The organism is Algivirga pacifica (assembly GCF_039543525.1).
Classification (GTDB): Bacteria; Bacteroidota; Bacteroidia; order Cytophagales; family Flammeovirgaceae; genus Algivirga; species Algivirga pacifica.
In genome coordinates this window covers 1-57671 of sequence record NZ_BAABJX010000055.1, presented here as the reverse complement: position 1 = coordinate 57671, position 57671 = coordinate 1, and the positions used below count along the sequence as shown (strand labels likewise).

Here is a 57671-nt window from a genome sequence, read left to right as displayed (position 1 = left end):
TGATCGAGGAGCCGAAAGTAATTGATGCATTTACTGATTACCGAGAAGAATATCAGGAGCGTTTTGAGTTGCCGGTATATCCAGAGTTCAATATTGATCCTATGGCAGTGAAGCGCTCTAAAAAGGATTTCAAAAGTGTTCTTAAACTAGACCAGAAGATTCAGATTTCTGTTTCAGGGAATGAGCATAATATTGAAAAGGGCTATGATCCTGAGAAAGAGATGAATTACTATATCGTTTATTATAGCGAAGAGGAGTCTTGAGATCAGGCCCCGCAACACATTTAAAAATAAAATACGAATGTATTTGGGCGAAATCTTCCGAAAAGTAAAAAATTTCCTACTTTTGCCCGAACCAAGCACAGATTGAAAAATGTCTTCTAACAAAACACTCACGAAGTTTATCTTTGTTACAGGAGGAGTGACCTCCTCATTAGGAAAAGGAATTGTATCTGCTTCATTAGCTAAACTCTTGCAAGCGAGAGGGTATTCAGTAACGATCCAAAAGTTTGATCCATATATTAATATTGATCCGGGAACGATGAACCCTTATGAGCATGGGGAGTGCTACGTGACCGACGATGGAGCTGAAACGGATTTGGATCTAGGACATTACGAGCGATTCTTAAATAATCCTACCTCTCAGGCCAATAACTTCACAACGGGCCGTATCTATTACAATGTGATTAAGAAAGAGCGTGAAGGCGCTTATTTGGGGAAAACAGTACAGGTTATCCCTCATATCACAGATGAAATTAAGAACAGTTTTTATAAAGTTGCTGAGAGCGGTGATTACGATATTGTGATTACTGAGATTGGCGGTTGTGTAGGAGATATTGAAGCTTTACCGTTTATTGAAGCGGTACGTCAGGCGAAGTTTGAATTGGGCGCTTCCAGAGCGTTGAATATTCACTTAACGTTGGTGCCTTATCTTCAGGCGGCTGGAGAATTGAAAACCAAGCCGACACAGCACTCTGTAAAGCAATTGCAAGAAGCTGGGGTTGTGCCAAATATCTTGGTTTGTCGTACAGAGCATCCTTTGCCAATGGATATTCGTCGTAAGATTGCACTATTCTGTAATGTTGATCTTAACGCTGTAATTGAGTCCAGAGATGCAGAGACGATCTACGATGTGCCTTTGCTAATGCGTAAGGAGAAATTGGATGAGATCGTTTTGATGAAAATGAACCTTCCTGCTTACAATGAGCCTAACATGGACGAGTGGAACGGATTCCTGAAAAAGCTTAAAAACCCTAAAGGGGAAGTGAATATTGCTTTGGTAGGGAAATATGTAGAGTTACAAGATGCATATAAATCTATCTCGGAGGCGATTATTCATGCAGGAGCAGTGAATGAAGTGAAAGTGAAGGTATCTTGGTTGAAAGCGGAAAAACTGGAAGATCGAGGCGTTTGTGCTGCTGAGTTACAAAAGTATGATGGCGTATTAGTGGCTCCTGGTTTTGGTGAAAGAGGGATAGAAGGAAAGGTTAATGCCGCTTCTGTTGCTCGTGAGAAAGGTATTCCGTTTTTCGGAATCTGCTTGGGAATGCAGGCCAGTGTGATTGCTTTTGGTAGAGATGTTTTAGGCTTGTCTTCAGCGCACTCTTCAGAAATGTTGGAAAATACGCCTGATCCGGTGATTGATATCATGGAGGAGCAGAAGAATATCTCACAAATGGGAGGTACTATGCGTCTTGGTGCATATCCATGCGAACTGAAAAAAGGAACAAAAGCAGAGCAAGTATACGGTACGGGATTGATCAATGAGAGACATCGTCACCGTTATGAGTTCAATAATAAATATCTAGAGGATTACGAGAAGGCGGGTATGATCGCTTCAGGAATCAACCCTCAAACACAGTTAGTGGAAATTGTGGAAATTCCAGAGCATCCTTACTACGTTGCATCTCAGTTCCATCCGGAATATAAGAGTACGGTAGAAAAACCTCATCCGTTGTTTGTTGGCTTTATTAAAGCCGTAAAAGAAAACAAGCAATAAAAGACGATGATAAAGGTCTTGTAAACCAGAGAGAAATTTCTCTCTGGTTTTTTTGTTATCTAATAAAATCAATTTGCTGAGCGAATAACAGGGATTTATAACAGAAAAAGTCTAAATTTGCACTTCTTTTGTAATTATTTGTACTAATAAAAGCATTGAGATCGAGTTTGCTGCTTATGTAAAGAGCGGTAACGTAAGATCGTAAATTCTGAGAAAATGGATAGAAATCAGACGACAGGTATTTTACTGTTGACGGCTTTGATGATTGTTTACTTTTTCTGGTTGTCGCCAGAAGAGCCTGTGACACAAGAGAACACCGCAAAAGCGGAGGTGGCTTTACAGGACAGTATCTCTGCTGTGAACCAAAAAGTTGAGAGTGATTCAGTATTAACATCCAAGTATGGCGCTTTTTCTGTAGCCATGAAAGGAGAAGCACAGGCTTTTGTCCTGGAGAACGAGGATGTGAAAGTAGAGTTGAATGCGCAAGGAGGTACTGTAGAGAAAGTTACTCTAAAGAACTACTTGACTTACACCAAAGAGCCTTTGGTTTTATTGGATGAAAGCAGTAGCAATGTGGTAGAGGAAGTAACTACAGCTTATGGAGAGTTAGACCTTAACAGCTTCTACTATACAGCAACTCAAGAAGGAAATACAGTAACCTTTAAGGTAGAGCAAGAGGGAACAACGATTGTAGAACGTCGTTATTCACTTGCTGATCAAGGTTTCGTAGTAGACTACGATCTAGACCTTAACGAAAACTATATTAAAGGAAATAATGTAGAGGTATTCTGGGAGAATAAGATGAAGCGCTTGGAGAAAGGGCTGAAAGATTCCAGACAGAAATCTACAGTGAATTTCTATACGGTTGATCAAGATTTTGATTATTTGTCTCAGTCAGGAAATGACGAGGAAGAAGTAGAGGAGCCTATTCGTTGGGTGTCTTCTAAGCAAAAGTTCTTTAACTCTGCCTTTATCACAGATACTAAGTTTAAGAATCTGAAGGCGAAGATTGACGTTAATGAAGATAACGACAATGTCGTAAAAACTACGCAAATCGCTTTTGCGATTCCTGTGGAAGGATTGGATGCTGCTAATATCCGTTACTACTTTGGTCCAAACGAATACCACCTTTGTGAAGAGGTGACTGAAGGATTTGAGAAAAACGTATACTTAGGTTGGTCTTTCTTTGCATTTATCAGCAAGTGGTTGATCATTCCGATGTTCGACTTCCTGGAAGGGTTTATTAGCAGTTACGGGATTATCATTTTGATTATGGTGTTGGTGGTGAAGTCTTTGCTTTTCCCATTGACATACAAGTCATACCTTTCTATGGCGAAAATGCGTGCATTGAAGCCAGAGTTGGATGAGATGAAGGAGAAGATTGGTGATGATATGACGAAAGTGCAGCAAGAGCAAATGAAGTTGTATCAGAAGGCAGGGGTAAACCCGATTAGTGGTTGTATTCCAATGTTGGCGCAAATGCCAGTATTCTTGGCCTTGTTTAACTTCTTCCCGAATGCAATTCAGCTAAGACAGGAGTCATTCCTTTGGGCAGATGACCTTTCATCTTACGATTCAATCTTGAATCTGCCATTCGATATTCCAGCATATGGTTCTCACGTATCTTTGTTCACGTTATTGTGGGCGGCATCTACCTTGGTGTATACGTATTTCAATAACCAAATGCAGAGTGGAAGTATGCAGAACAACCAAATGAAGTATGTTTCTTATATCACACCGGTATTCTTCTTGGTGTTCTTTAACAGCTTCGCATCTGGTTTGACATACTACTACTTTATCTCCAACTTGGTGACTATCGCTCAGCAGGTATTCAGCCGTAACTTTATCAACGAAGATAAGTTGAGAAAGATCATTGAGGAGAATAAGAAGAAGAATGCGAATAAGAAAAAATCTGGTTTCCAGCAACGTTTGGAGGATGCTATGAAAGCGCAAGAGCAAGCAACCAAAGATCGTAAAGGAGGCAAGAAGAAGTAATTATTAATGAAGAATGAAGAATGAAGAATACAAGTATTAGTAATTTTTCATTCTTCATTCTTCATTAATAATTATTTAAGCTTTCGGGAGTTGGACCATAAAAGAGGCTCCGTTTCCGTAAACACTTTCACACCATACTTTCCCATCCAGGTTCTCTACCAATTTTTTTACGATGGATAAGCCCAGACCTGTAGAATGTTCCCCCCCTGTTGGTCGGGCAGACAATTTTTGAAATTTTCCGAATACTTTATCTAGGTCTTCCTCTGTCAACCCTGGTCCTTGATCTTTGACTGAGGCTGTAAGGTGCTCCCCTTCTTGTTTTAAGGATACTGTAATGGTAGTGTTTTCGGGAGAAAACTTGATGGCATTGGAGATGAGATTCTGGAATATTTGAACGATATAGTTCTCATCAATCATGGCTTCCGTTTCATCACTACTGTCGATATCCTGTGCTAATGCAATGGATTTTTTCTCAGCGGTAAGCGTAAATCGGTCAGTAATATCTATAAGGAGTTTGCCAAGGTTAACCCTTTTGATTTTAGCATTACTCTTTTTGGCTTCTAGGGCACTCACATCTAGAATCTGAGTAATCATATCCTGTTGCCTATGGATCGATTCCCGGATAAGGCCCATGTATTCCTGTTGTTCCTCTGTTAGATTTTCATCGTCTAAAGACATCAATTCCAATAAGCCTAGAATTTGATTCAGTGGACTTTTTAGATCATGAGCCACAATTCCTACCAGGTGATTTTTCTCGCTGTCCAGTGCGATAAGTTCCTCATTTCGCTTCTTAAGCTTTTGTTTGTTGGCTTGTAGTGCACTTTTTTGTTGCTCTAATTCTTTGGTGCGTTCAGCCACTTTAACCTCTAGGTGTTTTGCTTCGTCCTCTAGTTGGCTATAGGCTTCCTTGAGGTCTGCAAATAACTTCTTATTCTCTGTACGTAATTGATGGGCCTCTACCGCATTGTCAATGGTTACTTTAAGCTCATCTCTATTCCAGGGTTTTGTGATATAGCGGTATACCTCACCTTTGCTGATGGCGTTAATGATATCTTGAATGTCGCTATACCCCGTAAGGACTATTCTTGTAATGTCCGGGTATAAGGTCCGTATTTTCTCAAAAAGCTCAACACCTGTCATATGAGGCATGCGCTGGTCGGAGATGACGACAGAAATACGGTCATGTTTTTTTTTCAGTATAGATAAAGCTTCTTCTCCACTATTAGCGGTGAGTACAGTAAATAATTTCCGAAAACTGGCTTTGAAAGAAACGAGGTTTTGTTGCTCGTCATCTACGTAAAGTACAGTAGCCTTATTTGGTGTTTCAGTCATAGTTATTAATACGAGATATATTGAAGTACTATATACAAATATAGGAATTAAAGGTAATAGGTAATAAGTAAAAGGTAATAGGTAAGGATGTCCCTTGTGGTTGCTCAATAAAAAAATCAAACTGTTAAAAAAAGTTACGTTTGTTGCATTAGTTTAGCGAACATTAAAAATATACTATTTTTGAAGGCGCTAAAACCTTGTTCAAAGGTGTGTGCAATTGGTATTGGAACAATCTTTTCCACGTCAAAAGATCAAATAAGCGATATATGGTACTGAAGGCAGAAAATCTGGTTAAGAAATATGGGGTGAGACCCGTGGTGAATAATGTATCCATTCAGGTGGAGCAAGGTGAAATTGTAGGTCTATTAGGACCGAATGGCGCCGGTAAAACCACTTGTTTTTATATGACGGTAGGCTTGATTAAGCCGAATGAAGGAAAGGTTTATCTGGATGGAAAGGATATCACGAAATTGCCGATGTATGAGAGAGCGAAAGCAGGAATCGGCTATTTGGCCCAGGAACCTTCTGTTTTTCGTAATTTGACTGTAGAAGAAAATATTATGCTTCCCTTGGAAATGAGTAAGATGTCCAAGCAAGAGCGACAAGCAAAGGTGGAAAGCCTTATGGAAGAGTTTAGTTTAACTCACGTACGTAACAGCCCAGGTATGGCACTTTCGGGTGGAGAGCGTCGCCGTACAGAGATTGCTCGTACACTTGCTACAGATCCAATGTTTGTATTGTTGGATGAGCCTTTTGCAGGAGTAGATCCTATAGCTGTAGAGGAGATTCAGCGTATTGTCTATAATCTAAAACATAAAAATATAGGCATCCTGATTACAGACCACAATGTCACAGAGACACTGTCTATTACAGATAGAGTCTATATTTTGCAGAGTGGTAACCACTTTAAGCAAGGTACGCCAGAAGAGCTGGTACAGGATCAAGAGGTAAGAGATGCTTATATGGGGCAGAATGCAGAGGTGAGAAGAAAGGATTTTACCAAGAAGTAATCTGCAGTTGCTGTTTATCGCTTATCGTTTAAAAAAATGTTGAAAAACACCTATAGGGTATTGACTGTTGTTTTGGGTAAACTAACTTATCTTGATTGATAATTGATACTCGGAGGGTATACAACAGCATTAATACTGATAACTGTAATGATAAATGAAAATGAGTCATCCCATATTAACATTTAAGGGATGACTCATGTTTTTTGTTTAAAAAGTACTTTTATATATCTAAAAATGGCCTTGAAGAATTGCCGTTAAAATTTTTAATCGTAAAAGCGTTAAGAAAATTCCATTGTTTGAGCGTAGCGAGTTTGGAGTTTTTAGCTTTTGCGATTAAAAATTAGGCAAATTCTTCAAAGCCTTGATTTTTTTGCTTCGTTTTTTCATCAAGGAAAAAATGAAGAAGCTTATAAAGGGCTTGTGAGATAGCTGTAAAGTGATGAATTCTCAGAAAACTAAGCTATTTGTTAATATGGGATGATTCATGTTTATTTTTTTAGGGGGAGATTACAAGCAGGAGAAGATTAAAATTTGTATTTTTGCGGGAGATATTATTTCTTTCAAAGGATTTTAATGACCAATTGCTATAATTGCGACAGCTACGAGGTTATGGGAGTGTGGTCTGATTGTTGTGTCGGGGTTTTGAAGACCTTGATTGGTGAAAAGAAAATAGAAAGAGATTAAATCTTGTTTAACAGACTGGATAGTTAATTAATAGTTCAATGGGAAAGAATTTAAATGGCGATTACATGGCATTTTCTTTCATTAACTCAGCCGTAAATTGGTACTTCAAAAGACGTATGGAGGATATCGAATTCTTTATGCGCAACCCTTTGGAAGCCCAAGATCGAATTTTCAATCAATTATTGAGCTCGGCTCAGAATACGGAGTGGGGAAAGAAATATCAGTATCGTGAGATCAAAGATATTTATCAGTACCAACAGCAGGTACCTGTTTCCGCCTATGAGGATCTCTATCCTTATATTGAGCGAATGATGAAGGGGGAGCAGAATATACTTTGGTCATCTAAGATTACCTGCTTTTCCAAATCTTCAGGAACAACGAATGCACGTAGTAAGTTTATTCCCGTTTCGGAAGAGGCCTTTGAAGAAACTCATTACAAGACTGGAAAGGATATGTTGTCGATTTTTGTGACAAAATATCCGGATACTAAAATGTTCTCAGGGAAGAGTCTTGCAATTGGAGGAACCTATCAAGAAAATGAGCAGTTTAAAGACTCCTATTATGGAGACGTCTCAGGCTTGATCATGAAGAACCTTCCCTTTTGGGCGGAGTATCTAAGGTCTCCAAGTAAGGAGGTTGCTTTGATGGATGAATGGGAAGCTAAGATTGAGCGTTTGGCTGAAGCAACTATCAAGGAGAATATTACCAATTTGGCCGGTGTACCTACATGGACTTTGGTATTGATGGAGCGAATTCTTGAAATGACTGGCAAAAAGGATATTTCGGAGGTATGGCCAAATCTGGAGGTGTTTTTCCATGGAGCAGTAGCTTTTGGTCCTTATAGAGAATCCTTTAAGTCCTTAATCAGTAATCCCAAAATGCGTTATGTGGATGTGTATAATGCATCCGAAGGGTATTTTGGTATTCAGGATACAGATCGTCATGATGAACTCTTGCTGATGTTGGATAATGGGATATACTATGAATTTATCCCTATGGAGGAATGGGATAATGAACACCCTAAGACGGTGACATTAGCCGATGTGGAGATTGGAAAGAACTATGCTATGCTTATTTCAACCAATGCAGGTTTGTGGCGTTATAAAATTGGAGATACTGTACGCTTTACATCCACAGACCCTTATCGTATTAAGATCTCAGGTAGAACCAAGCACTTTATCAATGCTTTTGGAGAAGAAGTGGTGATTGAAAATGCAGAAATGGGGATTACGAAAGCGTGTCAAATGACAGGGGCTTTGGTGAAAAACTTTACGGCAGCGCCAATTTATCTGGAAGCAGGTAAGAAAGGAGGTCATGAGTGGGTAATTGAGTTTGACAAGGACCCTTCGGACTTTGATCTGTTCTGTAAGGTGTTGGATCAAACGATTCAGGAAGTAAACTCTGATTATGAGGCGAAGCGCTGGAAAGATATAGCATTGTTGCCACCTGTGGTACATCACGCACCTTCTGGCACTTTTTATAACTGGATGAAGGGCAGAGGAAAGCTTGGAGGGCAAAACAAGGTACCAAGGCTTGCCAATCATAGAGAATATATGGACAGTTTATTGGAGCTATTAAAATAAGCTAATCGCTAAGCTGTTGCATTAAACATAAGGTAAGGCCTTCCCGTTGTAGAATGGGAAGGCTTTTTTATAAATTTTATGGTCTGCTATTTATAGGTTACCGCTTATTGTTTGAATTTGGTTTATCGATTATTGCTTATCGCTTATCGTTTAAAAAAATACACTTAGGGTATTGTATGTTACTTAGGGGTAAAATAATTTATCTTAACTGATAACTGATAACTGATAACTGATAACTGATAACTGATAACTGATAACTGATAACTGATAACTGATAACTGATAACTGATAACTGATAACTGATAACTGATAACCGATAATTAAATAACAGACAAAACAATAAAATACATAGAAAATGACAGAGAGAGAATCAGCTTTTCATCAAGCATATATGAAGTGTGCAATAGCTATTGGAGACTTAAGTAGATGCGAGCGATTAAAAGTAGGGGCGATCATCGTAAAAGATGGTAACATTATCTCTATGGGATATAATGGGACTCCAAAGGGATTTGAGAACTGCTGTGAACATGAGTCCATTCATGTGAATGAACACGGGGACGAAGAGCGTGTGCTTGTTACTAAACGGGAGGTACTACATGCGGAGGCCAATGCGATTACCAAGGCAGCTCGTTCCACTTATTCAACAGAAGGCGCTGCGATTTACTGTACGAATAGCTGTTGTTTTGATTGTGCCAAATTGGTGATACAGTCAGGGATATCAGAGTTTTATTATCGTTATGCTTATAGGGATATGTCGGGTGTGGAACTACTAAAACGTGCAGGTGTGGTGGTCAAGCAGATTGACTAGTAATAAGGGGAGAGTGTTTTGAGGAAATACCAATTTTAATGAAGAATTGTCTAAACATTTTCAATAAACAGAAAGTAGTGAACACAAATAAAAGGTCCTTGAAAACGTGTAGGATAGCATTTAAATACGTTTTCTCATGATAAGAGAAATGACCTTTTTGATGGAAAAAGTATGATAAATATCACTATTGTTAGAAAATGTTTAATATATTTGTTGCGAATTTGAGCCTCATAGGCACATGCAACGATAGATTCTTAAGAAAGAATAGAAGGTTTTTTACTCTAAATTACACACTCTGATTAGTATGCAAGTATTATTAGTTATCACCGGTTCAATATTGACGGTTGCAGTACTGGGGTTGCTGTATCGTATTATTACACTGGTTGGAATTGCGAAGGGCGATTCGCAGAAGAGAGTGGGAACCAGTAACAAGATTAATGCATTCTTGTTCCCACTAGTTTTGTTGGTTGGATTGGGCGCTACAGCTTGGTATTCCGGTATAGCTAAGGAATACTTTTTGCCAGAAGCATCATCTATCCACGGTGTGAAAACAGACGAATTGTTCTGGTTAACGATGTCTGTGATTGGTGTAGCATTTTTGTTGACACACCTGTTGTTGTTCTTCTTCCCATTGATTTATCAATATAATGAGAAGAGAAAAGCAAACTTCTACGCTCACAACGATAAGTTGGAGTTGGTTTGGACGGCAATCCCTGCAATGGTGATGACCGTATTGGTGATTTACGGATGGCAGCTATGGTCTGATATCACTGCTCCAGCAGCAGAAGATGCAGTGAAAGTTGAAATCATGGGTAAGCAGTTTGCTTGGGAATTGAGATACCCAGGGGCTGACAAAGAGCTAGGTGCATATGACGTGAAATACGTTGATGGTATCAATTCTATGGGAATTGATTTCAATGATGCTCAGGCAATGGACGACTTTACTTACAGAGAGATTGTAATTCCTAAGGGAAGAGAAGTAGAGTTGAGAATCCGTGCGTTGGATGTAATTCACTCTGTATTTATGCCTCATTTCCGTGTGAAAATGGATGCGGTTCCAGGTATGCCTACAAGATTTAAATTTACTCCTACGAAAACAACTGCGGAGATGAGAGCAGAGTTGGGTAATGATAAATTCAACTATGAGCTAGCTTGTACAGAGATCTGTGGTAAAGGTCACTTCGGTATGAGAAAGATTATTAAAGTAGTAGAGCCTGCAGAGTACGAGAGCTGGGTAGCTGAGCAAACTGCTTGGTCAAAGCAAAATGCAGATTATATGTCTTCTACTTGGGCTGAAAAGCACGCGAAAACAAAATTGGCGAAGAAATAATCTTCTCTATCATTTATTAGTTCGAATCTAAAAATTTAATAGATATTATGTCTTCTGTGGTACAAGAAAATATGCATCATGCACATGCCGCGCACGACGAGCATGAGCACCACGGTAACTTCTTGACGAATTACATATTCTCATTAGATCATAAAGTTATCGGTAAGCAGTTCCTATTTACAGGGATGTTTTGGGCACTAATTGGAGGTGGCCTGTCATTGATTTTCCGTTTGCAACTAGGTTTTCCAGAGGCTGACCTTACTTGGTTGAAGCCAATCCTTGGTGGATGGATTACTGAGGCTGGTAAACTAGATCAGGAATTCTACTTAGCCGCTGTAACCATGCATGGTACTATCATGGTGTTCTTTGTACTGACAGCCGGTCTGTCTGGTACATTCTCTAACTTCTTGATTCCTTTGCAAATTGGTGCAAGAGATATGGCGTCAGGTTTCATGAACATGTTGTCTTACTGGTTCTTCTTTATCTCATCAGTAATCATGTTCATCTCTCTATTCTTGGAAACTGGTCCTGCCGGAGGTGGTTGGGTAATCTACCCTCCTTTGTCAGCGCTTCCTCAAGCGATCCCTGGTTCAGGAATGGGTATGACACTGTGGTTGGTATCGATGGTATTCTTCATCGCTTCATCTTTGATCGGTGGTATCAACTATATCTCTACGGTAATCAACTTGAGAACTGCAGGTATGTCTTTCTCTAAGTTGCCTTTGACAATCTGGGCATTCTTCATTACAGCCATCATCGGTTTGTTGTCATTCCCAGTATTGTTCGCAGCAGCATTGTTGCTAGTATTTGATAGAAGCTTCGGTACTTCTTTCTACTTGTCTGATATCTACGTAGCAGGTGAATTGCTTCAACACTCAGGTGGTAGCCCGATCTTGTTCCAGCACTTGTTCTGGTTCTTGGGTCACCCAGAGGTATATATCGTATTGCTTCCAGCATTGGGACTTACTTCAGAAGTAATCTCTACGAACTCTCGTAAACCTATCTTCGGTTATAGAGCGATGATCGGTTCAATGTTGGGTATTGCGTTCCTATCGTTTATCGTATGGGCACACCACATGTTCGTGTCAGGTATGAACCCATTCCTTGGTTCAGTTTTCATGTTCTTGACATTGATCATTGCGGTACCTTCAGCAGTAAAAGCCTTTAACTATATTACAACAATGTTCAAGGGTAACTTGGTATTTACTCCAGCAATGTTGTTCTCTATCGGTTTGGTATCATTGTTCATCTCTGGTGGTTTGACAGGTATCATCCTAGGTAACTCTGCATTGGATATCCAGTTGCACGATACATACTTCGTAGTAGCTCACTTCCACTTGGTAATGGGTTCTGCGTCATTCTTCGGTATGATGGCGGGTGTGTACCACTGGTTCCCTAAGATGTTCGGTCGCATGATGAACGAGAAACTAGGATATGTACACTTCTGGTTTACATTCATCGGTGCTTACTTGGTATTCTTCCCAATGCACTATGTAGGTATTGCAGGTTTCCCAAGAAGATACTACTCTTACACGAACTTTGACTTTACACAGTCATTTACTGACTTGAACATGTTTATCTCAGCAGCAGCAATCTTCACGGTATCTGCACAGTTGTTGTTCATGTTCAACTTTATCTTCAGTATCTTCAAAGGTAAGAAAGCACCATTGAACCCTTGGAACTCTACTACACTAGAGTGGACTACTCCAAGAGTACCAGGTCACGGAAACTGGCCAGGAGCACTTCCTGTAGTATACAGATGGCCTTACGATTACTCTAAGCCAGGTTCAGAAGAGGATGGTCATTCAGACTTTATCCCTCAGGACGTTCCTCACTCGGCAACTCCTGCTTCTAACCTTGAAGGTGAGAAATCATTGATCGGAAAAGAAGCTGAGCTACAAGCTTTGGCGGCTGAGATCTACAAAAACGAAGATCACCACTAGTCAATTGGATTAGTGTTTGTATAGTGATAAGCCCCACCATATACTTATGGTGGGGCTTATTCGTTTTATCTATGTTGTTGAATCGTTGAATTTCACCTTTGGTGAGTTGAATTGAGCTTCGCTCGTTGATTCGAGTTGATATGTTGTATGAGTGTCAACATATCAATCAACAGTTCAACTCGAATCAACGAGCGAAGCTCAATTCAACGATTCAACGGTTCAACTACTAAAATTCAGCAAACTCTCTTACTTTTGTGATATGAAGTATCTATCATCTTTTTGTATAGGATTAATTTCCTTCTGGCTGTGGTCTTGTAATTTCACTCCTGTCGATTTGCCGAATTATCAGGAGCAAACATCTTATTTTCCATTAGAAAAAGGACACTATGTGATTTCTGACGTGAAACTGAGAGTTTTAAACAATCCTGTGACTGTGACAGAGACCAATCCTAGGGAAGATATTACTTCATATCAGCTTATGGAGAAGGTAGGAGATGCCTATGAGGAAATCGATGGCTCTATTACGCACGAGTTATTGAGGTATAAGCGTAAAAATGAAGTAGAGGAATGGCGACTGGACTCTATCTGGACGGCTCGGATAGATGAAGGGTATTTGGTAAAAGTGGAAAAGGGAGTTAGGTATAATCGATTAAGGGTACCGATTAGAGTAGGGAATAGTTATGCTTGGTATCTGAATAACCAATCGGCTTTAGAAGAAACTGAACGGATTAATATCTGGGTGAAAAATAATCCTATATACTCCGATTTGGATAGTCTCTTGACAAATAAAGTAAAGGTAGTTAACACGGAAATTTTTAATGAACAGTATAGTAACAATGATGATCCAACACGGAAATTAATCTTAGAAGAAACCTATGCAGAAAATATAGGATTAGTGAGAAAGTCAGATACTCTCTACAATTTTTTATCTGAGCGATTTACTTTTTTTACAGATGATAGTTTATTAGACTTTAATCCTTACTGTGATTTTAATGATAAAGAGGTGATCTATAACGAAGCTTTGGGGCAGTATATTCAAAATCCATTTTGGGAGAAAAACTGCTTAGTAAATCCTTATTATCAGGTAGCACATGATTCCATTATGCGTAAGCTAATAGCCCAACATGTAATGGCTGATGAACTAAGTGGTCTAACACCCAAAGCGACGAATGTTGGCTCATATCAGGATACTGGTAATAAAGATGCTAACGGTTTTCCAATTTTTGAGATTTCTATGACAGATCCTGGCTACAAAGCCGATTCTATCATCATAGGGCGAGAGTATCAGCAAAAAATCATCGCTTTTGGGGTAGATTCTTTGTAATAGGAGAGGATAGATTTTTGTATTTAACATTCCATGGTGTAACTTGCGCCTTGCATCAAAAAATGCAAAAAATATCACTTTTTTAAACCTTTATGGCACAACTTCCAGAAATAGTACTACAAGAGTTAGCGGATAATAAGTTCGCCCCTTTATATTTTTTGCAAGGGGAGGAGGCTTTCTATATAGACCAGATTACGGACTATGTGGAAGAGCATGCGCTTACTCCTACGGAAAGAAGTTTTAATCAGACCGTGGTCTATGGAAAGGATGTCTCTATGAATCAAATTTTGGAAACGGCTAGACGTTTTCCGATGATGGCCATGAGACAGGTGTTGATTGTTAAGGAAGCACAGGATATTACCGATTTTAATCGCAAGAGTGCCCAAGATCAGTTATTGAGTTATGTGAGCAAGCCAGTACCTTCTACCGTATTGGTATTTGCGTATAAGCATAAGACTTTAGATGGTCGATCGGCTTTGAAAAAAGCCATCGAGAAGAATGCGATTCTAGTAGAGTCAAAAAAACTGTATGACAATAAGATTCCTGCTTGGGTAAAACAATATTGTCGTAGAAAAGATTATAAGATCAAGGAAAAGGCAGTAGCATTATTGTCTGACCATATTGGTAATGATTTAACCCGTATTGCTAATGAGCTGGACAAAATGATGCTCAATTATGACAGTGATACGGAGATTACCGAAGTGATGATTGCGAAGCACGTTGGGATTAGCCGGGAATACAATGTATTTGAGCTACAATCTGCTTTGGGAAAGAAAGAGATCTTTAAGGCCAATCAGATTATTCATTATTTCCAATCGAATCCTCGTAATAATCCGATTATTCCAATCATATCCATGTTGTTTGCCTACTTTACGAAGGTGATGTTGGTACATAACAATCGAGGGGCAGGTAAGCAGGAGTTGGCAAGGTTGCTGGGAGTAAATCCTTATTTTGTTACGGAGTATATGCTGGCATCTCAGAACTATACACCAGCCAAGACCAGAAAAATTATTGAGCATCTGCATCAGGCAGATTTGCAGTCCAAAGGAATTGATAGTGTAGCTTCGGAAGGGGAGATCTTAAGAGAGCTGGTCTTTAAGATCATGCATTAGACTGGGAAGTGTACCTGAAAATATTAAACCATATTATACAAATAAAGAAGTTATGTTGAAGGATATTGAGCCTACTCCACCGGTAGAGGATGTTGCAGTAGTAGCGGTGATCGAGGACAAAGAGAATAAAGAAGGGTTGGTATGGAGTGTTTACCTCTTCAATATGAAAGAAACGCCTATAGAAACGGTATTGGTTTCTTCTCATGGATATGGCATTTATGAGGGGAAAGAAGTGAAAACATCCACCTTGCGTTTTAGCCTTGGAGATATTCCAGCCTTGACGTTTGAGAAAATAGAGGCGATTCACGAGCAACTGTTCGTATTAAATAATGAGTATTGGGTGACTTTCTATGAAAATGGTCGCTTACTAGATAAGAAGTATACCTTTGAGCCAGGGAGCATTTGTGAGGAGAATACCATTGATCTTCCTTTCATAGGAAAAAAAGGTGTACTACTACGTTAAGTCATTAATAACCACTATTAACGTATATTATGGAGTATAGGGCTAATCTCCGTAGAGTTGGAGGAATTTTTTGTACTATATGAAGGTTTTTATGACGTATATTCAAAAAATGGTCCAGTTTTAGAATAGCTTACGCCATATTGAATATCCATATGTACGTTGTTAATTAACATAAACTATAAATACATTCGAGTGATGAGATCAACTAAGCTGAAGTATGTACTGCTATTTTCATTTATTTTTACAATAATTGGATTGCAAGCTTGGGCACAGGAAGAGGAAGGAACTCCAACAACGGAAGAGACAGTATCTTCAAACCCAACGCTAGAAGAGCAATATCAAACTATCAAGAGAAAGTCTAACAAGTGGAAGAGTAGAGGAATCACGTATCTGGTGATAGAACCAGCCAAGCTGGATGCAATATGGAATCAGGTACCCGACTCTTTGGCAAAGGAACGTCAGGAGATTGTACAGTTAAACGAAAACTTACAAGCGACACAAACACAGATTACAAAGCTGAATGAGGAGCTGACCACCAAGAACAGCATGTTGGAGAAAAGTGATTACATCAATGTGTTGGGAATTGATTGGTTGAAGCAAAGCTATATTACTTTTAACTGGATTGTGATTCTAATATTGGTGGGTGCACTAGTATTCTTGTTCTTCAGATATACAAGTAGTATTAAGGTCGCAAACCAAAAGCGTAAAGAGACAGAAAGTATTGAATCAGAGTTGAAGGCAATCAAGAAGAAAGCACAAGACAAAGAGATTCAATTGAGAAGAGAGTTAGTGACAGAGAGAAACAAAGGAGAGGAGTTGCAGCAGAAACTGATTGCTCTTAAGAAAGATAAATAAGCAGTGAGTAAACTCATCTGTAAAAAAGAAAGCCATCGTGACTCCACGATGGCTTTCTTTTTTACAGATGAGTATTTTCATTAATAATATTTAATCAAAGATAATCGTCTTGTTCTTATAGACCAGAAGTTTGCGCTCCAGATGGCTGCGTATCGCCCTGGAAAGTACAATTTTTTCCACATCTTTTCCTTTACGTATAAGGTCCTGTACGGTATCCTTATGGCTTACATGCTCAATATCTTGTTCAATAATAGGTCCTGCGTCCAACTCATCGGTCACATAGTGACTGGTAGCGCCAATGATTTTCACTCCTCTATCATGGGCTGCATGGTAAGGTCTGGCGCCCACAAAGGCAGGTAAGAAAGAATGATGGATATTGATAATCTTACTTGGAAATGTTTGTATAAAAGAAGGAGATAGAATCTGCATATAGCGAGCCAATACCATAAAGTCAATATCATGCTTCTTCAGCAGTTCAATTTGCCTTTTCTCTTGCTCTTCTTTGTTGTCTTTGGTTATTGGGATATACTCAAAAGGAATTCCAAAATTATCGGCTACCCTTCGAAGGTTTTCGTGATTACTGATAATTACAGGAATTTCAACATTCCACTCTCCAGCTTCCTTTCTGTATAGAATGTCATATAAACAATGAGACATCTTGGAAACGAATAATGCCATTCTTGGAATATGGGTACTAAAGTGAACCGTAAAGGTCATATTGTACCGTTGTCCTACTAAGGTATCAAAGTAGTCATGAAACTTTTCTACAGGTACTTGAAAGTCATCTAGTTCAAATTCCACACGCATGAAGAACATGTCCAAGGCGATATCTACATGCTGGTCCAAATAAATAACATTGCCATTATTTTCATCCAGAAAACGAGTAACAGAGGCGACAATCCCCCTTTGATCTGGGCAATGAATCAACAGTACCGCTGTGTTTTGAGCAACGGAAGATCTGGTCATAATTTTTGAAGTTTTGTTTGTTAAGTGGCAATAGTATTAGAAAGTTCTTAGAATTTTAATATTTTTTATATAAAAATAAAAATATTAAGCCGCTTAATTTTCAAAAATATGAAGAGATCTTCTCGTTTTTATTTACCCGCTTTTACTTAAAAAGCAGGGAATTCATAGGTGACACCGGCAGTGACAGTCAAGAAGTTTAACCAGTTCTTAACATAGTCATCTCCTGACCCTTCTGCACCCCCTCCCAGGTATCGTAAGTTGATGTAGCCATTAACTTCCTCGGTGATATGAACTCCTTGACGTATACTAGCGTCCAGAATAGCACCGACTACGTCGTTATCACTTCCGTTGATATAGCTAATAGGAGCGTAAAAACCGTCAGCCTCGAATTCAGTATAGGTCACCTTGTTAAGGTTGTAACGTGTACGAATACTTAAGACAGGTACAGGGCCAATATCCCTGTTAGAATGAAAGAGACTTCCATCTAAAGCCTCAAAATTGATTGTGGCATTTCGGAGTTGTAAACCACCACCAATTGCTAGATCAAATTTATCGTTGTCGTTAAGCAGCTCATTAAGGTAGGTGATTCTATAAAAAGGGAAATTATAGAGGAAGTCAACGTTTGTACCTTGCGGAAACATAATTCCGTCGATCAATAAGTCCCTTTCCAGTACTTCAGTAGACTCCAATCTAAGGGGTTGATAAAGTAAAGTGAAGATGTGTCTTTGCTTAAGTTTGAGTTCCAATGCCAGACGACTTACAGGAAATAGTACGTCTTGCCCTCCCTCTTTAACGTAATTAATATAAGTTCCATCTTCTCCAAACTGTACCTTATTTCCAAGTACACCCAGAAAGCCTAGTTCGGCAATACCACGTATTTTTATGTTATCTTTTTTAGGAGCTGGAGTGTTTTGGGCAACCCCTAGTATACTTATTGATAGGAGAATCAGGAGGATGTTAGTTTTTAGTAAATTGGTTACGTTTAAAGGTTTTTGCTGATTATTCTTCATGTAAAAGATATTTAGTTGGTTTTGTTAGTTCTTGTCGGTGAGACAAGGTTGATTGTTGTTTTATTAACACATAAATGGGTGAATTGTTATTTTTTTATTGGTAATCACGGTTAGTGAATCATTCTGTTAGTAGGTGAGGAGTAGGTTTATAGTATTGATATTGAGTGTATTAAAATATACTCCATTGCCTGCATAGACTGTCAGTGGACTTTAATAACGTAGGTATACGGTAATCACCACTCATGGCTGAAATATGTTCGGCTGCGATATGAGCAGACATCCCAGCTGCAGTAACCCATAATGGGTTTTGACTCTCCCCACGAAGTACTTCTACAGCGACATCTTTAGCGCCATAAAAAATACGTTTGGCTACTCCAACGACAGGGACTTCTTGGTAAAGTGATTCGTAAAGGTAGGCGCCTAGTCCTTTGCGATCTTCTCCTAACCATACGTACCCATCTACCACGATAACATCAATGCGCTCGGTTACTTTTTCTAAGACATTCAATAGACAAGGTAATTCCCTCTTATAAAATTGCCCAGATTCATAGGGGGGAATGTTATTGGTAATACTTGTATAAGAATTGCTTGGCATCACGCTATTCCATTCTGAAAATACCAGGCAGGCAGTATTGGCACGGTTGTATTGATAATCAACATCTAAACTGACGATCATAGATTGAAAAGTATCCCTGTTTACAATTATTTCTCTAATCTAATGTAATAAATAAAATGCCGAATTGTACTAATTTGTTGAGAGGGTGGTATATTTGCGCTTTCAGAAGTCTTATACTAAAACCACTAGCATGCAATTAATTGATGGTAAAGCAACAGCAACAGCCATAAAAGGCGAAATTGCTGAGGAAGTGAAAGAAATCGTAGCAAATGGAGGAAAGCGTCCTCACCTTGCGGCAGTATTGGTAGGCAATGACGGAGGAAGCCAAACCTACGTAAAACACAAGGTGAAAGCTTGTGAGCAATGCGGTTTTGAGTCTACTTTGCTGACGTTTGAGGATGATATCACAGAGGAGCAATTGATGTCAGAGATTGATCGTTTGAATAATGACCCTCAGATTGACGGTTTTATTGTTCAACTTCCGTTGCCGAAACATATCGACGAAAACAAAGTGACGATGGCAATCGACCCTGTAAAGGATGTTGATGGTTTCCATCCGCAAAATCTAGGTAAAATGATGCTGGGACTTCCTGCATTTTTGCCGGCTACACCTTACGGGATCGTTCAGTTGCTAGACCGATATGGCATTGAGACTTCCGGTAAGAAATGTGTGGTAGTTGGAAGAAGTAATATCGTAGGAACACCTATGAGCTTATTAATGTCTAGAAATGCCAAAGTGGGTAATGCAACCGTGACCTTAGTGCATAGCCGTACTGCTAACATGGAAGAGGAGTGTAAGGCAGCAGATATCTTGATTGTAGCCGTGGGAAGACCAGGTACAATTAAAGCGGATATGGTAAAAGAAGGGGCTGTTGTGATTGATGTGGGAACTACTCGCGTAGCAGATGCGTCTAAGAAGAGTGGTTTTGCCTTGAAAGGAGACGTATTGTTTGAGGAAGTGGCACCAAAGTGTAGCTATATCACTCCGGTACCAGGAGGGGTAGGACCAATGACAGTAGTAACTTTGATGAAAAATACGCTGCTTGCAGCAAAAAAATAATTCATATTGGGCATCTGATTAAGGTAGAATAATTAACCGACAGTTGAGGCGGCTTACGCCGCTGGTTGAGTGACACTGCGTGTCGTTGAGTAACCCTTCGGGCTGTTGAGAAATAGCAGTACTGTGAAATCTCAACAGCCCGAAGGGCTACTCAACAGAGCGGAGCTCTACTCAACGGCACGCAGTGTCACTCAACAAAGCCATTTAGTAGTATGACGGTTATTTATTCAAACTTAATACATACTACCCATATGTTTGAATTTCTAAGGGTTCCCTCACCCCTTGGAACTTATATTTTGTAGAAAAAAAAGGAAAAAATAATATGGTTCAGCGAATGATGGAGAGCGATGCGGTAGCATCCGTGAAAGAGCAGGAGACGCTTCCGGTAATGGAAGCTTTTTACACGGTACAAGGCGAAGGAAAATATACCGGACATGCGGCTTACTTTATCCGTTTAGGAGGGTGTGATGTAGGTTGTGTGTGGTGTGATGTAAAAGAGTCCTGGGATGCCGATGTGCACCCTAAACGTACAATCACCGATATTGTAGAAGCAGCAGCAGCTTATCCGGGAAGATTGGCAGTGATCACGGGTGGAGAGCCTTTGATGCATGACCTGACAGGCCTGTGTATAGCTTTACAGGAGAAAGGGTTTCAAGTGAATATAGAGACTTCAGGTACACATCCTTTGTCTGGAGACTTGGATTGGATTACCTTTTCACCAAAGAAATTCAAGAAGCCTCTTCCTGAGATCTATGAGAAAGCACATGAGCTGAAAGTCATTGTCTATAACAAATCAGATTTTGCTTTTGCAGAAGAGTTTGCTTCCCAAATGAATGCCGATTGTAGGTTATATTTGCAGCCGGAATGGGGAAAGCAGGATAAGATGTTACCATTGATTATTGAGTATGTAAAGAAGCGTCCAGAATGGCAGGTTTCCTTACAGACCCATAAGTATATGGATATACCATAAACAAAAAGAGCCACACCGATCGGTGTGGCTCTTTTTGTTTTTATTATTCTTTGGGCTTACTATCTTCCCAATCTATCTTTTCAATTTTTTTATAGGTGATCACTCTTCCATTTTCCAGTAGAGCCTCAATAGCTACATTGACTTCTTCCTTCTCAAATTGAATATCAATACTTTTTACTTCTTCTACCGCAGAGCCATAAAGCTCTCTGATCTCATCCTTTGTATTTTCTCCGATGTTCAAGTCATCGCCATCTTCATTGGTCATATGAATGTGGGTTCCATTAAGGGCAAGCGGGATATTCAGATCGCTAAAGTCAAAGGAAAGGTTTCCAAGTTCTCCCAGCTTTTCCAAGTCTTTTAGTGATTCTAAGCCTTCCAGTGAAGTGGCAATTTGGCTTAGGTTTTTTCCCAATGACTCTGATAGTTGCTGAGCAAGTATTTCCATACCTTCTTCCAAACCTTCAATTTTCACGTTGACATCTTTAGAAGAGTCTTTGTCCTGAGCTTGTACCACATGGGCAAACGATACTCCCATGAGTAGGAGCATTGCGATGATTTGTTTCATGAATTGTTTGTTCTGTTAATAATTTGACACATAGTAATTGTCAGCTTTCTGGATAAAACATCGTTTATACTGACAACATTATTGCAAATTACGAATATTTGTTAAGGTAGGTTACGTAATCTGTGGAATATTTATTCCTAATATTGAAGGATTTACAAAATAAGTGTTGTAAAGCCCGTTAAAAATAAGCCCATTTATAGGAAATAATTCCTTTTCCAGAACTTCTCATTTATAATTATTCCATAACTTTGTTAGGATTAATAGTAGAAAAAAATAATTATACATATTCATGGCTGTACAGAAACCTAGCATTCTTAGCGGTACCCGAGACTTTGGTCCGGAGCAGATGGTAAAGAGAAATTATATCTTTGATACAATTAAGGCTACTTTTAAAAAGTTTGGCTTCCAACAGTTGGAAACTCCATCGATGGAAAAGCTGTCTGTCCTGATGGGCAAGTACGGTGATGAAGGAGACCAGTTATTGTTCAAGGTGTTGAACTCAGGAGACTTCCTGAAGAAGTCAACGGTAGAAGATTACCATCAAGGTGCTAAGCATATGCTAAAGATGGTCGCTGAAAAAGGCTTACGTTATGACTTGACGGTACCTTTTGCTCGTTACGTTGTGATGAACAGAGGAACGTTATCTTTCCCTTTCAAACGTTTTCAGATACAGCCTGTATGGAGAGCTGATCGCCCTCAAAAAGGCCGTTATAGAGAGTTTTATCAGTGTGATGCCGATGTGGTAGGAACAGACTCTCTGATCTGTGAGGCGGAGATCATTGCCATGATCAATGAGGTACTGGGTAATCTGAAAATTGAAGATTATACCATCAAGGTGAATAACCGAAAGATCTTGACGGGTATTGCAGAGGCTGTCGGACAAGCAGGAAAAGAGTCTGACCTTTGTGTGGCGATTGATAAGTTGGATAAAATCGGCTTGGAAAAAGTACAGGAGGAGTTGGTGGAGCAGAGAGGTTTTTCTCCAGAGTCAGTACAAGCCCTTCAACCAATTTTTGATATTAATGGATCAACAGAAGAAAAGCTGGCTGCCCTAAAAGAAAAGCTAGCTAATTCGGAGATTGGTTTAAAAGGAGTAGAAGAGCTAGAAGAAGTATTCCGTTATGTGAAGCAATTTGGTATTGAAAACCACAATGCGGAATTGGATGTTACTTTAGCAAGAGGTCTTTCGTATTACACGGGTGCGATCTTCGAAGTGAAAGTCAATAATGTACGTATTGGCAGCATCAGTGGAGGTGGTCGTTATGATAACCTGACAGGGGTGTTTGGTGTAGACGGAATGTCTGGTGTAGGATTCTCTTTTGGAGTAGATCGTATTTATGATGTGCTGGATGAGTTGGACCTTTATCCTGAAAGTGCACAGGAAACGACGAAAGTAATGTTTATAAATTTCGATGAGGAGTGCCAAACTTACTGTTTACCACTATTGAAGAGATTGAGAGATGCAGGTATTAGTGCTGAGATTTATCCTCAATCTGCTAAGATGAAAAAGCAGATGACTTATGCCAACAATAAGAATATCCCTTTTGTAGTTTTGGCTGGAAGTAACGAGATCGCAGAGGGTAAGGTTACGCTGAAGAATATGGTGACCGGAGAACAGATGTTACTATCCACAGAAGACTTGGTAAAATCCCTAGCTGTCAATTAACAAATGCAAGAATTATGTTAAAAAGGATTCTTTTTTGTTAATGTTAATATTAGAATATTATTAAATTTACTTAAGGAGTGTTTCTGCTGCTTATAGAAGTGGCAGGGACATTCTGAGTAATTCAATCAGTTGAAAATGATTCATGCATGTTGCGTTGCACTCATTCATGAATATAATTGTCGTAAATCCATATAACTAACCTTTAAGCTATCAGCATGAGTGACACGGTAAAAATTTTACTTGTTGAAGACGATAAAATTGTCGCTTCAATTGTAAAGAAGTATTTAGATCTAAGAGGCTATCTTGTACATCACGCAGGGGATGGAGTGAGTGGCTTGAAAGAATTTGAGAAGTATAAGTTTGATTTGCTTATCCTGGATGTGATGATGCCTCACAAAGATGGATATAATTTGGCAGAGGAGATCAGGCAACGTGACCAGTATGTACCGATCCTGTTTATGTCTTCCAATAATATGCCTAAGGATAAAATCAAGGCTTTTCAGACAGGGGCAGACGATTATATCGCTAAACCTGTAGACATGGAAGAGTTGGAGTTGCGTATCAAGGTCATTCTGAAAAGACAGAATAGTGAGCCTAAAGTGGATTTTGATCGTGAGGAAGACCCTCAGGAAATTCACATAGGACAGTATACCCTGGACTTCCCTTATCAGAAATTGAGCAGAGGAGACGATACCAGAAAGTTGACGACTCGTGAGGCTGAGTTGCTTCGTTTCCTTTATAGAAAGCGTAACGGCTTGATCAAACGTGAGTATATCTTGCAAGAGGTATGGGGAGATGATGACTACTACAAAGGACGTAGTTTGGATGTGTTTATGTCCCGCCTAAGAAAGTATTTGAAGGATGACCCTTCTATTGAGATCTTGAATGTACACGGTATTGGTTTCAAGTTCTTGGTAGCAGAGCCTTCCAAGTAGTTTATCACCTACTTCAGGAACGTATTATTGAACGGTTTGGAAGCTTATTGTGCTTCCAAACCGTTTTTGTATATAGTAAAATGTTGAATCGTTGATTTTTTGAATTGAGCTTCGCTTCATTCAAAAAATCAACGATTCAACAACTATGGACTTAAATTATTGATACAATGGATCTGAATCATTTAAAGCGATTAGTCAGGGAAGGAGAGGGAGAGCATATAGAGTTTAAGAAGAAAATTACGGATCCGTTGAAAGTAGCTAAGGAAGTGGTGGCTTTTGCCAATGGGACAGGCGGTTTCTTGATTATGGGAGTGACGGATGATGGTATTATCTCAGGGATGAAAGACCCGGAAGGAGAACTGTACCTGATGGAAGAAGTATTAGGCTTGCGTTGTAAGCCCAAGGTAGCATATCATATACATCGTATTCCCCTTAACCATAAACAAAAAGTCATTGTCCTGGAAGTGGAAGAACATCAACGAAAGCCCGTTTTCTTAATCTATAACCTTAAAAGCAAAAGGGGAAAAGCCTATATCCGGGTTGCTGATAAAAGTGTACAAATGAGTAAGGTGGTTCGTATGATTCTTAAGGAGCAAGGAAGGGATCGTATACAAGGCTTTAGTTATGGAGCATATGAAAGTGCACTCTTGCAATATGTCAATGAACATGGGCAAGCGACCCTTATGGATTTTATAAAATCGGTAGGCTGTTCAGAGGAGGATGCCATAGAGGTATTTGTACGCTTAACGGTCTCTAATGTATTGGATGTAAGACCGAATGAGGTTCAAGATACTTTTATACTGAAGGAGTCTGAAGAGGAAGGGTTATAGTGCAATAGTTTATTGGGATAATTATGTTGATAACTTTGTGAATATCTTGATTTTGCATGTTAGTAATTTGTTTTTCTATGGTAGAAGTAATGCTGTTATTTCTTTTTTACCTATTTACTAACATTTGTAAATGCCCTTTTTTAGTACTGTAAAGCTATATTTCAAAAAGTTATCAACATTTTATCCACAATGTTGATAACTTTGTGTGGAACGCCGTGAAACATGTGAATAACTTTTTGGGAGCCTGTGAATAAGTGATCTTGATAGCGTGATAAAGCAGGTGTAATATTTACAGGTTAAAAAGGGCGTTTCAGGAAAATAATTGTTCTTAGACAGGATTTTAAGGGATATTTTTAATACTTTAGCGTCCAAATACGGTTGGACCTCTAGGAAGTATTTCTTGAGAGGAAAGGCCAATAATTTTTTTGATCAAAAAAATTAAGAGAAAAATGGGCGTATTAGGTATTGCGGCAATTGCCTTTATGGTTCCTCCAATGGTTCTTTCTATTGCATTCGGTGTAGTAAACTACATGAAAGCAAAAAAAGAATTGGGAATGTAATCCCGAGGAATGCCAAAGAAACAAAGAAAGGTCACCAATTGGTGACCTTTTTTATGTCTTAGTATTTGGGACGAATATTGATCTTTGAATAAATAACAGTCATACTACCAAATGACTTTGTTGAGTGACACTGCGTGTCGTTGAGTAGAGCTTCGCTCCGTTGAGTAGCCCTTCGGGCTGTTGAGAAAGAGCAGTACTGCAAAATCTCAACATGCGAAGCATACTCAACCAGCGGCGCTAGCCGCCTCAACGGCACGTAGTGCCCCACTCAACAAAACCATTTAGTAGTATGACAGTTATTTATTTACACTACTCTTTCACCAGCACCCAAGCACTTCTACCAGGCATCGTAATATTTCCTCCTTCAATATACCCTAACCCCTCAGGAGAAGCTTCTTTTCCATTCACCAGTACTTTCCATTTCCCTTTCAGGATATTGAAGTTATAAGGAGCTTTATTAGCATTATAGAGTACCATGATTTTTTCGGCAGCATCCCCATTGGCATGACCATCGATCACAAATCCAGCAACCAAATTATTCTTGAACTCCAGAAACTTCAAGTGCTTCTGAATCATTTTTTGGGATGGCATATGCAATGCCGGATGCGCTTTTCGGATGGCGATAAGTCCTTTATAGTAATCGACCACTTCCTTATACCTTTTCTTACGAGTCCAGTCAATTTGATTGATATTGTCCGGTAAGTTATAAGAGTTATGCTCCCCGTTTTTGGTACGCAACATTTCTACACCCGCATGAAGGAAAGGAACACCTTGAGAAGTTAGAACAATCGTATTGGCCAACTGATGCATTTTAATAATCTCTGCTTCTGACTCATTCGGGCAAGATGCCTTGAGTTTATCATATAAGGTGTGATTGTCATGGCAAGACACATAGTTGATACACTGTGAAGGGGAAGAAGCCCAGGCAGTATCCGAATAATTCACCAGCTCGTAGTTAATCTGGGGGTGATTGGTAGCTCCTACCACACCAAATTTGATGGACTCGCTTAGTCCCTCTTTTCCTGAGACAAAGCCCGTTTCTTTTTCCTCGGCATAGTGTCCCTTGATAGCATCCCGAATATCATCAGAAAATGCTGCTACGCCTCGCATTTGATAGGTATGTGCTTTAAGGGCACGCTCTTCTACGGGTAAAGGGCTATCACCAGCTGTCCATCCTTCTCCATATAGGAAAATGCTTGGGTCCATGGCTTTCAACTCATCGCTGATCGCATTCATAGTAGTTATATCATGAATACCCATTAGGTCAAAGCGGAAGCCATCCACATGATATTCTTTAGCCCAGTATTTCAAGGACTCGATCATGTACTTACGCATCATAGGCTGTTCGGAAGCGGTCTCATTTCCACAAGCTGAGGCATCGGAATAACTTCCATCTGCTTTTTGTCTATAGTAATAGTCCGGAACTTCCTGGTTGAACCAGGCATTTTCTTGGGCGAAAGTATGGTTGTAAACGACATCCATAATGACACGAATTCCCTTGTCATGAAAAGCCTTGACCATTTGCTTGAATTCCTTGATACGCACAGCGCCGTCATATGGATCTGTGGCATAAGAGCCTTCCGGTACATTATAGTTTTGAGGGTCATACCCCCAGTTGTATTGTGCACTATCCAGCTTGGTTTCGTCTACCGTGTGATAGTCAAAGGCAGGGAGAATGTGTGCATGGGTCACGCCCATTTCTTCTATATGGTCAATGCCCGTAGAAAGGCCATCTTTAGAGGTAGTTCCACTTTCTGCTAGTCCAAGGTATTTGCCGGGATAAGCACTGCCAGAGGTAGGAGAGATGCTCATATCTCGGATCTGTAGCTCGTATAGAATAATATCGCTGCTACTTTTAAGGGGTGGTCGTTTATCCTGAGCCCATCCTTCCGGATTGGTAGCCTTCATATCCACAATCATTCCTCTCATACCATTGGCTCCTGTAGCCTTGGCATAAATACCAGGCGTTTCTTTTAGTGTTTCTCCTTGCTTTGTGGTGACTTGGAACGTGTAGTATTTACCTAAGAGATCTTCGTTTACACTAAGCTTCCATGCGCCATTCATAATGGATTTCATATCGAAAGACTGTAAGGGTTTTCCTTCCAGACCTTTTTCGTAAAGGTGTACGACAACCTTTTCTGCGACAGGAGACCATAACTTAAAAGTTGTTTTCTGGGGGGTGTATTGTACACCTAGGTCATTTCCCTCATAAACAGGGAAAGATATAGGTTGGTCGCTCTCTTGTTTTTTGCAGGAAATAAACAAAAATAGCAAGAGCATCATTTGAATGTAACGTCTTTTGTGCATGATGATTTAAGAATAGCTGCAGGGCATATACTGCAGCATAGTGGTAAAAAGAATTGATGATTTGTAGACGAAGTTAATAGGAAGGCAGGGAATTTTAGAGGAGCAATATTATTTTTTATAAAAAAACTTATACGTGAGGAATAGCTCAACATATAGCTTAGGTTTCCTGATATCCTCATTCATGGTTTGTCCAAGGTAGCCAGTGTCACCCATTTCGGGATTGTTTTTTAGCTTTTCTTCCTCTTCAGGATTTGGGAAAATAAAACTGTTAGTCAGATCAAAGTCAAAAGGATCATCTCTTAGAAAAGATACAGTACTGGTATTGGGTAGGGTAATAGGATTGATCAAATCAGGACTGACTACTTGAAGCCCAAAGGAGAAATCTCGGTTAATGTTCCATTCAATACCAATACTCAAGCCAGCACTTATATTGTTAGCGGTTTGTTTATAGGGAATAGTTACTGCGCTATCTGCAAATACCAACCCGAGAGGGTCTTCATAGGAAACATTGTACCCTAATTGGGCGTTATTCATACTCTCATAATACTGGGGAGTGTCAAAAATATCTGCTTTTTCAAAAGAAGTGATCCTGCTATTTCTGTATTGATAATTTATGCTGATCATCAAAAATGGATTGAATTTCTTGAAAGGTCGGATATTTATTTCACTAACAATACCAAAGCTATTGAGTATATAGACGATGTTTTTTTCAGTATTCGTTTGAATGATAAAGTCGATGATATCGTCATTGGTATCACTTAAAAATCCTGTAAAAGTGCCGCCAGAGTATTGATCTCTGAATTGCCCATTGATATATTGAATACCAATGCCGAAAGAAGGGGAAAGATTGTAGTTAAGTTGAAGGTGATGTCCTAGGCGTACACCTTTTTCCAGACTGGGAAATATAGATAAGGGAAGGCTGTAATTTAAATGAAGGTTCTTTAAGTCTTGAGCTATAGTCAATACAGGAAATAGATTCAATAATACAAAGAGTATTGCGTAGATAGGCCGTTTGGGTATAGCTGTCATAGATATAATTCATAGTGAAGGATTTGAGTAAGTTAGAACTTCTTAAACCACATCTTATAGGTGAGGGTCACACTCACATATAGCTTTCTTTTGAGTTCTTCGTCTCCCATAATTTGTCCAAAATATCCCACCTCATTGGTACCTGGATTGTTACTCAGGTTTTCTTCTTCTTCAGGATTGGGGAATTCTACAAAGTCAACGAGTTCTTGAATAGAAGGGGCATATTCGATAAATGCAACTGTTCGAGTGTTGAGTAAAGGAACACTATTGATGAGGTCTGGTGCGATGATTTGCAAACCGAGAGCAAAGTTCCGGTCAAAGTTATACTGGACACCAAGTCCAAAACCCCCGCTAAGCCCACCATAGCTTTTCTTATAGGGGATCTCAATGGCATTGGAAGCATCACTGATTTCTTCTCCTATATCATCAACTATGAGAATATATCCTTTTTCAGCATTTCTCATGCTGCGGTCAAACTCCGGAGTGTCCAGAATGTTAGCAACCGTAAAAGCCCTGATCTTGGTAATTCTTGTATTGTAATTGATGCTAAACAGAAAAAAAGGGTTGATTTTTTTAAAAGGGCGAATATTTATTTTGTTAACTATCCCAAAAGTATTGATATTATATTGAATATTTTTCTCGGGATCTTCTCTAGAGATAATATTAATAAGGTTGCCTTCATTATCGGAAAGTGCTCCTACAATAGCACCTCCTGAATAGGCATCCCGATAACTTCCCCGGAGAAACTGGAAGCCTACACTAATCGTTGGATTAAAGTTATAGAGTATTGAGGCATCAATACCGAAGCGTATGGTACTTCCTAAAGTAGGATATACGATCAAAGGAGTTCCAAAGCCTATATGAAAGTTTTTAAGGTCATGTTGTGTGATACCCATAAAGGGAAGAAATAAGAAACCCATAAAGATAGAACAATGACGAATGGAAGTGGGAAGTAGGGAAAGCATAGGTTATTGTTAAAAGGTAAAAGGTAAAAGGTAAAAGGTAAAAGGTAAAAGGTAGGGGCGACCCCACGTGGTTGCCCTTCATCTAAAAGGATGCAAATAAGTTCACATGGCCTTTAAATAATATAAAGAAGTGTTTTCGATGAAGCATGTTACTGATTACTTATAACCAATAAATAGTATAGTAATAAGATAGCCTTAATCTTAATGGTTTGAAACCTTTTACCCTTTACTTATTACCTGTTATCTTTTTAAAATTTATTAATCTAAAAACTAATCAAAAAATGCTGGAGTATAAAAAAGATTATATCGAAAGAATGACGGAAGAAATGGTATACTTTCTTGGAAAACTGATGGGAATGGTCAATGCCGGAAATAATGAAGAGGCATTGAGTTATATGCAGCAACGTTCCAATGATGTTTATCCAATTGATTATACCGCTTTGAATGGTATGAGTACAGATGGTATTCTTACGCTGATCAAGGAAAATAACTTCAATAAGAAAGTGGTGGAGATGATTGCAGATTTACAACTGCTGGAAGCACAATTGATGGAGAAAAGTACTGGAAATGTACAGCGCAAGCCATTAGAGCGAGCAAGGGGGTTGTTTATGTATCTGGAAGTAGCTTCAGGGGAATACTCTTTTGAGCGTCAGTTCAAGATAGAGGAGATTAACCTGAAGTTGTTGTAGAGGTATATCGCTGAGGTATTTTCATTCTTTCGGTTTATATAATCTGTATATTGCGGGTATTATTCCAACAAAACAATAAACACTATCGCATGAATCTGGAGAATATATCCTACCAAGTGAAAACGTTGGCCCATCAGGTTGCTGATTTTATTATGAAGGAATTTCATGGGTTTGATCGAGTGCATGTGGAGTACAAGGATACCAATGATATGGTTTCCTATGTGGATAAGCAGGCCGAAAAAATGCTCGTGGCTAAACTAAGGGAAATCGTTCCGGAGGCAGGCTTCATTGCAGAAGAGGGAACCGGTACTGAAAATAAAGGAGGATTGAACTGGGTGGTAGACCCATTGGATGGTACGACTAATTTCATACATGGGGTGCCTAATTTCTCCATTAGTATTGCCCTGATGGAAGATCAGGAAGTGATCTTTGGTTTGGTATTCGGAATGAATCTCAAGGAATGTTTTCATGCTTATCGTGGGGGAGGGGCTTACTTAAATGATCAGCCTATGGTGGTGTCTCCACAGAAAGTGTTGAAGAAAGGACTGGTGGCTACAGGATTTCCTTACGTGGACTTTGAGCGAATGGATGAGTATATGAAAATCCTAATGCATATGATGGAAAACTGTCATGGGTTAAGGAGAATGGGATCAGCAGCTATTGACCTGGCCTATGTGGCAGCAGGACGCTTTGAGGGATTCTTTGAGTATAACCTTAAGCCTTGGGATGTAGCGGCAGGTGTTATTTTGATCAAAGAGGCTGGAGGAATCGTTTCTGACTTTCAGGGAGGAAGTAATAGTGTTTTTGGACGGGAAATACTGGCAGCAGCTCCGGGAGTACATCAGGATATGTTAGCCGTTGTACAGAAGCATTGGTAGTTTTTGTTTATCGGTTAAAGAAGGTTTACGGGCGCCATGCAATGGTTATTGCTTATCGCTTGAAAAGAATGTTTGCGGGCGCCATGCAATGGTTATTGTTTATCGCTTATCGTTTAAAAAAAGGTTGAAAAAGTTTATCGGTTATTGCTTATCGCTTAGGAGTAAAATAACTTTCTTAACCGATAACCGATAACCGATAACCGATAACCGATAACCGATAACCGATAACCGATAACCGATAACCGATAACCGATAACCGATAACCGATAACCGATAACCGATAACCGATAACCGATAACCACATTTCAATTTATCTAATAAAATATCACATTGGTATTATATATTTATAATATTATGTGATATTTTTTGTGATTTTACAAAATACAATCCTGTATATTTGTAGTATTCCTTTAAAAAATAGTATAGTGAGTTAGGATTTTTTGAAGAAAAAACTACCTTATCGAACTATATTAGTTGGGAATAATATCAAAGGGTGATATTTTGAAACAACATATTGAATAATACATCAAAAGCGGAAGAACATGGAAGAACTGGCGCTGGACATTAAAATTGAGAAGACAAGCAAGTCTAACTTGGATCAGGTAGACTTTGATAACATCCCTTTCGGGAAGATTTTTTCCGACCATATGTTTTTGGCGGACTACAAAGATGGTAAATGGCAAGATTTGAGAATTGTCCCTTATGGAGAGTTTTCAATGAACCCAGCTTTATCTGCGATCCACTATGGACAGTCGATCTTTGAAGGGCTAAAAGCATTTAGAAACAGACAAAACCAGGAAGAGGTATTGATTTTCCGTCCACAGGACAATGCAGCCCGTTTAAATGCTTCGGCTAAAAGAATGTGTATGCCTGAGTTACCGGAAAATATCTTTATGGAAGGCTTGCATAAGCTGATCGAACTGGACAAAGGATGGGTTCCAAATACAGAGGGGAGTTCTTTGTATATCCGTCCGTTTATGTTTGCTGCAGATGCTTTCTTGGGCTTGAAGCCATCAGATACCTACACCTTTGCAATTATCACTAGCCCGGTAGGAATTTACTATTCTAACCCGGTAAAAGTGAAAATTGAGAAAGAATATTCTCGTACATGTCATGGGGGTACAGGGTATGCAAAGGTAGCAGGAAACTATGCAGCTTCTATGTATCCAGCGAAACTAGCGCAAGCAGAAGGATACGATCAGTTGCTATGGACAGATGCGGCAGAGCACAAATATATTGAGGAGTCTGGTACGATGAACGTAATGTTCCAGATCAATGATACGATCGTGACGGCACCTACCATGCCAGAAGAAGATACGATCTTGAGAAGTATTACACGTCTAAGTGTATTGGAGTTGCTAAGTGACTGGGGGGTGAAAGTAGAGGAGCGTAAGATTCCTGTACAAGAGATTGTGGATGCAACCAAAGATGGTTCTTTGAAAGAAGCTTTCGGTACAGGAACAGCGGTAACGATTGCCCCAATTAGCCATATCGGTAACGATGGTGAGCTACTGGAGATCGCTGAGGTAGAAGGGGAAAAGCTTTCTACTAAGATCAAGCAGCATTTGCAAGGAATGCAGATGGGGGAGGTAGAAGACAATAAAGGTTGGATCTACCGTATCTAAGTTTAGTTGTTGAATCGTTGAATTTCTCCTTCGGAGAGTTGAATCGTTGATTCGAGTTGAACTGTTAACTGAATTCAATAAACAATTCAACTCGAATCAACGAGCGAAGCTCAATTCAACTCTCCGAAGGAGAAATTCAACGATTCAACAATTTAATTGAGGCTCCCTTTTAATAAGGCTTGAGGATTGAGCTTCATTCTTCTTAAGCTATCAATATGCCCATAGTTATTTTTATAAGAGGAATGTGTTTCACTGATGACCTCAAAGCCAATCTTAGCATATAATGCCTCAGCAACCGAATTGGTGGTTGCAACATCCAGCATGATAGGGTGCGAGAGGTTGCTTTGCTCAAATAAGTAATACATCAACTGCTTCCCAATTCCCTTTTTCTGATAGTCAGGAGCAATACCCACATTGGCAATAATTTGCTCATTTTTTTCTGGTGCAGGACATATCTCAGAGGCCTGTTGCAACTTTTTTGTAATATTAATGCCTTTGATTACACCATAATGGAGAAAGACATGCCACAACGTAGAGAGTGTATTTGAGGTAATATGGTTACTTTTCAGGATACATCCCCCTCCAACGACTTTTCCATCATACTCTGCCACATAGTGATGTTTATAGCTGAAGATACCATGGTGGCGAGGAAAAGACATTTTTAAGAACTCCATAGGGCAATTCTCTTTTGTCTTAAAAGTATAGTCGTAGGCATCAGGACCTGCTGAATACATTAGAGGGATAATGGTTTCGACATCTTCTGGTGTTGCCGCTCTGAACTTGAGGTTTTTCATAGTTGGGTGGTTAAGAATACGATTATGGTATTTTATATAGTATTTAGCTCCAAATGAGGAAAGGTTGAATGGATATCAATTCAACTAAACATTATGAACGAGTGAAGCGCAATTAAACAACATGAACACAAGGTCCATTTACTATATAAAGGTCGAGAAGGTGACTTGAAAGGGTACGCAAGGAGAAGAGAAGTTCCACACCAAAAGAAACTTTTCGAATGGAAAAAATTAGATTATTTTTATATAAAAGCTTGAAAAAATATTGTTTGATTCAATAATTTTATATACTATTGTAGCCTATTCCAGCATACGGAATAGCGGTTTACCCAAAAGGGGTCGACTGGATTTGACAGGTTGAGTAGTTGCATACATAAGCATGCAGGGTGGTGTTCGTACATCCTTAATCAATGCGTTCAAACTATATTTGGCGAGTCTAACTACGCTATGGCTGCCTAATCTCCCTTTCTAGGTTGAGATTAATGGGCTTAAATGGTTGAGTAGCTTTATACAGCACTCCCTGGCTACATCCCGCTGCGCTCTGTTCTATCAGCGCGGATCCCGGGGTGTCGACCCGATAGAACTAGCTTGAGGCGATACTACTAGCTGATAGCGAAACTCCTAGTAGATAAGGGGATTGGTTGGTTGTTGCCTACCTGCCATCTCACGAAAATTTAAAGCGTAACTAAGCATGTAGAAAGTATGACGGTTGCCTTCTCTGGACGAGGGTTCGAATCCCTCCGACTCCACAATAAACCCTCCTTACGGTATCGTAGGGAGGGTTTTTCCATTATTATCCTTTCTTTTTATCCTTATTTTTTCCGGGAACAGTATCCGCATGATAAGCTCCTCTTTCTCCCATAGGTTTATCTTCCCCAACAGTAGTATCCGTATAGGTCTGATGCTCCATTTCTGAATTGATTTCGGCTCCCAGTAAAATAATATAGGCGGTAAGATAGAGCCATAGCATTAAGATGATGATGGCTGCGAAACTTCCATAGGTACTGTCATAGCTTCCGAAGTTGTCGACATACCAGGAGAAAAGTACAGCTCCTCCAATCCATAGTATCGTAGCGATGATGGAGCCCAAGCTAACCAAAAAGGTTCGTCTCTATTTTTATTGAAGGATCAGTTCTGAATATTTAGATAAACAGTTAGCTTAATGGTTGTATTGATAACCCATTTGACCTGATATGTATTTATTTATTTGGAGAAAAGCCGTATTGCTAGGTGTCGTTATGATGTGTTACTCCTTAAAAGGAATGGCGCAACAACATACCAAAGATACCACTGACTACACTCAAAAACCTGTCTTCGATGACCGAAAGGAAAGAAGCAAAGCCAAGTTTCGCTTTATCCCGATGCCTTCCTATAGTCCGACTACTGAGCTAGGGCTTACCCTTATAGAAATGATTGCATTTTACCCTAATAAGGAGGATTTGGTATCTCCTCCCAGTACGTTGACGTTTGGGGCATTTGGAAGTACCAATACCAGTTGGTCCTTGTTTGCTTCTCCTCGCTTATTTCTGAAGGAAGACAAGTGGAGGGTGACCAGTTTTCTGGCGTATGCCAATATTCGTCAAGAACTGGACTTTGGAGAAATACGGGATGTAGATGTGAGACGGAAGATCGTATTGGCTAGTGTAGACGTGAAGCGAAGAGTATTTGAGCGACTATTTGTGGGAGGAGGATATCAATTTACGGGCATCAAGTATGATGGGGTAGATGAAGAGGATGAGCAAAGCCTAATATTGGTAGGTTTTAGTGATCAGGTGCGTAACCACGCAGTAAAGGGTGCATTAACCTGGGATAATCGAGACAATATCTTTTATCCTTATAAGGGAATGTATATAGAGTATCAGGCGAACTATATTATTCCGGAAGGGGGTAGTGGAGATTTTGTGGAAAATAAGATCATTTACAAGCAGTTTGCGACCCTTTTTCAAGATACAGACCATGTATTGGGTTGGAACGTTCATGCTCGTTTTTTAGGAGATAATGCCGAAAATGAAAACTATTCTTTCTATGGAAGAAGTGGGGCACAATCCCAAAGAGGGTATGAGGTAGGAACTTATATTGATCGTAATCTTTTATCTACAGAAATAGAGTATCGTCGACAAACTCCTTTACTGAAACGAAAACTGGGCTTTGTGGCCTTCACAGGATTAGGAAAAGTATTTGGAGACTACAACTCCTTTGGAGATGCGGAGTGGTTGCCGGTAGGAGGAGTGGGGGTGCGTTATCGTATCTTGCCTTATGAGCGTATGAATGTGCGGACAGACTTTGCCGTAGGGAAGGATGGGTTTACTTGGTACTTTGGAGTGAGAGAAGCGTTTTAATAATTTTCAATAATTAATGTATTCTAGAACGAGTTCAGCAGCCTTTTGGGTGATTCATTTTAATTAAAAATTGAAAATTGATCATTAAAAATTAATCTACTCTAGAAGCAGTTCAGTAAGTTTTTTTACTCATAGACAATTCATCGTGATAAACTCAACTGATTGTCAATAAAATAATAAGTATATGAAAGCTTGGGTATTAAAGGAGAAATCAACACCAGAATTGATGTTGTTGGAAGAAGTGGATAAACCAACGGCAGGGCCTAATGAAGTATTGGTAGAGATGAAAGCCACCTCTTTGAATCCTGTGGATTACAAGATTACACAAGGGGCTTTTGATATGTCAGTTCCTAAAATCGTTGGCATCGATTTGTCGGGTATAGTAGTCGAGGTGGGCGCTGAGGTAACGCATCTTTCTGTAGGGGATAAGGTATTCGGAATCGTTGATATTTTTAATAATGGAGTGTTTTCAGAATACGTAGCGACGAACGCTGATGTGTTGAGCAAGATACCAGAGGGCCTTTCTTTTGAACAAGCGGCGACGATCCCTTGTGCAGGGATTACAGCTTGGCAAGCAGTCATGGAAAAGATTAATCTTCAAAAAGGACAAAGTATATTGATCTCTGCCGGAGGAGGCGCTGTGGGAGGGTTTGCGATTCAGCTCGCCAAGGAAAAAGGAGCCACTGTATTCACTACCGCTAGCAAAGATTTTGAAAGAATTAAGGCGTTAGGGGCAGATTATGTGATCGATTATAAAAATAAAGATATCGTAGAAGAAGTCAATCGTATAACAGAAGGCGCAGGAGTAAGCCATATCGTGGACATGATCTCTGGTAAAAATGCCGCGGCGCTATCTCCTTTATTGCGGTATAACGGTAGTTTGGTGTGTATTACTGGTACTCCTGGCGAAAATCCATTTACGCCATTTACAAAGGCTCCAGCTATTGTAGAAGTCGCCTTGGGTGCCGTATTTGTTGGAGGAGATACGCAGAGTTTAAGAGATGTAGCCCAAGCAGGAGAGGAGCTGGCACAACGCATGGCTAATGGGAAATTAGCCGATAATATCTCCGAGCGATTGACATTTGCGGAGATTCCGGATGGCTTACGTAAAGTAGCCGAAGGACATGTGTCGGGAAAGATTGTCGTTAACTATTAATCCCCGGTAAGAGATGCTATATAATGCTTATCAGTCAATTAAGGTTGAGTAAATAACTGTCCTACTACCCAATAGCTTTGTTGAACCGTTGAAATTCGAGACGCCATGTAATGGGTTCAACAAAGCGGGGTGGTAGTATGATAGCAAATCATTACATGCTAGCCTTCCCATATAATTTCAATTGCGTGAAATAATTCAAAACGATATACCCTCCCATGGAGCAACATATACCAATAAGAATATATTGAGCGGATGGTAGCCATAAACTTGCCCCTACAATCACAAAAGTGATTAGCGTGTTTTGTATAATCGGTTGACGGTACTCCATGACATTGAAGAAGTAAGCCGTTTGCTTGCCCAAATAGAATAAGACTATTCCTGCTAATGCCATAATACGAAACTCTATTAATACTAGATCATCTAAAATAGCATGACGAATCGCATTAGCGAGTATGGCAAAGGCCATATAAGTCATGAGCTGAGAGTAAAGAATCGCAAATCCATTGGCATCTAACTTGCTTTCCAGTAGAAAAGGAAAAGAATCAAAGTAGATCCACCAAATCATACAGAGTAGTAGAAAGCCTACGATAGCCGTAACAATCGTTTGTGTCTCCCAATCCACTCCCTCAATCCCTTGAGATAAGGAGATAATCGATTCTCCCAATAAAATAATTGCCAAAAGTCCCACACGTTCTACCAAGTGGTCTTTGTCAATAGGGAAGTGTTTTGTGTTTCTGAAGAATAGAAAAGGAGACAGGATATCAAACGCAAGCCCTATGTAGAAGATATAACTGGCATAAGGGAGAGGAAACAGTACAGCACTCAGACATATCAATGCCCCAATAGAGAAGATGAACCCTCTTTTTTTACTATAGTCGGCATTATCAGGGTAATCCTTGGAAGCTAAAAAATAGAAACCTGCAATAAATAGTCGGGCAATACTATATACGGCGATAAAAAGTTGATAGTTTTTCCCTATATCCTCATTAATCAATACCGATAGGATAATTAATAAAAACATCAAAAGGAGGGTGGCCAAGCGATGGGGGCGTTCGTCAGCATCAAATCGGTTGGAAAAAACAGTATGTCCTACCCAAATCCACCATAACGGAATAAAAACAATGATAAAGCGAACCCAACTTCCTTCTTCTAAATGTCCATGGTGGGTATGAGACAGTAAGTGGGTGGTCTTTCCTAGTGCGACCACGAAGATAAGATCGAAGAAGAGTTCTAGCCATGTGGCTTTTCTTTCTTCATTCAGGTATAGCCGTATTTTTTTAGAAGTAGACATCCTCTTTCAGTTTTGGGTAGTAATCATGTCTTATAAAAGTACAAGACTTGTAGCAGAAAAAGGATGACTTAAAAGGAAGGGAGAAGTGATGAATTATGAGTGATGAGTTTTAACCTTTTTCTAAGGTAAACTCATCACTTATAACTCATCACTTATAACTCATAACTCATCACTCAAAACGGCCAGCGTTCGATTAGCATAATTAGTGCCGCACTTCCTGTTGCTCCAGTCAAAAGCATATTCCAGTCTCTGGTTTTCATGCGAAGCATACCAATCATAATCACATTGATAATGATTAAGCCAAGAACGATCAGGAGTTGTCCAATCTCTAAGCCGATATTGAAGGATAGAAGTGGAATAAGGATATCACTTTCCAAGGCCAGTTGACTTGAAAATGCAATACCGTGAATCAAACCAAAGAAAAGGGCTGTGAAGTAGCGAAGTTGCTTACTTAAAGAAAATTCTTTTTTACTGAAAGGGGTCTGTCTACGCTCTTTGTGTAGGTAGTTACCAATACAGGTAGCCATAATAGTGGCAGGAATCAGGAACTCAATAATTTCTGATGAAATGGAGAATATTTTTAAGGTGACTAATGCCAAAGTGATGGAGTGTCCCACAGTGAAGGCGGTTACCAGATAGAAGATCTTCTTCAGGTCAGAGAAAGAATAGATGGCAATCAATGCCATTACGAAAAGAACGTGGTCTACGCCATCTGCCTGAGTGATGTGCTCGAATCCTACGAAGAGATACTGGTTGAACTTTGACATAAGGATGTTGTTTGCAAGTAATAGATGAAAAATAAACCTTGAGTATGTCGCAAGGTTATTGCATTTGTTTGTCTGTTAACGGATAGAAAAAGCTTAGTATTTTTTCAGTTCGCAAGAATATTGGAATTCTTTAAAAAGTCAAACCCGAATAAGGGAATTATTTTTTCTTGATGATATAGACATCCTCACCAGCTTTTCGAAGAAGATGTTTCTCACGAGCAAACTTTTCTAATTGGATAGGGTCTGTTTGCAGGCTTTCCATATCTTTTTCCAGTTGATCAATCTCCTTTTGGTAAAAAGCCTTTTTCTCATTGAGTTCAATTTTTCGCTGTTTTAAGCGATGTATGGTGAGTTGGTCGTGTGTATCGAAGAACAACATCCATACCGAAAAAACCAATAAGGTAATCACATAGATGTTTTTAAATGAGGATGGAACCTTTTGGTACAGGTTTTTCAGAAAAGTTTTCATAAAAGTGCTTTTTATCGGAATTCCCACCGTAGGCCATCACCTGGAGTACAATGTCGTCAACTTAAGCCGAAAATGAAAAGGTAGAAACTGGTCGTAGGCTCCAGCCTACGACCTGCAGCGGGCTTGCACTATTCTTTCTACATGTTATTTCCTTAAGTTGATGGCATTACGCCTCAGTTGAGGGCCTACCATGGGAATATATAATCATCAATTATAGTCCGGCACCTACGGTAGGAGCTAGTTTATCTCCAGTAGGTTTCTGGTAGGTATTGTTCGATTGATCAATATCTGCCATTCTACCAGAAGGATCGATAACCACCTGCTCAACCTGCTTGCCGTTTGTCACTTCCAACGTGTAAGTAGGGTGTGTCCATGGCCAGTCATTTAATACCGTACGTTTCTGACTGTTTTCTGCAGCTTTTTCACCTCTCATAATGCTAAGAGGAATATAGAATAGCTCTTTAGAACCATCAGTATATGTGACTTGAAGGTCGAGAGGCATAGGCATTTTACCTACTTTGTTCAAGACAATATACTCTTTATTGCCTGTAGAAAATACATCCTTGATACCATAGTCGACTTGTTTGGTGGTATACACGAAGTATTGGTTATACCAATCTAGTTCTAGACCAGACTCCTTTTCCATAATACGGATAAAGTCATTTGGATTAGGATGCTTGAACTTCCAAGTATGGTAGTAACGCTTCATACCTCTATCAAAAGCTTCCTGTCCAACCACATAGCTTAACTGATGAAGGTATACAGCACCTTTGCTATAAGCGTTGATACCATAAGCACGGTTGCTGTTATAATGATCGGCATGTGTGCTTAGAGGTTCCTCATCACCACTATTGGCCATGTAGAAGTAGCCTCTATAAGAACGGCCGTGTGTATCTTCTCCCATGCCCAATACATCTTTATCGATTTCGTTGCCATAGTAAGAATTGAAGCCCTCATCCATCCACTCGTGTAAGCTCTCGTTCGTTGCCAGAATAAACTGGAACCAGCTATGGATCAACTCGTGTGTCGCAACACCTACAAGGCTTTCCAGTTTTCTTTGTCCAGTGATAAGGGTAAGCATACCATACTCCATACCACCGTCACCACCTTGTACAAAGTTGTATACCTTATAAGGGTAAGCACCAATTTGCGTGTTTAGGTAATCAAATACCTTGTCCATATACTCTGGAAGCTGATTCCATTCTTTGTCATACCCTTGTCCCTTGATCCAGAAGAAGTGCATTTCTGGTCCATTGGATGCTTGTACGATCTTATGAATGTAGTTCTTGTCAGCAGCCCAAGTGAAATCGTGTACGTTAGGCGCTTTGAAGTGCCATGTTAGCTTTCCGTCTTTTGGTTTTCCTTTTTCGATGCCCTCATAGCCGTGTCCTACCTCTTTGGCATTTTGTAGATATCCAGTAGAGGCTACAACATAATCTTTGTCGATGGAGATTTTTACATCAAAATCACCCCATACACCATGAAACTCTCTTCCTACATAAGGATCGCTATGCCATCCTTCATAGTCATACTCCGCCAATTTAGGAAACCATTGAGCCATAGAATAAGCGACTCCTTCTTTGCTGTTTCTACCACTTCTTCTGATCTGTATAGGCACCTGAGCCGTGAAATCCATCTCAAAAGTAGCTTTCTTGCCCGGAAGGATTGGCTTGGCCAATGTTACTTCCAATACAGTACCTTCTACATGGTAATCTACTTTCTTGCCATTTTGTGTTAGGGAAAGGACTTTTTGATAACCAATTTCGTTTGGTTTAAGCTTGGAAATACGGTCTTTTACTCGACTATCAGGGTCAGCAATCGTTCTGGAACGAACGTCCATCATGCTGTTAGGCTGAAAGGCATTGAAGTATAGGTGATAAAATACCTGCGTCAATGTATCCGGTGAGTTGTTGGTATAGGTAATGGTTTGCGTTCCGTCGAATTGGTGGTCCTCGTCTCTAAAATCGATGACCATCTTATAGTCTACATGTTGTAGCCATCGATCGGCTGTTTGTGCAAAAGTGGTAAGACTTAGGCACAAGGTTAGTAGCGTTAAAAAAAGATGTCTCATTAGTTTTTTTAATTGTTGTCGTGTTGATAATTTTTTCAAAAATAAAGAAATATCAGAGCAAATGGTATTTTTTTAAGAAAGGTCTCTTGCCAAAGCTTGTTCCAAGTCCATTTTAAGATCATCCAGGTCCTCAATTCCTACAGAAAGGCGTACTAGTCCATCGTCTATACCGATTTCTTTTCTAACCTCTGGAGGAACAGATGCATGAGTCATAATGGCTGGGTGCTCAATAAGGCTTTCGATGCCCCCCAAGCTTTCTGCCAAGGTAAATAGATGAGTGTTTTCCATAAGGTGCTTGGCAGCCTCCAAACCTCCTTTTACTACAATGGAAATCATCCCTCCGTAAGCACGCATTTGCTTTTGAGCCAGGGTGTGGTCAGGGTGAGACGGTAGACCAGGGTAAATCACCTTCTCGATGGCAGGGTGTTCTTCCAGCCATTCTGCCAGAGCCAAAGCATTTTTGCAATGTCTTTCCATACGTACACTCAAGGTTTTGAGTCCACGGTTAGCTAAAAAAGACTCAAAAGGTCCTTGTATGCTTCCTGTTGAATTTTGTAGAAAGGCTAATTGTTCTGCCAGTTGCTCATCCTTTACAACGGCTACACCTCCGATCACATCTGAGTGGCCATTAATATATTTGGTAGCGGAATGCATGACGATATCAATCCCAAAGTCTAAAGGATTTTGGGTATAAGGAGTAGCAAACGTATTGTCACATACAGAAATTAACCCATGTTTTTTACAGAAGTTTACAACCTTTTCCAGGTCCACTAATCGTAGCATAGGGTTTGTAGGTGTTTCTATCCATACCAAACGCGTATTTTCCTGAAGGCTATTGGCTAGTGCTTCTTCGTCATTTAAGTCAATAAAAGAGAAGGAAAGGTTAGCACTGCGCTTTCTTACTTTGTCAAATAGACGAAATGTTCCTCCATACAGGTCATTCATGGCAATCACATGTGCTCCGGCGTCCAATAATTCTATAATGGTAGAGGTTGCGGCCATTCCTGAAGCAAAAGCAAAACCATGGGTGCCATTTTCTGTGGCTGCAATAGCCTTTTCATAGGCGGTACGGGTAGGGTTTTGGCTGCGGGAGTATTCATAGCCTTTGTGTACGCCAGGACTTGCCTGGGCATAAGTAGAGGTCGCATAAATGGGAGGAATAACGGCTCCGGTAGAAGGATCGGGCTCCTGTCCTGCGTGAATAACGGTTGTTGAAAGCTTATAGGGAGATAGATTTGACTTCATGGTAAAAGGTAAAAGGTAAAAGGTAAAAGGTAAAAGGTAAAAGGTAAAAGGTAAAAGGTAAAAGGTAAAAGGTAAAAGGTAAAAGGTAGGGGCGCCCCTTGTGGTCGCCCGAACCAAAGAAATAGGTAAGGGCGCCCCTTATGGTCGCCCGAACCAAAGAAATAGGTAGGGGCGCCCCTTGTGGTCGCCCGGACCAAAGAAATAGGTATAAGGTAAAAAGGTAAACCACTTTTTATCTTATACTTTTTACTTTTCAATCCTATAAGAATAAACGTTGTGAAATTATTATCAAAAATAATCCTACTTGATTTTAAGACCGATCGGTCTTATATTTGCAATTATGTCAAAAGGAATAGATACACGCAGCAAGATTATTATGCAGTCAGCCCGGTTGTTTAATCGGGTGGGATATCACGCTTGTGCTTTGAGTGATATCATGAAAGCCACAGGATTGAAGAAAGGAGGGATTTATAACCACTTTAGCAATAAGGATGAAATCGCTGAGGCAGCTTTTGACTATAACTTTAACTTGATTAAGAAAACCTTACAAGAGCGTCTTTTCAGAGAAACAGATCCTCGAGAAAAGATAGAGGCGATCTTGGATACCTATGCGCATCTGGAAAGATTGCCCGAGTTTGAGGCAGGGTGCCCTATATTTAATACGGCAGTAGATGCCTCTAATACGCATCCTAAGTTGAAGGAAAAGGCCAAGCAAGCTATCAATCATCTGAAGACTTATATTATCAAGAAGATTGAGGAAGGAATGGAGCAGGGTATCTTTCAATCTACTGCAGATAAAGAAGCGGTGGCCACGATGATGCTGATGACGATGGAAGGTGCCTTGGTGATGTCAAGGGTCAGTGATGATCGTTGTATTGCTGTGGCAGTAGAGGGAATCAAATCTTATCTGAATGTAAATCTATATCAATAATTTATCAGTTTATCGACATTACACTGACTAATTTTACACTAAAAAAGACCGATCGGTCTTCTAACAATGAACCGAAACAAGCCTAAAACACCGTTAATTTTAAAAGTGATACAGAAAACCTTTCCGGTTGTGGAAAAAGTATCACCACAACTAGCTGAACGCTGGTTTACAAAGCTATTTACTTCTCCGTTCCGTTATCCTATTCCGGAGCCTGAGAAGGCATTTTTTAAAACAGTAGAAAAAGAGGAAACACTGAACTGGAATGGGGAAGAGGTCAAGGTATATCAATGGGGAGAGGGGAAACCTATTCTGATGGTTCACGGATGGATGGGTAGAGCCGGACAGTTCCGCAAGATGATTCCTGCCTTTACTAAAGAAGGCTATAAAGTGATTTCTTTTGATGCCATAGCCCATGGGTATTCCACTGGAAAAAGTACCCATATGCTGGAGTTCTCCCAGACTATTCAGGAGTTGGGAAAGCAATACGGACCGTTTGAGGCGATTATAGGCCACTCTTTAGGAGGAGTTGCTTGTTTGCATGCAACCATTGTTGCAAAATTGACAAAGAAGCTTGTGATGTTAGGTAGTCCTTCTGTAGGAGAAGACATCTTATCTGATTTCAGGAAACTTATTAATGCATCAGAAAAGAATATTCCTTATATGTTGGAGAGAGTGCAGGACCTGACCGGGCAGTCTTTCTTTGAGTTATCAGGAATTGCCTTGGTAAAGCAATTGCGTGGAGTGGAATTGCTTTTGGTGCATGACAAGCAAGATAAACAGGTTTCTTTTCTGCATTCAGAAGCGGTACATGCCAATTATAAGGATAGTGAGTTGATCTTGACAGAAGGGTTAGGGCATAATCGCATCTTGAAAGACAAAGAGGTAATCAAGAAGGTATTTGCTCACGCACATCAAGAAACGATAGAAGCATAGTTTTGTTGAGGCGGCTTGCGCCGCTGGTTGAGTAGCCCTTCGGGCTGTTGAGAAAGAGCAGTATTGCAAAATCTCAACAGCCCGAAGGGCTACTCAACGGCACGCAGAACACGCCATGTAATGGACTCAACCAGCGGCGTAAGCCGCCTCAACTGTCGGTTAATTATTCATTATAATCCTCCTAGTTCCCACTTGAGTCTAAGAAAATCCCGATTCAGTTATTTTTTATTCGATTTCGGTAAAAGGCATTAATATTAACAATTGTTTTTTCAGCATATTTGTCGAAGAGAATACAACAATATTTCTAGTGATTTTTTTTATACAGCCATTAATTATTGACATATGAGAAAACAACTTTACCGAACGAGTTTTATCGTATTACTATCCTTGTTGACAGGAGTGGTATACGGACAACATACTGAGAACTTACTATACGGAACGGTTACTACCGTTGATGGAGAAACTTTTAAGGGACAATTACAGTGGGGAGGAGAAGAAAGTACTTGGGAAAATCTTTTTAATGCAACCAAGGCCCATAATCCTTATATCGCTAAACTGGATATGTTTGATAAAGGGAAGGCTAAAAATAAACAAGTGGTGATTGCTGATGTAGATGTTGACCAAGAAGTACAGCGAGAAGCAGAACGTCTGAGTCGGGAATATATCAGGCAATATGAGCAGCAAGCGGAAGAACTGGAAGAAGCTGCGGAGGAACTGGAAGAAGTGATCGTGTCACTTCGAAAAAATAAGGAAACGGAGAAATATGCTGCTAAGCTAGAGGACAAGTTGAAAAACTTGGAGCTTAAGGCTGCAGAAATAGAGATAAAGCAAAAAGAATATGAAGAGCGTATAGAGAAAGAGCACGCTCATCGTCTTGTAGAGCAAGCAGAAAAAGCAAGGGCAGAAGCAGTGTCTTCATGGAACTTCAACTTTATGAATGTATGGGTAGACCATCATATGCCCAATACCACTCACCAATTTGTATGCTACTTTGGAGATATTGCTCGTTTGGAACTTACAGGTGGGGAGCAATTGATGCTGTATTATAAAAATGGTTCTTCGGTAGAACTTAGAGGAGGCTCTAATGATGTTGGAGCGGAGATTACGGTACTGGATGAAGAACTAGGAGAAGTGAAGGTGCCTTGGAAAAGAATCAAAAAAGTGGCTTTTGAACAAGCACCTAGAAAATTGAAAGATCAGATTGGGCTACCTTTATATGGTACAGTAAAGACGAGTAGAGGAACATTTACAGGGCTGATACAATGGGATAAAGATGAGGCGTTAACGATAGAGAAGCTGGATGGGCAGACCTCTAATGGGAAATTATCCATTACTTTTGATAAAATTAAAAAAATATCCAAGACCTCAGGCAACCGTTCTCAAGTAACACTTGTCTCTGATAGAGAAGTAGTTTTGTATGGAACCAACGATGTGAATAGTGGAAATAGAGGAATCTATGTGAGTGTGCCATCGGTAGGGCTAATACTAATCTCCTGGGAGGCTTTTGAGTCAGTAGAATTTGATCATGATGAGAAGTCGTATGGATTGAGTTATAATGATTTCAAGTCCCCTAAGCCAATTAAGGGAACGCTAAAGACAAAAGAAGGAGAGGAAGTTAAGGGTGAAATGGCTTATGACTTGGATGAGTATTGGAACTTGGAAATGCTGGATGGCCGTTGGAGAGGATTGGAGTATGCTATTCCGTTCCGTAACATTAAGAAAATAAAGCCAGAGACGGATCTCTCAGAAGTAACCTTAACCAACGGAGAGGTTTTATTACTGAAAGGTACACAGGATGTGGGAGGAAGTAATGATGGTGTGATGGTCTTTACTGAAAATACCCTAGAGGGGAAGAAGCGCTACTTTACCTGGAAAGAAATTGCTGAAATCCAATTAGATTAACCTTAACATGACTTCGTTTACACAGAACCCCTTAGAATCACCCCTTTCGGATAATGTACCTTCTTTTGCACCTACCAGCCAGATGAAAGATATCGATCTGGATGCTTTGGATAATAAAGAAAGACAATATACCCCTCATATTATGGGAGGGGTGGTTTTAATGTTCTTGTTGAGCTTTGGATATTTCTTATCTGGAATCTCCATTGAGAACCCTTATTATATTGCTCTATTCTGGATTGTCAGTGTGAGTGTGGCCTTATGGTGGGGGAATTTAATCATCATTAGTGTACTGGATAAATCTTTGCCTTGGGAAAAACACACCAAAGGAAGATTCTTTCTTCAGATCCTAGTGTCGATTATTTACTCCCTATTGTGTATTAACTTTACTTACTACCAATATAAGCTACAGTTTACAGGGTATATCCCTGATATTGGTCAGTTGCTGACACTGAACGTATATGGACTTCTTTTTCTTTTTCCTGTACTTACCATACAAATAGGGATTTACCTGATGCGTAAATGGAAACAGGCCTTTGTGCAAACAGAGGAATTGAAGAATGCGCAGTTGCGTTCTCAGTTCGAAGTACTCAAAACACAGATTGATCCTCACTTTCTTTTCAATAACTTGAATATCCTTTCTTCCTTGATCGATGAAGAGAATAAAGATGCACAAGATTTTTTGGAGAGTTTCTCCGAGGTGTATCGTTTTGTTCTGAAATCCAGGAATACAGAACTAGTCCCTTTAGAGGAAGAGTTGGATTTTGCTGATCATTATATTTTGATGCTGCAGAAGCGTTTTGATTGGAATATTCATTTCGATATACAGATTGATACCTCTGTAGAGGCCTATATGTTACCGCCTATGGCTTTGCAAATGCTACTGGAAAATGTGGTCAAGCATAACACGATCAATAAGGAAAAAGCGCTGTATATCGATATTTTTAATGATAGTCATAACTTCTTAGTGGTTCGAAATAACCTAAGAGAGAAAGAGTATAAGCGACGAAGCTCAGGAATGGGGTTAAATAATATCAATAAACGATACCAATATTTATCGAACCAGGCAATTGAGGTAAAGAAGACGGCAGACTCATTTATTGTACGATTGCCATTGTTGGAAAAGGAATAGCATAGGAATTTATGAAAGTAGTCATACTGGAAGATGAGCCTTTGGCAGTAGAACGCTTGAAGCGATTACTTAAAGAAGTAATGCCTGAAGCGGAGATAATACAGGAGATGAGTAGTGTTGCAGAGGCTATCGAATGGTTTGAAGAGCATGATCACCCTGATTTACTCTTTTCAGATATAGAAGTGGCAGATGGGGTAAGCTTTGAGTTTTTTAAGCAGGTCGAGTTACATTGTCCTGTTATTTTTATTACTGCTTATGATCAATATGCTATTCAGGCTTTTGAGGTACATAGTATTGATTATCTATTGAAGCCATTAACCAAAAAGCGATTGGGGTTAGCGCTGGAAAAATGGAAAGAAGCTCAAAAGATATATGGAGATGAAACAGCCGCCAAACTGCAAGAACTGATGGTCTCTATCACAGAGCCACAAAATACGAGTAAATCCCGCTTTATTGTAAAAAGTGGCTCCAAGATTAAGTCGATCAAAGTAGAGGAAATAGCCTATTTTTTTACGGAAGATAAGGTGTCCTTTTTACGGACTAAGGAAGGAAATAAATATCCTGTGGATTATCGCTTAGAGGAGCTTAACACTTTACTGGATCACGATTTATTTTTTAGAATTAACCGTAAATATATTATTCATATTGATGCCCTACAGGAGATACATACTTACTTCAAAGGTCGATTGAAGTTGGAGTTATTACCTGTAGTGGAAGAGGATATAGTGGTGAGTGCTGAGCGAACTCCTTTGTTTAAGGAATGGCTGGACCGTTAAACGCTTATCGTTTATTAGAGTTTATCACGGTTAATTGTCTATGAGTAAAAAAGCCTACTGAACTGCTTGTAGAGTGGGTTAATTTTCAATTTTTAATTAAAATGAATCACCCAAAAAGGCTGCTGAGCTAGCTCTAGAGTGTTTAATTATTGAAAATTAATCATTGATCATTGAAAATTATAAAAGCTATAGCGTACCACTGACCTATTTTAAGAGCTCAGAGTTTTCTGCTTATACTAAATTAACCGATCTAAAGTCTGCTCATCTCTTTATCTTCCACTTCCTCCATATCCTTTAGGTAACGGTAAATGGTAGACTTTCCAATATTAAGCCTTTTGGCAACATCCAAGACATTATTATTGTATTTGTCCATAAAGTATTCCACAATCTGAAAGGTATATTCTTTGAGTGTTTTCTCCTGAAGGATGAGGCTTTCCATATCCTCGGTTTGTGGGAATTGAATATCCTTTTCCCTAATATTATTATCGTTACACATAACTGCCGCCAGCTCTATAATAGCCTTCAGTTCCCGGATATTTCCTGGATACTGATAACTCATCAATTTTCTTTCGGCCCCTTTGGAAAGGCTTACATCTTTCTCCAGACGATTTTCCTTGCTGAACTCCTTAATGAAAAAATGGCTAATCTTAAGGATATCATCTTCCCGTTTACGTAAAGGAGGAAGTTCAATAGGAATACCCATCAAACGATAGAATAAATCTTCTCTGAAATTCCCTTTTTTTACTTCTTGGCTAAGGTTACGGTGTGTTGCTGTAATGATTCTAACGTCTAGACGGATGGTTTCATTACTACCTATACGGGTAAGTTCTTTCTCTTGTACGACTCTTAGAAGCTTGGATTGAAGGTGAATACTCATCTCACCAATTTCATCTAAAAAGAGTGTTCCTCCATTAGCTTCTTCGAATTTCCCTACTCTTCGAGAGATTGCACCGGTAAAGGCACCTTTCTCATGTCCGAAAAGTTCGCTCTCCAGGAGTTGTTCAGGGATTGCAGAAATATTGACAGCCACAAAAGGGCCTTTACTTCTATTCGACTGTTGATGTATGGCATGAGCCACCACTTCTTTACCTGTTCCGGTTTCTCCAAAAAGTGAAACGGTAATATTATTGTTAGGGGTTTTTTCTAGAAGGTTAAATACTTTTTCCATAGAGGAGCTATCTCCAATGATGGTCTTTTTAAATCGCTCTCTGATTCTAGCATCTAAAGGTATATGCTCCTTCTGGAATATTGTTGAGGTGGTTTCCCTAGTGTTTAATCGCAGTGATTTTGCACGGCATATACTTTGATGAAGTAATGGCTGTAAATTGTGTTGATCTTTGATGATATAGTCTACGATACCTTCTTTGAATAAGGAAATAATGATGTTGGGTTCTTTGATAGTAGACGTAACGATAATATTACCCATAGGGCAGGAAGCTTTAATTTCCTGAATCCACTGTATAGGATCGATGTTGGTAAAATGAATATCGGTAAAAATAACCTCAGGGGTTTCCTGTTTTAAGCGGTGGATAAATGTTTGCCTATCATGAAAGAGAGTCAGTTGATACGCAGGGTTGTCTCCTAGGTAGTGCCTGAACATCTTTTGGTAGTACTCATCCTGTTCAATGATGAATAGTTTAGTATCTTTTTCCTCTATATGCATGATCTCTGATGTAGCAAATAAAAAGTATAGGGTATTTTCAATTAAAAAATAACTATGGTAAACATTCCATAGTAAGCTTTATGCTTTAGCAGTTTTGATTGACACTATATCACTATGTATCGTTTACCACTTATTGTTGTGTTGAAGGAATACAATGATAAGCGGTAAACGACATAAATATACAATTTTGTGCTGATCTTTCTTTACTTCTATTATTGGCAGTACTCCGCCATTGCTGATGCAGCAGCATCAGAGCCTAAGTTGTTGGCTTTGCGCAATAATTCACAAACTTTGTCACTGACTCCATTGGCACCTGTCTCGGCCATGGCTCTATAATAAAAAGAATCGGCATGGTTGGGTGCAAGGTCGATAGCTTTGTCTAGGTCTACAATCGCTTCCTCAAATCGCTCTTGTGTCATTAGCAGCTTGGCACGGTAAAAGAAAACTTTCATGTCTTTGCCAGCAGAAAGTTGCTCAGCCTTATTGAAGTCAGCCAGAGCTTCTTCTGTATAGCCAGTATTGATCTCACAAAGGGCGCGATTTAGGAAAGCGTTAGCATTATTACCCTGTAAAGCAATTGCACGGGTGTAATCTTGTATAGCCCCTTTGTTGTCTTTTAGATGTCTTTTGACGTTGGCGCGATTTTCAAAATATTTACTGTGTGTACTGTCTATTTCAATAGCTGTACTAAAAGTTCCCAAGGCTTTGCTATGTTCTTGCATCAGGAAGTAAGCCACTCCTTTTACATTTAAGGCTTCATGATTATTGGCAGAGTGTCGTTCAATTTCTTCAATAATAGAAATAGCCTCCCTGTATTTGCCTTGATCAATTTTTTGTTTGGCTTGTGTAAGTTGCTCTTCACTGTTGTTGCTGTTGCAGGAAGAGATACTGAAAATACTGATTAGACCGATAATTAAGTTAAGTAGACGAAGGTGGTTTTTCACGCTTATTCTGTTTATTGTGTGAGAAAATTCTTCTTTATTGTATACAATTTTATGGGGTAAAAATACAATAAACTTTCTAAGAAGTGAAAGTGTGCTGTAAATAAATATTTGAAAAATGGATTGATCTTACAGTAGAATTGTTCCCTTAAATGAGGAGGATAGGCAGTTGCTGGTGATTAGATTGGTTTGGGAGTTTGTTTTATAAGGTAAGCCTATTGGGAGTTTTTGGTAATCAATGTAAATGAAATAGGATTATTTGTAGATAATCTTTGTAAGATTAATTAAAATTAAAATTTTCAATCCTTCACTATTTAAAGTGTTTGTTTTACATGTATAAGCTGTGTATCTTCTTTTCAGAGCGAATTTTACGTGTCCCTTATCTTTTATACCTATAATACTATTTGTTATTACTCATCATATTCCCGGTAGCCCTATGAAAACAATAGAACAGTTCAGCCTTTTGAATATTATCCTGATCGATAAGTATCTAAATGATCGATTGAATCCTAGAGAACGTAAGGAATTCTTGGATCGTCTGGGTATGGATGACGAGCTAATGGATGATTTTGATACTGTTGTAGATGCTATTCTCAAAGATAAGGATAGTAAAAAATCACAACAAACGATTTGGCATAAGGTAAAGGCGGCTAGAGAAAAAAGTTTGAGTATGAGCAGGGGAGGAATGCTGAAGGATGTGGTAGGCTATGGCTTGTTTGCCATTGGTATTGCAGGGGCTTTGGTGTTAGTGCTCAATGTAGTGACCACCCTCATTGCATAGGCTAAGCAAGGCGCTTGGTGTGAAGTGATAGAGTATTTCTCTCTTGGAGAAAAAAAAAGGCTACCTATATTCATAGGTAGCTTTTTATTTTGAAAACGAAAAATTAAATGTCTGATTGACAGCGTTATGCACCTTATATTTATAATACCTAAATCAGGTGGTTTATGACAATCATTGATTTGTTACAAACATATGGAATGATGTGATAAATAAAAAGCGAAATTTCGCTTTTTATTGTATTTTTGCTCTATAAGGCATGGAATATTCTATGTTTTAGGTAATTTTGTCTTTGTGATTATCAATAGATGATTGGACTATGGATACGTAAGAACCAGAATATTGATCAGCAGCTGTAATCCGATTGAACCAATAGACCATGACTCTTTTTTCTATTAAACTTAACTAATTGTATATAGATCATTGCTTTAGTGCTTTTTGGAGAGGTGTTCCAAAAAAGCCTTTATATCCTTTATGGATGTTTAGTAGTGACCGGGATTGTATGCATACCACGAATTAATTATTAGACCAAGTGATTAGGGAGGAAAATATTAGACTCATCTTTGGACTTAAAGTCAGGATGAGGAGACAGGAATTGAAAATGTCATTGTCAGACCTCAGTAAGAAGTCGGAGATGTCTGTATCCTATATTAATGAAATTGAAAAAGGGAAGAAATATCCCAAAAGGAGTAAGATCAGTGCCTTGGCAATGGCTTTGGGAATGACATATGATGAGCTGGTATCTTTGAAGATTTCCAAGAAGCTGGGACCGTTGTCTGACTTACTGACTTCGGATATTTTACATGAGTTGCCCTTGGATGTTTTTGGATTGGAGCCAAGAAATCTAGTGGAACTGATGTCTGGAGCACCTGCTAAACTGAGTGCTTTTGTCAATACGATTGTAGAGATTTCCAGAAACTATGCTTTAACAGTAGAGAGTTTGTATTTCTCTGTACTTCGCTCTTACCAAGAGATGCACGACAATTACTTTAAAGAGATTGAGCGAGCAGCAGATGGATTTCGAGAGCAATACTTGCAAGATAAGGAAGGATTTGAGGCCTATGGAACGGTACTGAAACAATATCTGCAAGAGCAGTGTGGCGTATGGATCGATGAGGATACGCTGGGGAATGATCCGGCATTGGGGAATCTACGTTCGGTACTGAGGGTAGAAAAAGATAAAAAAGTATTATTAGTAAACTGTCATCTAAATCAGCGACAGAAGAACTTTGTCATGAGTCGGGAAGTGGGCTACCATCTGATGGGGCTTTCAGAGCGTTCTATGACTTACTCATGGGTGAGGGTCAATGCTTTTGATGCTTTACTCAACGATTATAAGGCCACTTATTTTGCCGGCGCCTTGATGTTGCCGGAAGCATTATTAGTCAAAGATGTAGAGGAACTATTGGCTGCCAAAGAGTTTGATAGTGAGCTATTGTTGCAGATGGTTCAAAAACATGATGCTTCTCCAGAGACATATATTCATCGGTTGACTAGTATATTCCCCAAGTATTTTGGCCTAAACAAGCTATTTTTCCTCAGATTGGACCATATGGCAGGGAGTAATCAGTATTCCTTGACCAAGGAGTTACACTTGGATGGTTTGCATAGTCCACATGGTACGGTGTTGAGTGAGCATTATTGTCGTCGTTGGGTGTCCTTGAAGGTTTTTCAGCAACTGGAGGAACTACAAGCACAAGGAAAGGCTGATGCCATCGTCACGTCTACCCAAATCTCTAAGTATATCACTTCTGGGAAAGAATACTTCTGTTTTAGTGTAGCTCGTCCTATACCAGGAAAGCCAGGTGTAAATATGAGTATCACTTTAGGCTTTGATATGAATGAAAGTTTCAAGAGAAAATGTAACTTTTGGAAGTCGGAAAAAGTAAAGGTGGAATTTGTTAATGAAACCTGTGAGCGTTGTCCGGCGACAGATTGTTCTGTCAGGGCTTCTGAGCCAGTTGTCCTAGAGAGGGAACGTCAGGAAACTGAGATGCGAAAAGCATTGGACCGTTTACTGTCTTCTGAGTAATGATAGATGAAAGGAAATCTAAAATACATATTATTTGGGCTTTGGTTTAATATTTGAATAGCATGAGAATAACAATAACACGGACGCAGCGATTGCACATGATGGGGATGAAAGGAGTATTGCTGTTACTTTTATGGGGAATAGGGAGTGCTTTTATTGTCCCTTCGGAAGGTGTTCAAACTGATTTATTGAGCACTAAAATATCCATTGAATTGAAGGATGCTACTTACCCTGAGGCCATGGCCCTTTTGGAACAGGAAGGAGGATTTAACTTTGTCTATAGTCCAGATGCCTTGGATCAATTGGGAAAAGTAACAATCAAGCTTCAGCAAGAGCCTCTTAAAAAAGCGTTGGACAAACTGTTTAATGGAAATCCTTTGAAGTATAAGGAAATGGATAAGGATACGATTGTGATCTTTAAGGATAAAGAATAGAACGATAAAAGTGCTCACTTTTTGAATATTAGGATACGATGATATGATGTATCAACGATGGCTACTTTTTTGTTTAATATGGCTTGGGGGTAGGGTAGTACTAGCACAAGAGGAGAGTTTGCTGAATAAAAAGGTAACACTTCAGCTTGAAAACGTCTATTATGAAGAAGCTATGATGGCTTTGGAAATGGAAGGAAACTTCATTTTTACTTATAGCCCTGACTTTATTATCCCTCAACTGAATAAACCCACCATTATTCTGAATCAAGAACCTTTAAAAAAAGCATTGGATATCCTGTTTGATACCCGATACTTTGGGTATGAGGTTCTGGATGAGGAAACGGTCATTATTTTTACGAAGAAGAAATTGGCCAGAGAAGCACCTAAGACGATACAAGGGGTGATTAAAGATGCACAAACGGGAGAAACCCTGGTAAGGGCGGTTGCGATGTTGGCAGATTACCCTAAGGGGACTATCACAGACCGCTATGGCCTCTATAAGATGAAGCTCCCTATGGACCAATATACCTTGCAGTATAGTCACCTGGGCTATAAGTCACAGGAGGTTACCTTTGACCTGACCAAGGATACGATGATCAATGTGCAGCTGGAACAGGTGTTTGATTTGATGGACACCTTGGTGGTCAATGGCTTGAGTATGGACTTACTGGCCTTGGATCGGGGACAATATATCAGTACGGATGAAATCCGATTGCTTTCCAGCCCGCTGGGCGAAGGAGATATTTCCCGTAGTATACAAAAGTTGCCTGGCGTGCAATCTCAACATGAGGGAGCTGCGGGGTATGCGGTACGTGGAGGAGGAACAGGACAAAATCTTATCTTAATGGATGGAGCCCCTATTTATAATGTATCTCACCTGTTAGGCTTTTATTCCGTATTTAATCCCAATATTGTTAAGGATATTACTTTTTATAAGTCTGGAATGCCTGCCAGTTATGGAGGCAGACTCTCTTCCATTATGGATGTAGTCTTAAGGGATGGTAACCAAAAAAGGTTGGGCGTATCCGGAGGATTGGGAACCATGAGTGGCAACCTGACCGTAGAAGGCCCGTTATTTCAACTGAACGAGCAAACACAACCTTCCTCTTTTATTTTGTCAGGTAGAAGGTCCTATTTGGACTTGTTTTATCCTCCCCGAGATGTTACAGGTGATGGTATCAACGATACCAACGTACTGAACTACTACGATTTAAACTTTAAGGCCAATATTTACACGAAGGGGTATGATCGTCTGATGCTTTCAGTCTATACTGGTAGGGATAATGTCGGAATCAAAGGGTATCTGACCGGAGATTGGGGGAATGATACGTTTATGATGGATTATCGAGCAGGGGTAAAAGAAGGATGGCTGACTAGTACTTCCAAACTTTGGTATACAAACTATGAAACCAATACCTTAGTCAACTTCATTGATGCATATAGTTATCGAACATCTTACGGTTTAAGTGATTGGGGAGTACGACAGGACTTTAATATTGATATTGATCAAGAGGCATTTTCTCTGAATGCTGGGGTAGAGGCAATTTCTCACACCTATAAGTTTGGAGAGGTAACCCCCTTGACCAATTCCTCCAATTTTGAGCAGCAAAATGGGGTAAGGGTACGTGCGCTAGAGAGTACCGCTTACCTGGATGCGGTAAAATACTGGGGAGATCGTTGGAGTTTGAATGCGGGGCTGCGCTATATCCGTTTTGATTCTTTTGAAAAAGAGAGAAGCTATCTTTATGATGTAGATCCCGTTGTAGCTCCAGAGACCAGTATTGAAAATATTGTGGATACGGTATTTGTGGATGGTAAATATGAAATAGCCCAAACATATCACCGATTATCTCCTCGCATATCGGCTAAATACCGATTGGGAGAACGCAGTTATCTTAATATGGCCTTGGATGTAACACATCAGTTTATTCATCAACTTTCTATTTCTTCTTTACCTACTCCGACTACTGGTTTTTGGGTGCCCTCTGATCGTTATATACGTCCACAGAGGGCGGTGCAGTTAGCAGCGAGCTGGAAGAAGTATTGGAAGGAAATATGGCAGTTTGAGGTAGGAGGATATTATAAAGACATGGACAATCAGCTGGACTTTAAACCTAACTCAGGATCTAGTGTTACAGACCATATAGAAACCGATGTGTTACAAGGAAGAGGGTATGCGTATGGCTTAGAGCTTATGGGAAGAATCCAAAAGGGAAAATGGCTAGGAGAAGTAGCCTATACCTACGCAGTAACCCGAAGAGAGATTGATGGAATTAATGATGGAAATCCATATCCTACCGATTTTGATCGGAAACATGATTTCTTTGCCTTATTGAATTTTGACGTAACCAGAAAAATAGATCTGACAGCCCAATGGGTATATGCTTCAGGGCTAGCCTATACTTTTCCGGTTGGGAAATATGAGTATAATGGGACGCCTATTCCTTTGTATTCTGAACGTAATAGCTTCCGTTTACCCTCCACGCACCGGTTGGACTTATCCTGCACACTCTATCGAACGCCTTATGTGAAAGAAGGGAGTGGCAAACGTAAGAATGAGAATAATTTCAGGTTTGCGATTTATAATGTATATGGACGAAAAAACACGCTGGCTTATGTCTTTAGACAAAGTGCCAATGATCCCTCAAAGACAGAAGCAGTGAAGTTATACTTGTTTAGTATACTGCCATCTTTTTCGTACAATTTTAAGTTTTAGGAAGCCATCTAGGGGCAAGCCTTGTGGTTGCCCGTCCCCCTGCAGTTAAGGTTGAAGCTAAAAAAGGTTTTCGGGTGCCATGCAATGGTTATTGCTTATCGTTTAAAAAAATGTTGAAAAAAGTTTATCGGTTATTGCTTATCGTTTATGGTTAAAATAATTTTCTTAACCGATAACCGATAACCGATAACCGATAACC

At 39.6% G+C, this 57671-nt stretch carries 49 protein-coding genes and 1 other RNA gene (1 of these 50 running past the window's edge); 33 read left to right on the top strand and 17 right to left on the bottom strand.

Annotated features, from left to right (window positions below; genetic code table 11):
* The 3 genes from ABD985_RS17780 to yidC form a co-directional block, all read left to right on the top strand.
* Nucleotides 1-263 carry the end of a nucleoid-associated protein gene (locus ABD985_RS17780; RefSeq protein ID WP_345374106.1) on the top strand. It extends 799 nt beyond the left edge of the window, so 263 of the gene's 1062 nt are visible here — the last part of the coding sequence; the start codon falls outside the window, past its left edge; the stop codon is at nucleotides 261-263.
* Between the two features lie 109 nt (nucleotides 264-372).
* Nucleotides 373-1998 carry a CTP synthase gene (pyrG, locus tag ABD985_RS17775; protein ID WP_345374104.1) on the top strand — a complete coding sequence of 542 codons (1626 nt, stop codon included), beginning with the start codon at nucleotides 373-375 and terminating at the stop codon, nucleotides 1996-1998.
* A gap of 216 nt (nucleotides 1999-2214) precedes the next feature.
* Entirely contained in the window at nucleotides 2215-3993 is a 1779-nt protein-coding gene (gene yidC, locus ABD985_RS17770; protein ID WP_345374102.1) for a membrane protein insertase YidC, read from the top strand.
* A gap of 75 nt (nucleotides 3994-4068) precedes the next feature.
* Here the strand turns inward: yidC and ABD985_RS17765 are convergent, their stop codons facing one another.
* Nucleotides 4069-5325 (bottom strand): ATP-binding protein, encoded by a 1257-nt coding sequence (locus ABD985_RS17765; protein WP_345374100.1) that lies wholly within the window; start codon nucleotides 5323-5325, stop codon nucleotides 4069-4071.
* 266 nt (nucleotides 5326-5591) lie between these two features.
* Here ABD985_RS17765 and lptB point away from each other — a divergent pair, with 266 nt between their 5' ends.
* From lptB to ABD985_RS17720, 9 genes are all read left to right on the top strand, one after another.
* Nucleotides 5592-6335 carry an LPS export ABC transporter ATP-binding protein gene (lptB, locus tag ABD985_RS17760; RefSeq protein ID WP_345374098.1) on the top strand — a complete coding sequence of 248 codons (744 nt, stop codon included), beginning with the start codon at nucleotides 5592-5594 and terminating at the stop codon, nucleotides 6333-6335.
* A gap of 749 nt (nucleotides 6336-7084) precedes the next feature.
* The gene (locus ABD985_RS17755; RefSeq protein ID WP_345374096.1) at nucleotides 7085-8602 is read left to right on the top strand and encodes a GH3 auxin-responsive promoter family protein; all 1518 of its coding nucleotides are present in this window, start codon (nucleotides 7085-7087) and stop codon (nucleotides 8600-8602) included.
* A 355-nt stretch (nucleotides 8603-8957) separates the two neighbouring features.
* Nucleotides 8958-9410: a deoxycytidylate deaminase gene (locus ABD985_RS17750; RefSeq protein WP_345374094.1), complete on the top strand. Its 453-nt coding sequence runs from the start codon at nucleotides 8958-8960 to the stop codon at nucleotides 9408-9410.
* A gap of 304 nt (nucleotides 9411-9714) precedes the next feature.
* On the top strand, nucleotides 9715-10740 hold the full coding sequence (locus ABD985_RS17745; RefSeq protein ID WP_345374092.1) for a cytochrome c oxidase subunit II: 1026 nt from the start codon (nucleotides 9715-9717) through the stop codon (nucleotides 10738-10740).
* 47 nt (nucleotides 10741-10787) lie between these two features.
* Nucleotides 10788-12683 carry a cytochrome c oxidase subunit I gene (locus tag ABD985_RS17740; protein WP_345374090.1) on the top strand — a complete coding sequence of 632 codons (1896 nt, stop codon included), beginning with the start codon at nucleotides 10788-10790 and terminating at the stop codon, nucleotides 12681-12683.
* A 259-nt stretch (nucleotides 12684-12942) separates the two neighbouring features.
* The gene (locus ABD985_RS17735) at nucleotides 12943-14007 is read left to right on the top strand and encodes a hypothetical protein (RefSeq protein WP_345374088.1); all 1065 of its coding nucleotides are present in this window, start codon (nucleotides 12943-12945) and stop codon (nucleotides 14005-14007) included.
* Nucleotides 14008-14099: 92 nt separating this feature from the next.
* Nucleotides 14100-15119, top strand: coding sequence for a DNA polymerase III subunit delta (gene holA, locus ABD985_RS17730; RefSeq protein WP_345374086.1), 1020 nt, complete (start codon nucleotides 14100-14102; stop codon nucleotides 15117-15119).
* A gap of 52 nt (nucleotides 15120-15171) precedes the next feature.
* A complete protein-coding gene (locus ABD985_RS17725; RefSeq protein ID WP_345374084.1) occupies nucleotides 15172-15582 on the top strand; it encodes a hypothetical protein in 411 nt (136 codons plus the stop codon).
* Nucleotides 15583-15777: 195 nt separating this feature from the next.
* On the top strand, nucleotides 15778-16437 hold the full coding sequence (locus ABD985_RS17720) for a coiled-coil domain-containing protein (protein ID WP_345374082.1): 660 nt from the start codon (nucleotides 15778-15780) through the stop codon (nucleotides 16435-16437).
* Nucleotides 16438-16527: 90 nt separating this feature from the next.
* On the opposite strand, the gene purU is transcribed toward ABD985_RS17720, so the two are convergent.
* The 3 genes from purU to ABD985_RS17705 form a co-directional block, all read right to left on the bottom strand.
* Nucleotides 16528-17403, bottom strand: coding sequence for a formyltetrahydrofolate deformylase (gene purU, locus ABD985_RS17715; RefSeq protein ID WP_345374080.1), 876 nt, complete (start codon nucleotides 17401-17403; stop codon nucleotides 16528-16530).
* 146 nt (nucleotides 17404-17549) lie between these two features.
* The gene (locus ABD985_RS17710) at nucleotides 17550-18413 is read right to left on the bottom strand and encodes a hypothetical protein (RefSeq protein WP_345374078.1); all 864 of its coding nucleotides are present in this window, start codon (nucleotides 18411-18413) and stop codon (nucleotides 17550-17552) included.
* 169 nt (nucleotides 18414-18582) lie between these two features.
* Complete coding sequence (locus ABD985_RS17705) at nucleotides 18583-19089, bottom strand: endonuclease V (RefSeq protein WP_345374076.1); 507 nt, start codon at nucleotides 19087-19089, stop codon at nucleotides 18583-18585.
* Nucleotides 19090-19219: 130 nt separating this feature from the next.
* Between ABD985_RS17705 and ABD985_RS17700 the strand changes: the two genes are divergently transcribed.
* Together ABD985_RS17700 and ABD985_RS17695 are read left to right on the top strand one after the other, a co-directional pair.
* The gene (locus ABD985_RS17700) at nucleotides 19220-20089 is read left to right on the top strand and encodes a bifunctional 5,10-methylenetetrahydrofolate dehydrogenase/5,10-methenyltetrahydrofolate cyclohydrolase (RefSeq protein WP_345374074.1); all 870 of its coding nucleotides are present in this window, start codon (nucleotides 19220-19222) and stop codon (nucleotides 20087-20089) included.
* Nucleotides 20090-20411: 322 nt separating this feature from the next.
* Nucleotides 20412-21059, top strand: a complete 648-nt coding sequence (locus ABD985_RS17695) for a 7-carboxy-7-deazaguanine synthase QueE (RefSeq protein ID WP_345374072.1) — start codon at nucleotides 20412-20414, stop codon at nucleotides 21057-21059.
* Between the two features lie 43 nt (nucleotides 21060-21102).
* On the opposite strand, the gene ABD985_RS17690 is transcribed toward ABD985_RS17695, so the two are convergent.
* Nucleotides 21103-21624: a hypothetical protein gene (locus ABD985_RS17690; RefSeq protein WP_345374070.1), complete on the bottom strand. Its 522-nt coding sequence runs from the start codon at nucleotides 21622-21624 to the stop codon at nucleotides 21103-21105.
* A 289-nt stretch (nucleotides 21625-21913) separates the two neighbouring features.
* Between ABD985_RS17690 and hisS the strand changes: the two genes are divergently transcribed.
* The 4 genes from hisS to ABD985_RS21305 all read left to right on the top strand — a co-directional run bounded on the left by hisS (nucleotide 21914) and on the right by ABD985_RS21305 (nucleotide 25677).
* Nucleotides 21914-23290 carry a histidine--tRNA ligase gene (gene hisS / locus ABD985_RS17685; protein ID WP_345374068.1) on the top strand — a complete coding sequence of 459 codons (1377 nt, stop codon included), beginning with the start codon at nucleotides 21914-21916 and terminating at the stop codon, nucleotides 23288-23290.
* Between the two features lie 215 nt (nucleotides 23291-23505).
* Nucleotides 23506-24225, top strand: a complete 720-nt coding sequence (locus tag ABD985_RS17680) for a response regulator transcription factor (protein ID WP_345374066.1) — start codon at nucleotides 23506-23508, stop codon at nucleotides 24223-24225.
* A 167-nt stretch (nucleotides 24226-24392) separates the two neighbouring features.
* Nucleotides 24393-25055 carry an AlbA family DNA-binding domain-containing protein gene (locus ABD985_RS17675; RefSeq protein ID WP_345374064.1) on the top strand — a complete coding sequence of 221 codons (663 nt, stop codon included), beginning with the start codon at nucleotides 24393-24395 and terminating at the stop codon, nucleotides 25053-25055.
* Nucleotides 25056-25566: 511 nt separating this feature from the next.
* Nucleotides 25567-25677 (top strand): hypothetical protein, encoded by a 111-nt coding sequence (locus ABD985_RS21305; RefSeq protein WP_486303787.1) that lies wholly within the window; start codon nucleotides 25567-25569, stop codon nucleotides 25675-25677.
* Nucleotides 25678-25924: 247 nt separating this feature from the next.
* On the opposite strand, the gene pulA is transcribed toward ABD985_RS21305, so the two are convergent.
* From pulA to ABD985_RS17660, 3 genes are all read right to left on the bottom strand, one after another.
* Entirely contained in the window at nucleotides 25925-27922 is a 1998-nt protein-coding gene (gene pulA, locus ABD985_RS17670; protein WP_345374062.1) for a type I pullulanase, read from the bottom strand.
* A gap of 108 nt (nucleotides 27923-28030) precedes the next feature.
* Entirely contained in the window at nucleotides 28031-28951 is a 921-nt protein-coding gene (locus tag ABD985_RS17665; protein WP_345374060.1) for a hypothetical protein, read from the bottom strand.
* Between the two features lie 32 nt (nucleotides 28952-28983).
* Nucleotides 28984-29916, bottom strand: coding sequence for a hypothetical protein (locus tag ABD985_RS17660; protein WP_345374058.1), 933 nt, complete (start codon nucleotides 29914-29916; stop codon nucleotides 28984-28986).
* Between the two features lie 281 nt (nucleotides 29917-30197).
* On the opposite strand from ABD985_RS17660, the gene ABD985_RS17655 reads away from it, so the two are divergent.
* From ABD985_RS17655 to ABD985_RS17645, 3 genes are all read left to right on the top strand, one after another.
* Nucleotides 30198-30605, top strand: coding sequence for a hypothetical protein (locus tag ABD985_RS17655; protein WP_345374056.1), 408 nt, complete (start codon nucleotides 30198-30200; stop codon nucleotides 30603-30605).
* A gap of 89 nt (nucleotides 30606-30694) precedes the next feature.
* Nucleotides 30695-31483, top strand: a complete 789-nt coding sequence (locus ABD985_RS17650) for an inositol monophosphatase family protein (protein WP_345374054.1) — start codon at nucleotides 30695-30697, stop codon at nucleotides 31481-31483.
* Between the two features lie 542 nt (nucleotides 31484-32025).
* Nucleotides 32026-33108 (top strand): branched-chain amino acid aminotransferase, encoded by a 1083-nt coding sequence (locus ABD985_RS17645; RefSeq protein WP_345374052.1) that lies wholly within the window; start codon nucleotides 32026-32028, stop codon nucleotides 33106-33108.
* A 152-nt stretch (nucleotides 33109-33260) separates the two neighbouring features.
* Here the strand turns inward: ABD985_RS17645 and ABD985_RS17640 are convergent, their stop codons facing one another.
* The gene (locus tag ABD985_RS17640) at nucleotides 33261-33902 is read right to left on the bottom strand and encodes a GNAT family N-acetyltransferase (protein WP_345374050.1); all 642 of its coding nucleotides are present in this window, start codon (nucleotides 33900-33902) and stop codon (nucleotides 33261-33263) included.
* A gap of 332 nt (nucleotides 33903-34234) precedes the next feature.
* Between ABD985_RS17640 and ssrA the strand changes: the two genes are divergently transcribed.
* Nucleotides 34235-34651, top strand: a transfer-messenger RNA (tmRNA) gene (gene ssrA, locus ABD985_RS17635).
* Between the two features lie 41 nt (nucleotides 34652-34692).
* Here ssrA and ABD985_RS17630 read toward each other — a convergent pair.
* Nucleotides 34693-34989, bottom strand: a complete 297-nt coding sequence (locus ABD985_RS17630; protein WP_345374048.1) for a YihY/virulence factor BrkB family protein — start codon at nucleotides 34987-34989, stop codon at nucleotides 34693-34695.
* Nucleotides 34990-35092: 103 nt separating this feature from the next.
* On the opposite strand from ABD985_RS17630, the gene ABD985_RS17625 reads away from it, so the two are divergent.
* Nucleotides 35093-36238: a BamA/TamA family outer membrane protein gene (locus ABD985_RS17625; protein WP_345374046.1), complete on the top strand. Its 1146-nt coding sequence runs from the start codon at nucleotides 35093-35095 to the stop codon at nucleotides 36236-36238.
* 184 nt (nucleotides 36239-36422) lie between these two features.
* A complete protein-coding gene (locus ABD985_RS17620; protein WP_345374044.1) occupies nucleotides 36423-37394 on the top strand; it encodes a zinc-binding dehydrogenase in 972 nt (323 codons plus the stop codon).
* Between the two features lie 151 nt (nucleotides 37395-37545).
* On the opposite strand, the gene ABD985_RS17615 is transcribed toward ABD985_RS17620, so the two are convergent.
* From ABD985_RS17615 to ABD985_RS17595, 5 genes are all read right to left on the bottom strand, one after another.
* A complete protein-coding gene (locus ABD985_RS17615) occupies nucleotides 37546-38685 on the bottom strand; it encodes a low temperature requirement protein A (protein ID WP_345374042.1) in 1140 nt (379 codons plus the stop codon).
* Between the two features lie 173 nt (nucleotides 38686-38858).
* Nucleotides 38859-39452, bottom strand: a complete 594-nt coding sequence (locus ABD985_RS17610; protein ID WP_345374040.1) for a HupE/UreJ family protein — start codon at nucleotides 39450-39452, stop codon at nucleotides 38859-38861.
* A 157-nt stretch (nucleotides 39453-39609) separates the two neighbouring features.
* The gene (locus ABD985_RS17605) at nucleotides 39610-39921 is read right to left on the bottom strand and encodes an FtsB family cell division protein (protein WP_345374038.1); all 312 of its coding nucleotides are present in this window, start codon (nucleotides 39919-39921) and stop codon (nucleotides 39610-39612) included.
* A gap of 211 nt (nucleotides 39922-40132) precedes the next feature.
* Entirely contained in the window at nucleotides 40133-41992 is a 1860-nt protein-coding gene (locus ABD985_RS17600; protein ID WP_345374036.1) for a M1 family metallopeptidase, read from the bottom strand.
* A 72-nt stretch (nucleotides 41993-42064) separates the two neighbouring features.
* Nucleotides 42065-43237 carry a cystathionine gamma-synthase gene (locus tag ABD985_RS17595; protein ID WP_345374035.1) on the bottom strand — a complete coding sequence of 391 codons (1173 nt, stop codon included), beginning with the start codon at nucleotides 43235-43237 and terminating at the stop codon, nucleotides 42065-42067.
* Nucleotides 43238-43577: 340 nt separating this feature from the next.
* On the opposite strand from ABD985_RS17595, the gene ABD985_RS17590 reads away from it, so the two are divergent.
* The 5 genes from ABD985_RS17590 (at nucleotide 43578) to ABD985_RS17570 (ending at nucleotide 48908) form a co-directional block, all read left to right on the top strand.
* Entirely contained in the window at nucleotides 43578-44168 is a 591-nt protein-coding gene (locus ABD985_RS17590; protein WP_345374033.1) for a TetR/AcrR family transcriptional regulator, read from the top strand.
* Nucleotides 44169-44297: 129 nt separating this feature from the next.
* Complete coding sequence (locus ABD985_RS17585) at nucleotides 44298-45101, top strand: alpha/beta fold hydrolase (protein ID WP_345374031.1); 804 nt, start codon at nucleotides 44298-44300, stop codon at nucleotides 45099-45101.
* A gap of 342 nt (nucleotides 45102-45443) precedes the next feature.
* Complete coding sequence (locus ABD985_RS17580; RefSeq protein ID WP_345374030.1) at nucleotides 45444-47003, top strand: hypothetical protein; 1560 nt, start codon at nucleotides 45444-45446, stop codon at nucleotides 47001-47003.
* Nucleotides 47004-47010: 7 nt separating this feature from the next.
* Nucleotides 47011-48132: a sensor histidine kinase gene (locus ABD985_RS17575; RefSeq protein ID WP_345374028.1), complete on the top strand. Its 1122-nt coding sequence runs from the start codon at nucleotides 47011-47013 to the stop codon at nucleotides 48130-48132.
* Nucleotides 48133-48143: 11 nt separating this feature from the next.
* Complete coding sequence (locus ABD985_RS17570) at nucleotides 48144-48908, top strand: LytR/AlgR family response regulator transcription factor (RefSeq protein ID WP_345374027.1); 765 nt, start codon at nucleotides 48144-48146, stop codon at nucleotides 48906-48908.
* A gap of 250 nt (nucleotides 48909-49158) precedes the next feature.
* Here the strand turns inward: ABD985_RS17570 and ABD985_RS17565 are convergent, their stop codons facing one another.
* Together ABD985_RS17565 and ABD985_RS17560 are read right to left on the bottom strand one after the other, a co-directional pair.
* Nucleotides 49159-50571: a sigma-54-dependent transcriptional regulator gene (locus ABD985_RS17565; RefSeq protein WP_345374026.1), complete on the bottom strand. Its 1413-nt coding sequence runs from the start codon at nucleotides 50569-50571 to the stop codon at nucleotides 49159-49161.
* Nucleotides 50572-50783: 212 nt separating this feature from the next.
* A complete protein-coding gene (locus ABD985_RS17560) occupies nucleotides 50784-51515 on the bottom strand; it encodes a tetratricopeptide repeat protein (protein ID WP_345374024.1) in 732 nt (243 codons plus the stop codon).
* Nucleotides 51516-51948: 433 nt separating this feature from the next.
* On the opposite strand from ABD985_RS17560, the gene ABD985_RS17555 reads away from it, so the two are divergent.
* From ABD985_RS17555 to ABD985_RS17540, 4 genes are all read left to right on the top strand, one after another.
* Entirely contained in the window at nucleotides 51949-52293 is a 345-nt protein-coding gene (locus ABD985_RS17555; RefSeq protein ID WP_345374021.1) for a hypothetical protein, read from the top strand.
* Between the two features lie 529 nt (nucleotides 52294-52822).
* The gene (locus ABD985_RS17550; RefSeq protein WP_345374020.1) at nucleotides 52823-54322 is read left to right on the top strand and encodes a helix-turn-helix domain-containing protein; all 1500 of its coding nucleotides are present in this window, start codon (nucleotides 52823-52825) and stop codon (nucleotides 54320-54322) included.
* 62 nt (nucleotides 54323-54384) lie between these two features.
* The gene (locus ABD985_RS17545) at nucleotides 54385-54756 is read left to right on the top strand and encodes an STN domain-containing protein (protein WP_345374018.1); all 372 of its coding nucleotides are present in this window, start codon (nucleotides 54385-54387) and stop codon (nucleotides 54754-54756) included.
* Nucleotides 54757-54799: 43 nt separating this feature from the next.
* A complete protein-coding gene (locus ABD985_RS17540) occupies nucleotides 54800-57472 on the top strand; it encodes a TonB-dependent receptor (RefSeq protein ID WP_345374016.1) in 2673 nt (890 codons plus the stop codon).
* Nucleotides 57473-57671: the final 199 nt, after the last annotated feature.

Excerpts from the sequence above, each read along its gene's own strand:
- pyrG (WP_345374104.1), top strand. The coding sequence starts at position 373 with ATGTCTTCTAACAAAACACTCACGAAGTTTATCTTTGTTACAGGAGGA.
- yidC (WP_345374102.1), top strand. The coding sequence starts at position 2,215 with ATGGATAGAAATCAGACGACAGGTATTTTACTGTTGACGGCTTTGATG.
- ABD985_RS17765 (WP_345374100.1), bottom strand. The coding sequence starts at position 5,325 with ATGACTGAAACACCAAATAAGGCTACTGTACTTTACGTAGATGACGAG.
- lptB (WP_345374098.1), top strand. The coding sequence starts at position 5,592 with ATGGTACTGAAGGCAGAAAATCTGGTTAAGAAATATGGGGTGAGACCC.
- ABD985_RS17755 (WP_345374096.1), top strand. The coding sequence starts at position 7,085 with ATGGCATTTTCTTTCATTAACTCAGCCGTAAATTGGTACTTCAAAAGA.
- ABD985_RS17750 (WP_345374094.1), top strand. The coding sequence starts at position 8,958 with ATGACAGAGAGAGAATCAGCTTTTCATCAAGCATATATGAAGTGTGCA.
- ABD985_RS17745 (WP_345374092.1), top strand. The coding sequence starts at position 9,715 with ATGCAAGTATTATTAGTTATCACCGGTTCAATATTGACGGTTGCAGTA.
- ABD985_RS17740 (WP_345374090.1), top strand. The coding sequence starts at position 10,788 with ATGTCTTCTGTGGTACAAGAAAATATGCATCATGCACATGCCGCGCAC.
- ABD985_RS17735 (WP_345374088.1), top strand. The coding sequence starts at position 12,943 with ATGAAGTATCTATCATCTTTTTGTATAGGATTAATTTCCTTCTGGCTG.
- holA (WP_345374086.1), top strand. The coding sequence starts at position 14,100 with ATGGCACAACTTCCAGAAATAGTACTACAAGAGTTAGCGGATAATAAG.
- ABD985_RS17725 (WP_345374084.1), top strand. The coding sequence starts at position 15,172 with ATGTTGAAGGATATTGAGCCTACTCCACCGGTAGAGGATGTTGCAGTA.
- ABD985_RS17720 (WP_345374082.1), top strand. The coding sequence starts at position 15,778 with ATGAGATCAACTAAGCTGAAGTATGTACTGCTATTTTCATTTATTTTT.
- purU (WP_345374080.1), bottom strand. The coding sequence starts at position 17,403 with ATGACCAGATCTTCCGTTGCTCAAAACACAGCGGTACTGTTGATTCAT.
- ABD985_RS17710 (WP_345374078.1), bottom strand. The coding sequence starts at position 18,413 with ATGAAGAATAATCAGCAAAAACCTTTAAACGTAACCAATTTACTAAAA.
- ABD985_RS17705 (WP_345374076.1), bottom strand. The coding sequence starts at position 19,089 with ATGATCGTCAGTTTAGATGTTGATTATCAATACAACCGTGCCAATACT.
- ABD985_RS17700 (WP_345374074.1), top strand. The coding sequence starts at position 19,220 with ATGCAATTAATTGATGGTAAAGCAACAGCAACAGCCATAAAAGGCGAA.
- ABD985_RS17695 (WP_345374072.1), top strand. The coding sequence starts at position 20,412 with ATGGTTCAGCGAATGATGGAGAGCGATGCGGTAGCATCCGTGAAAGAG.
- ABD985_RS17690 (WP_345374070.1), bottom strand. The coding sequence starts at position 21,624 with ATGAAACAAATCATCGCAATGCTCCTACTCATGGGAGTATCGTTTGCC.
- hisS (WP_345374068.1), top strand. The coding sequence starts at position 21,914 with ATGGCTGTACAGAAACCTAGCATTCTTAGCGGTACCCGAGACTTTGGT.
- ABD985_RS17680 (WP_345374066.1), top strand. The coding sequence starts at position 23,506 with ATGAGTGACACGGTAAAAATTTTACTTGTTGAAGACGATAAAATTGTC.
- ABD985_RS17675 (WP_345374064.1), top strand. The coding sequence starts at position 24,393 with ATGGATCTGAATCATTTAAAGCGATTAGTCAGGGAAGGAGAGGGAGAG.
- pulA (WP_345374062.1), bottom strand. The coding sequence starts at position 27,922 with ATGCACAAAAGACGTTACATTCAAATGATGCTCTTGCTATTTTTGTTT.
- ABD985_RS17665 (WP_345374060.1), bottom strand. The coding sequence starts at position 28,951 with ATGACAGCTATACCCAAACGGCCTATCTACGCAATACTCTTTGTATTA.
- ABD985_RS17660 (WP_345374058.1), bottom strand. The coding sequence starts at position 29,916 with ATGCTTTCCCTACTTCCCACTTCCATTCGTCATTGTTCTATCTTTATG.
- ABD985_RS17655 (WP_345374056.1), top strand. The coding sequence starts at position 30,198 with ATGCTGGAGTATAAAAAAGATTATATCGAAAGAATGACGGAAGAAATG.
- ABD985_RS17650 (WP_345374054.1), top strand. The coding sequence starts at position 30,695 with ATGAATCTGGAGAATATATCCTACCAAGTGAAAACGTTGGCCCATCAG.
- ABD985_RS17645 (WP_345374052.1), top strand. The coding sequence starts at position 32,026 with ATGGAAGAACTGGCGCTGGACATTAAAATTGAGAAGACAAGCAAGTCT.
- ABD985_RS17640 (WP_345374050.1), bottom strand. The coding sequence starts at position 33,902 with ATGAAAAACCTCAAGTTCAGAGCGGCAACACCAGAAGATGTCGAAACC.
- ABD985_RS17625 (WP_345374046.1), top strand. The coding sequence starts at position 35,093 with ATGTATTTATTTATTTGGAGAAAAGCCGTATTGCTAGGTGTCGTTATG.
- ABD985_RS17620 (WP_345374044.1), top strand. The coding sequence starts at position 36,423 with ATGAAAGCTTGGGTATTAAAGGAGAAATCAACACCAGAATTGATGTTG.
- ABD985_RS17615 (WP_345374042.1), bottom strand. The coding sequence starts at position 38,685 with ATGTCTACTTCTAAAAAAATACGGCTATACCTGAATGAAGAAAGAAAA.
- ABD985_RS17610 (WP_345374040.1), bottom strand. The coding sequence starts at position 39,452 with ATGTCAAAGTTCAACCAGTATCTCTTCGTAGGATTCGAGCACATCACT.
- ABD985_RS17605 (WP_345374038.1), bottom strand. The coding sequence starts at position 39,921 with ATGAAAACTTTTCTGAAAAACCTGTACCAAAAGGTTCCATCCTCATTT.
- ABD985_RS17600 (WP_345374036.1), bottom strand. The coding sequence starts at position 41,992 with ATGAGACATCTTTTTTTAACGCTACTAACCTTGTGCCTAAGTCTTACC.
- ABD985_RS17595 (WP_345374035.1), bottom strand. The coding sequence starts at position 43,237 with ATGAAGTCAAATCTATCTCCCTATAAGCTTTCAACAACCGTTATTCAC.
- ABD985_RS17590 (WP_345374033.1), top strand. The coding sequence starts at position 43,578 with ATGTCAAAAGGAATAGATACACGCAGCAAGATTATTATGCAGTCAGCC.
- ABD985_RS17580 (WP_345374030.1), top strand. The coding sequence starts at position 45,444 with ATGAGAAAACAACTTTACCGAACGAGTTTTATCGTATTACTATCCTTG.
- ABD985_RS17575 (WP_345374028.1), top strand. The coding sequence starts at position 47,011 with ATGACTTCGTTTACACAGAACCCCTTAGAATCACCCCTTTCGGATAAT.
- ABD985_RS17570 (WP_345374027.1), top strand. The coding sequence starts at position 48,144 with ATGAAAGTAGTCATACTGGAAGATGAGCCTTTGGCAGTAGAACGCTTG.
- ABD985_RS17565 (WP_345374026.1), bottom strand. The coding sequence starts at position 50,571 with ATGCATATAGAGGAAAAAGATACTAAACTATTCATCATTGAACAGGAT.
- ABD985_RS17555 (WP_345374021.1), top strand. The coding sequence starts at position 51,949 with ATGAAAACAATAGAACAGTTCAGCCTTTTGAATATTATCCTGATCGAT.
- ABD985_RS17545 (WP_345374018.1), top strand. The coding sequence starts at position 54,385 with ATGAGAATAACAATAACACGGACGCAGCGATTGCACATGATGGGGATG.
- ABD985_RS17540 (WP_345374016.1), top strand. The coding sequence starts at position 54,800 with ATGATGTATCAACGATGGCTACTTTTTTGTTTAATATGGCTTGGGGGT.